The 56188-nt window shown below is 62.4% G+C and carries 53 protein-coding genes, 2 tRNA genes and 1 pseudogene; 33 read left to right on the plus strand and 23 right to left on the minus strand.

Annotated features, from left to right (window positions below; genetic code table 11):
- Nucleotides 1-460 precede the first annotated feature (460 nt).
- The 4 genes from IV088_RS01910 to IV088_RS01925 all read right to left on the minus strand — a co-directional run bounded on the left by IV088_RS01910 (nt 461) and on the right by IV088_RS01925 (nt 3811).
- The gene (locus tag IV088_RS01910) at nt 461-1018 is read right to left on the minus strand and encodes a hypothetical protein (RefSeq protein WP_291097104.1); all 558 of its coding nucleotides are present in this window, start codon (nt 1016-1018) and stop codon (nt 461-463) included.
- A gap of 203 nt (nt 1019-1221) precedes the next feature.
- Nucleotides 1222-1872, minus strand: a complete 651-nt coding sequence (locus IV088_RS01915) for a hypothetical protein (protein WP_291097105.1) — start codon at nt 1870-1872, stop codon at nt 1222-1224.
- 492 nt (nt 1873-2364) lie between these two features.
- On the minus strand, nt 2365-3273 hold the full coding sequence (locus tag IV088_RS01920) for an SEC-C metal-binding domain-containing protein (RefSeq protein WP_291097107.1): 909 nt from the start codon (nt 3271-3273) through the stop codon (nt 2365-2367).
- A gap of 415 nt (nt 3274-3688) precedes the next feature.
- A complete protein-coding gene (locus IV088_RS01925) occupies nt 3689-3811 on the minus strand; it encodes a hypothetical protein (protein ID WP_291097109.1) in 123 nt (40 codons plus the stop codon).
- A gap of 331 nt (nt 3812-4142) precedes the next feature.
- On the opposite strand from IV088_RS01925, the gene IV088_RS01930 reads away from it, so the two are divergent.
- Nucleotides 4143-4550, plus strand: a complete 408-nt coding sequence (locus tag IV088_RS01930) for a nucleotidyltransferase family protein (RefSeq protein ID WP_291097111.1) — start codon at nt 4143-4145, stop codon at nt 4548-4550.
- 652 nt (nt 4551-5202) lie between these two features.
- On the opposite strand, the gene IV088_RS01935 is transcribed toward IV088_RS01930, so the two are convergent.
- From IV088_RS01935 to IV088_RS01955, 5 genes are all read right to left on the minus strand, one after another.
- Nucleotides 5203-6066, minus strand: a complete 864-nt coding sequence (locus tag IV088_RS01935; protein WP_291097113.1) for a hypothetical protein — start codon at nt 6064-6066, stop codon at nt 5203-5205.
- A gap of 547 nt (nt 6067-6613) precedes the next feature.
- Nucleotides 6614-7546, minus strand: a complete 933-nt coding sequence (locus IV088_RS01940) for a hypothetical protein (RefSeq protein WP_291097115.1) — start codon at nt 7544-7546, stop codon at nt 6614-6616.
- Entirely contained in the window at nt 7543-8871 is a 1329-nt protein-coding gene (locus IV088_RS01945) for a site-specific integrase (protein ID WP_291097117.1), read from the minus strand. Before IV088_RS01945 ends, IV088_RS01940 begins: the two co-directional genes overlap by 4 nt.
- Entirely contained in the window at nt 8868-9233 is a 366-nt protein-coding gene (locus IV088_RS01950; protein WP_291097119.1) for a hypothetical protein, read from the minus strand. The genes IV088_RS01945 and IV088_RS01950 overlap by 4 nt, the downstream gene beginning before the upstream one ends.
- A 98-nt stretch (nt 9234-9331) precedes the next feature.
- Nucleotides 9332-9829 (minus strand): DUF1643 domain-containing protein, encoded by a 498-nt coding sequence (locus tag IV088_RS01955; RefSeq protein ID WP_291097121.1) that lies wholly within the window; start codon nt 9827-9829, stop codon nt 9332-9334.
- A gap of 108 nt (nt 9830-9937) precedes the next feature.
- On the opposite strand from IV088_RS01955, the gene IV088_RS01960 reads away from it, so the two are divergent.
- Complete coding sequence (locus IV088_RS01960; protein ID WP_291097123.1) at nt 9938-10174, plus strand: helix-turn-helix transcriptional regulator; 237 nt, start codon at nt 9938-9940, stop codon at nt 10172-10174.
- Between the two features lie 14 nt (nt 10175-10188).
- Here IV088_RS01960 and IV088_RS01965 read toward each other — a convergent pair whose 3' ends face one another.
- Together IV088_RS01965 and IV088_RS01970 are read right to left on the minus strand one after the other, a co-directional pair.
- Nucleotides 10189-10488: a DUF5710 domain-containing protein gene (locus tag IV088_RS01965; RefSeq protein ID WP_291097125.1), complete on the minus strand. Its 300-nt coding sequence runs from the start codon at nt 10486-10488 to the stop codon at nt 10189-10191.
- Nucleotides 10489-10817: 329 nt separating this feature from the next.
- Nucleotides 10818-12155 (minus strand): AAA family ATPase, encoded by a 1338-nt coding sequence (locus IV088_RS01970; RefSeq protein ID WP_291097127.1) that lies wholly within the window; start codon nt 12153-12155, stop codon nt 10818-10820.
- Between the two features lie 380 nt (nt 12156-12535).
- On the opposite strand from IV088_RS01970, the gene IV088_RS01975 reads away from it, so the two are divergent.
- The 9 genes and pseudogenes from IV088_RS01975 (at nt 12536) to arsB (ending at nt 20074) form a co-directional block, all read left to right on the plus strand.
- Nucleotides 12536-13945, plus strand: a complete 1410-nt coding sequence (locus IV088_RS01975; RefSeq protein ID WP_291097129.1) for a hypothetical protein — start codon at nt 12536-12538, stop codon at nt 13943-13945.
- A 46-nt stretch (nt 13946-13991) separates the two neighbouring features.
- Nucleotides 13992-14864, plus strand: a complete 873-nt coding sequence (locus IV088_RS01980) for a DNA adenine methylase (RefSeq protein ID WP_291097131.1) — start codon at nt 13992-13994, stop codon at nt 14862-14864.
- A 28-nt stretch (nt 14865-14892) separates the two neighbouring features.
- Nucleotides 14893-15438: pseudogene (locus IV088_RS01985) on the plus strand (SPFH domain-containing protein); the annotation flags it as partial.
- Between the two features lie 40 nt (nt 15439-15478).
- A tRNA-Ser gene (locus IV088_RS01990) sits at nt 15479-15568 on the plus strand.
- 198 nt (nt 15569-15766) lie between these two features.
- The gene (locus IV088_RS01995; RefSeq protein ID WP_291097133.1) at nt 15767-16810 is read left to right on the plus strand and encodes an ArsJ-associated glyceraldehyde-3-phosphate dehydrogenase; all 1044 of its coding nucleotides are present in this window, start codon (nt 15767-15769) and stop codon (nt 16808-16810) included.
- Nucleotides 16811-16820: 10 nt separating this feature from the next.
- Nucleotides 16821-18083, plus strand: a complete 1263-nt coding sequence (gene arsJ / locus IV088_RS02000) for an organoarsenical effux MFS transporter ArsJ (RefSeq protein WP_291097134.1) — start codon at nt 16821-16823, stop codon at nt 18081-18083.
- Between the two features lie 9 nt (nt 18084-18092).
- Nucleotides 18093-18422: a helix-turn-helix transcriptional regulator gene (locus IV088_RS02005; protein WP_291097136.1), complete on the plus strand. Its 330-nt coding sequence runs from the start codon at nt 18093-18095 to the stop codon at nt 18420-18422.
- Nucleotides 18423-18499: 77 nt separating this feature from the next.
- The gene (locus IV088_RS02010) at nt 18500-18994 is read left to right on the plus strand and encodes an arsenate reductase ArsC (protein ID WP_291097138.1); all 495 of its coding nucleotides are present in this window, start codon (nt 18500-18502) and stop codon (nt 18992-18994) included.
- A gap of 66 nt (nt 18995-19060) precedes the next feature.
- On the plus strand, nt 19061-20074 hold the full coding sequence (arsB, locus tag IV088_RS02015; protein ID WP_291097140.1) for an ACR3 family arsenite efflux transporter: 1014 nt from the start codon (nt 19061-19063) through the stop codon (nt 20072-20074).
- Between the two features lie 390 nt (nt 20075-20464).
- Here arsB and IV088_RS02020 read toward each other — a convergent pair whose 3' ends face one another.
- From IV088_RS02020 to IV088_RS02030, 3 genes are all read right to left on the minus strand, one after another.
- The gene (locus IV088_RS02020) at nt 20465-21667 is read right to left on the minus strand and encodes a branched-chain amino acid ABC transporter substrate-binding protein (protein WP_291097142.1); all 1203 of its coding nucleotides are present in this window, start codon (nt 21665-21667) and stop codon (nt 20465-20467) included.
- A gap of 190 nt (nt 21668-21857) precedes the next feature.
- Complete coding sequence (locus tag IV088_RS02025; protein WP_291097144.1) at nt 21858-22292, minus strand: DNA polymerase III subunit chi; 435 nt, start codon at nt 22290-22292, stop codon at nt 21858-21860.
- 13 nt (nt 22293-22305) lie between these two features.
- A complete protein-coding gene (locus IV088_RS02030) occupies nt 22306-23817 on the minus strand; it encodes a leucyl aminopeptidase (protein ID WP_291097146.1) in 1512 nt (503 codons plus the stop codon).
- A gap of 25 nt (nt 23818-23842) precedes the next feature.
- Here IV088_RS02030 and lptF point away from each other — a divergent pair, with 25 nt between their 5' ends.
- The 5 genes from lptF (at nt 23843) to IV088_RS02055 (ending at nt 28684) form a co-directional block, all read left to right on the plus strand.
- Nucleotides 23843-24964, plus strand: a complete 1122-nt coding sequence (gene lptF / locus IV088_RS02035; protein ID WP_291097148.1) for an LPS export ABC transporter permease LptF — start codon at nt 23843-23845, stop codon at nt 24962-24964.
- Nucleotides 24961-26079, plus strand: a complete 1119-nt coding sequence (gene lptG, locus IV088_RS02040) for an LPS export ABC transporter permease LptG (protein WP_291097150.1) — start codon at nt 24961-24963, stop codon at nt 26077-26079. The genes lptF and lptG overlap by 4 nt, the downstream gene beginning before the upstream one ends.
- Nucleotides 26080-26084: 5 nt before the next feature.
- Nucleotides 26085-26450 (plus strand): CbiX/SirB N-terminal domain-containing protein, encoded by a 366-nt coding sequence (locus IV088_RS02045; protein ID WP_291097152.1) that lies wholly within the window; start codon nt 26085-26087, stop codon nt 26448-26450.
- On the plus strand, nt 26447-27391 hold the full coding sequence (locus tag IV088_RS02050; RefSeq protein WP_291097154.1) for a CysB family HTH-type transcriptional regulator: 945 nt from the start codon (nt 26447-26449) through the stop codon (nt 27389-27391). The genes IV088_RS02045 and IV088_RS02050 overlap by 4 nt, the downstream gene beginning before the upstream one ends.
- Before the next feature lie 114 nt (nt 27392-27505).
- Nucleotides 27506-28684, plus strand: coding sequence for a pyridoxal phosphate-dependent aminotransferase (locus tag IV088_RS02055; RefSeq protein WP_291097156.1), 1179 nt, complete (start codon nt 27506-27508; stop codon nt 28682-28684).
- Between the two features lie 106 nt (nt 28685-28790).
- Here the strand turns inward: IV088_RS02055 and hrpA are convergent, their stop codons facing one another.
- Entirely contained in the window at nt 28791-32684 is a 3894-nt protein-coding gene (hrpA, locus tag IV088_RS02060; protein ID WP_291097158.1) for an ATP-dependent RNA helicase HrpA, read from the minus strand.
- Nucleotides 32685-32771: 87 nt separating this feature from the next.
- Between hrpA and argA the strand changes: the two genes are divergently transcribed.
- Nucleotides 32772-34124, plus strand: a complete 1353-nt coding sequence (gene argA / locus IV088_RS02065) for an amino-acid N-acetyltransferase (protein ID WP_291097160.1) — start codon at nt 32772-32774, stop codon at nt 34122-34124.
- A 93-nt stretch (nt 34125-34217) separates the two neighbouring features.
- On the plus strand, nt 34218-35441 hold the full coding sequence (ppk2, locus tag IV088_RS02070; protein WP_291097162.1) for a polyphosphate kinase 2: 1224 nt from the start codon (nt 34218-34220) through the stop codon (nt 35439-35441).
- 64 nt (nt 35442-35505) lie between these two features.
- On the opposite strand, the gene IV088_RS02075 is transcribed toward ppk2, so the two are convergent.
- Complete coding sequence (locus tag IV088_RS02075) at nt 35506-36027, minus strand: disulfide bond formation protein B (protein WP_291097164.1); 522 nt, start codon at nt 36025-36027, stop codon at nt 35506-35508.
- A 79-nt stretch (nt 36028-36106) separates the two neighbouring features.
- Complete coding sequence (locus tag IV088_RS02080) at nt 36107-36880, minus strand: ferredoxin--NADP reductase (RefSeq protein WP_291097166.1); 774 nt, start codon at nt 36878-36880, stop codon at nt 36107-36109.
- A 351-nt stretch (nt 36881-37231) separates the two neighbouring features.
- Here IV088_RS02080 and IV088_RS02085 point away from each other — a divergent pair, with 351 nt between their 5' ends.
- Both IV088_RS02085 and IV088_RS02090 read left to right on the plus strand, forming a co-directional pair.
- Complete coding sequence (locus IV088_RS02085; RefSeq protein ID WP_291097168.1) at nt 37232-37510, plus strand: oxidative damage protection protein; 279 nt, start codon at nt 37232-37234, stop codon at nt 37508-37510.
- Between the two features lie 47 nt (nt 37511-37557).
- Nucleotides 37558-38733, plus strand: coding sequence for an FAD-dependent oxidoreductase (locus tag IV088_RS02090; RefSeq protein WP_291097170.1), 1176 nt, complete (start codon nt 37558-37560; stop codon nt 38731-38733).
- A gap of 6 nt (nt 38734-38739) precedes the next feature.
- On the opposite strand, the gene IV088_RS02095 is transcribed toward IV088_RS02090, so the two are convergent.
- Complete coding sequence (locus IV088_RS02095) at nt 38740-39534, minus strand: hypothetical protein (protein WP_291097172.1); 795 nt, start codon at nt 39532-39534, stop codon at nt 38740-38742.
- Between the two features lie 148 nt (nt 39535-39682).
- Between IV088_RS02095 and IV088_RS02100 the strand changes: the two genes are divergently transcribed.
- The 13 genes from IV088_RS02100 to IV088_RS02160 all read left to right on the plus strand — a co-directional run bounded on the left by IV088_RS02100 (nt 39683) and on the right by IV088_RS02160 (nt 50265).
- Nucleotides 39683-40474, plus strand: coding sequence for a sulfite exporter TauE/SafE family protein (locus IV088_RS02100; RefSeq protein WP_291097174.1), 792 nt, complete (start codon nt 39683-39685; stop codon nt 40472-40474).
- Between the two features lie 33 nt (nt 40475-40507).
- Nucleotides 40508-42289 carry a nitrite/sulfite reductase gene (locus IV088_RS02105; RefSeq protein ID WP_291097176.1) on the plus strand — a complete coding sequence of 594 codons (1782 nt, stop codon included), beginning with the start codon at nt 40508-40510 and terminating at the stop codon, nt 42287-42289.
- A 22-nt stretch (nt 42290-42311) separates the two neighbouring features.
- Nucleotides 42312-42695 carry a DUF934 domain-containing protein gene (locus IV088_RS02110; protein ID WP_291097178.1) on the plus strand — a complete coding sequence of 128 codons (384 nt, stop codon included), beginning with the start codon at nt 42312-42314 and terminating at the stop codon, nt 42693-42695.
- 18 nt (nt 42696-42713) lie between these two features.
- Nucleotides 42714-43352 (plus strand): phosphoadenosine phosphosulfate reductase family protein, encoded by a 639-nt coding sequence (locus tag IV088_RS02115; protein WP_291097180.1) that lies wholly within the window; start codon nt 42714-42716, stop codon nt 43350-43352.
- A gap of 21 nt (nt 43353-43373) precedes the next feature.
- Nucleotides 43374-44318 carry a sulfate adenylyltransferase subunit CysD gene (gene cysD / locus IV088_RS02120; protein WP_291097182.1) on the plus strand — a complete coding sequence of 315 codons (945 nt, stop codon included), beginning with the start codon at nt 43374-43376 and terminating at the stop codon, nt 44316-44318.
- Nucleotides 44319-44440: 122 nt separating this feature from the next.
- The gene (locus IV088_RS02125) at nt 44441-45745 is read left to right on the plus strand and encodes a GTP-binding protein (protein ID WP_291097184.1); all 1305 of its coding nucleotides are present in this window, start codon (nt 44441-44443) and stop codon (nt 45743-45745) included.
- A 121-nt stretch (nt 45746-45866) separates the two neighbouring features.
- A complete protein-coding gene (gene fdxA / locus IV088_RS02130; protein WP_291097186.1) occupies nt 45867-46196 on the plus strand; it encodes a ferredoxin FdxA in 330 nt (109 codons plus the stop codon).
- A gap of 2 nt (nt 46197-46198) precedes the next feature.
- Nucleotides 46199-47299 (plus strand): NAD(P)/FAD-dependent oxidoreductase, encoded by a 1101-nt coding sequence (locus tag IV088_RS02135; protein ID WP_291097188.1) that lies wholly within the window; start codon nt 46199-46201, stop codon nt 47297-47299.
- A 101-nt stretch (nt 47300-47400) separates the two neighbouring features.
- A tRNA-Asn gene (locus IV088_RS02140) sits at nt 47401-47476 on the plus strand.
- A 64-nt stretch (nt 47477-47540) separates the two neighbouring features.
- Nucleotides 47541-47915, plus strand: a complete 375-nt coding sequence (locus IV088_RS02145; protein ID WP_291097190.1) for a VanZ family protein — start codon at nt 47541-47543, stop codon at nt 47913-47915.
- Nucleotides 47916-47919: 4 nt separating this feature from the next.
- A complete protein-coding gene (aat, locus tag IV088_RS02150; protein ID WP_291097192.1) occupies nt 47920-48690 on the plus strand; it encodes a leucyl/phenylalanyl-tRNA--protein transferase in 771 nt (256 codons plus the stop codon).
- Nucleotides 48687-49424 carry an arginyltransferase gene (locus IV088_RS02155; protein ID WP_291097194.1) on the plus strand — a complete coding sequence of 246 codons (738 nt, stop codon included), beginning with the start codon at nt 48687-48689 and terminating at the stop codon, nt 49422-49424. The genes aat and IV088_RS02155 overlap by 4 nt, the downstream gene beginning before the upstream one ends.
- 37 nt (nt 49425-49461) lie before the next feature.
- The gene (locus IV088_RS02160) at nt 49462-50265 is read left to right on the plus strand and encodes an IclR family transcriptional regulator (RefSeq protein ID WP_291097196.1); all 804 of its coding nucleotides are present in this window, start codon (nt 49462-49464) and stop codon (nt 50263-50265) included.
- Between the two features lie 104 nt (nt 50266-50369).
- On the opposite strand, the gene IV088_RS02165 is transcribed toward IV088_RS02160, so the two are convergent.
- The 5 genes from IV088_RS02165 to ilvN form a co-directional block, all read right to left on the minus strand.
- Nucleotides 50370-51620: a serine hydrolase gene (locus IV088_RS02165; RefSeq protein ID WP_291097198.1), complete on the minus strand. Its 1251-nt coding sequence runs from the start codon at nt 51618-51620 to the stop codon at nt 50370-50372.
- Nucleotides 51621-51798: 178 nt separating this feature from the next.
- Nucleotides 51799-53340, minus strand: a complete 1542-nt coding sequence (locus IV088_RS02170; RefSeq protein ID WP_291097200.1) for a 2-isopropylmalate synthase — start codon at nt 53338-53340, stop codon at nt 51799-51801.
- Nucleotides 53341-53576: 236 nt separating this feature from the next.
- Nucleotides 53577-54386: a CDP-diacylglycerol--serine O-phosphatidyltransferase gene (gene pssA, locus IV088_RS02175; protein ID WP_291097202.1), complete on the minus strand. Its 810-nt coding sequence runs from the start codon at nt 54384-54386 to the stop codon at nt 53577-53579.
- A gap of 121 nt (nt 54387-54507) precedes the next feature.
- On the minus strand, nt 54508-55524 hold the full coding sequence (ilvC, locus tag IV088_RS02180) for a ketol-acid reductoisomerase (protein WP_291097204.1): 1017 nt from the start codon (nt 55522-55524) through the stop codon (nt 54508-54510).
- 135 nt (nt 55525-55659) lie between these two features.
- Nucleotides 55660-56151, minus strand: a complete 492-nt coding sequence (ilvN, locus tag IV088_RS02185; protein ID WP_291097206.1) for an acetolactate synthase small subunit — start codon at nt 56149-56151, stop codon at nt 55660-55662.
- Nucleotides 56152-56188: the final 37 nt, after the last annotated feature.

The following is a 56188-nucleotide window of genomic DNA, read 5'->3' on the forward strand; positions in this document are numbered from 1 at the left end:
ACGCCTGGAAAGCGTGTGTGGGCTAATCCCCACCGCGGGTTCGAATCCCGCCCTCCACTACAAGCATTCATGACCAACGGGCCCAAGCGGCCCGTTTTGTATTTCTACCCATCGCTTTACCTATCGCCGGAAGCGGTGCATGCCCCGCCTCCTGCCAATCGGTATTGGCGCAAGGCTGGCGAAGTCCTCCTGATGCGTGCCCCATCGGCAGAAGCGGCCAAGTCGCCAACAGATCAGGCCGTCTCCCCATCACCCTACCCAGCACTGAGATAGCTGGTTCGAACGCCGCCATTCCCAATGGCTCACAGGTGTTTAGGAAGCCCGGATCGATTTATTGTGGTGTAGCAGCAATCAGTATCCTTCGGCCCCGGCCTACCCTCACCCGGAGAGAAGCAGTCGTCTAATTCTGGAACAACGGTGGGGTCCGAAGTAAGCACGGCACCTCATTTCGAGCGACGGGTCACACCTCGTCGCTGTTTGAGGAAAGTGTCTTACGCTTGCGACCAGTTCCTGGTTCAAGTTTTGAGCGGAGGCTATCTCGAAACGATTCCCAGTGTTTAACCTGCTCATCAAGCAACTCTGCACGAACACAGATTACATGGAGGCTGTATTTTTCGTGGGCCTGCTTAGCGAGCGGCACCGCTGGCTTCCCAAGTACGGCTGCAGAGATCCAGTATGCCTTGTTTACACCAAGGACATTGATGGCCTCACCAAGACTGTCGCGGTCTTTGGGGTCGATCTCCCTCAGCCCCCACTTCAGTTCAATAGCGATCTTCGGCGTAGTTTCATGAAAGATCACTATGTCGACAAAGCGCCCCGTCTGCGGGACGTGACGACGGGCAGTTACAGTCCAGCTTTGGTCGACGTCGAGTAGTCGGCGAAGATGCATGTACGTCGCGCACTCGACGTCTGATTCACGTAGAAGCCGGTAGGCCTTCAGGTCCTTCCTCAGTAGCGCAGGAATCTTTTTGCGTACGTAGCTCTGCACTTGTTGGAGCGTGATTCGGGTGCGAGGCATGTAGGGCGTGTGTCAGGAGTTGAATGAACGGAAGGTGCTCTGCTCGTAGGTCTCGGCAGGTCAGGCAAGCGAGTCACTTTGACTTCTTGCTTGTGGCTCCATCCTTTCAGAGAAAAGGGCCTCCCCAAAACCCCGGGGCGGTTCACTCTGCAAGGAAGGTTGGAGCATATCGCTGCGAGCGGAACTGAACCGCACGGGGCGATTCAAGGCCGTGAGCGGCCAGGCCAAATGGTTTTCCTGCTGGCAGTTAACCATTGCATATCTTCAGACGCAGCATTCACACCGACTTCGCTGCTGAGAACGCCATCAAATGAAGTCCCCAGCAGAACGTAGTCTTGGTCTAGCAAGTCTCTTAGCACTGCATTTGGATTCGCTCCCTCGATACCTCCATCGCCAAGCCATTGCAGAGCATGGTGAATGCGAAGCGTAATCCAGCGCCAGGTAAGACAGTTTTGCCGGCGCAATCGCGCAGCCTGTGAGTATGTGAGGCTGTTCCTCGCCGCGAAAGCGTAAAAGGCAGAGCGCCCCATTCTGTGGGCGATCACGGCGCGTGCACCACGACCGACTCCAGTGGCTCTGCAAACTGCCTGATCCCCTGCAGGCAAATTGTCTCTAAGAAATTGCACCCAACGTATCAATTCTTTCTTCGCTGCTTCAGCGTTCAGATCATTTTGCAGAAGCTCATCTCGAACAGCTGAGATTCTTGCTTCGAGATCAACCGGAAGTTGTGGGTCTTGACTGCTCTTGATTGCCATCCTTAGCAGATCTGTGAAAGCTGTTGGCAACAACTCTCTGCGAATAGGTCGCGCGTTCTTCATTTCCCACTTCACCGCTTCATCCACGGAGATCGACATATGGCAGCGGTTTGGAACAGTGCTCAAGAACCGGAGCCCTGCCTGCAGGGTAGTCTTCCATTTCACAGGCCTAACCAATTCGACAAGTGCCGTATCGATAAGTACGAACCTCACTGATTTATGTGCCAATAGTGGAGGCAGAGGGCCCTTCTTACGTTGAAGGACGTTTTGGTCAAGTACAAGAAATTTTGTCATTTTTGATGGTATTAATGCAGCCTTTTATATCACGCAATAATGTTTCCCTATCAGCGCTTTGCAGGCCAACATAGTGTGCACTTGATCTCTACTTTCGGCGACTATATCGCACGTTGCATGAGAGTCGATAGACTCCTTCGGAGTTGCCAACTACCACCATCACCCAGGAGTATATTTGACCACATCACTCAGTCGAACCAGGTAAAAGGTAATTACCCCAAAGAGGCCGATTCCTTGTTTTTCTGCTCATTTTGCGTCGCTTGGCCTGCATGCGGGGAAAAATAAACCACTTATGCGCTACTGCCTCCGAGGCCGGTGGCAAAACCTGTACTTCTTCCCGCTCCCGCACGGACAGAGTGCGTTCCGATGCACGACCGGGTACACGACCGGCACATCCGTAGTGAGTTGGAGTTGGCTGATCAATAGGTCAGTACCCCCCGTCCGTGCGTCGAGCATGTCCAGCATTGGAATTCCCTGTTCGACAATGTCGCTTTCATAACCTGCGCATGCAATCAGTGGTGAGCGATAGTCGATCCTTCCTGTGTTAAGGCGTTTTCCTACAGTCCCAGCCGAGCGGGGTCGGTCAGATATCTCACCTACGATGGCAGTGGCCTTCGCCCGGATCGCGGCATGTGGCGCACGTTTCTCAAGCAACTGTCGCAACTCGCGCTCGTCCACGTCGGTCATGGCGTTGAATGCACCTATCGCCTGGATCATTGTTGGGTTTTCAGAAGCCGGCATATTGCTTAGCTCGCAGTGGACAGTGAACTGTGGCTGCGCAGCAGGGTGGTCAATGAAGTTGACGAAATCCTGAAAGTTTGAAATCAAAGCGCTGACGATGTGTCCGCGCGAGGTGTACCCGGACAGCATCACAGTTAATCTTCGTTGCTTGACTGGCGCAGAGAGCACGTCCGGATTCGATCTGAAGTACTCAGTCGCTAGATCGGCGAAATGCTCGATCAGCTCGCGGAATCGCGCGTCCTTCTTAGCCGCGGCTTGCAATGCCTCCATCAGCCAAGTTGAAGTATTGAATCCGCGGAAGGTGGCGAGACCGGTGAAGCTGTACAGAACAGACGCGTCGTCGCACAGGAGGTGCCCGACTTTGCCTGATGCCTCGGTGAACACGGAGCCATCCCACCCTGTGAGGCGCCGGTCACTTACTTGGATGATTTGGTCCGCGTTGGCTAGTACGAGAGCGAAGGTCATGGCCCGCATTCTCGCGCGGCTGCAGCCAGCCTCCAAACAGACGCGCGTCGGACGGGTCTGGACTTCACAGTAGCACAGTCGATTCCGGCCCCACGCAACCTAGAAGCGCAAACGCCAGAGCCATATCAACTTGGCTGCGCATTGCGTAACGGCACCCATCAGGTCAGGGCCAGACAGGATTTGCGGCGGTTATGATCTTTGATGGCGTGACAGCGATCCGGTGACCCCTTGGTTTTCGCAAGACACTCATTGCGCCGGTCGCCATCCTTGATGCGGTAGCAATATTCATGGTTCTGCCGGGCCAGCCCCAGGCAGTATGCCCTCTCGTCCCCATCCTTGCCACGGCGACCATGCAAAGCGGCACAAGGAGGCTACTTCTCGCCATATGGGCAACTGCCTTGGTGCTGGGATTGCATCAGGCCCCGGCAACAGCCTTGGGAATGTCCGAGCCGCAGTGCTTGCAGCGCGTGGCCTGCAGCCTGACCGTCTCCGCGCAGTAGGGACAGACCGCCTGATCGGACTCGTAGGTGATGGCCATTTATATGGCTTACCTGTAGTCACAGACGTTGTCGAACTTGGCCTGCTCTTCTCCGGCAGTGCAAATGCTCAACCGCCGCTCGCCTCGCTGCCATTCGAATCTGCACATGGCCAACCCTGTTCCGCTGCAAGACTGCATTTCTGGACGGCCCTGGCATCGTGAGTCATCCTTCATGCACTCGTCCGCATCTTTGGAAATCACCGGCTGCCAGCCATCACGCAGCAGCGTTTCTCGCACCTGTGCATAGGGCCGACCTTGTGTGAAGTTTCGAATGGGGCGCACGTACATCCGAGTTTGAGTGCATTCATCAACTGCATGCGGTGCGTTGGGCATGACCACGGATAGGGGCATCAACGACTACGACGTGCTCTATTTCGACGACACCGATCTATCCGAGGAGGCAGAGGATCGAGTCATCAAGCAGGTTGCGAGCGCTACCGACGATCTTGGTGTCAAGGTGGAGGTGAGAAACCAAGCTCAGGTCCACCTCTGGTATCCGAATCGGTTCAAGGCACCCTACCCTCAGCTGATGCATACCCGGGATGGGATTGATCGCTATCTGGTCGCATGCACACGCATTGGGATTGAGGTGGCCACGGGGGCGCTGTACGCGCCTGATGGGCTTACTGATCTGACAGCAGGCGTGCTCAGAGTCAATCCCCAGTTTCCAGACTTCGATCAGTTTGCGGCCAAGGCGCTCAGCTACCAAGAGCGCTGGCCCTGGCTTCGAATTGCATAGCAGGAAACCCAATAGGGCCAGAGTCAGGCAGCTACTATTCCGGTGAGCGCTCTTGGTGGCGTTACAGCGATGCCGACCATCAGGTTCCAATCGGCAACAGGCGGTCATTACACAACAGCAATTGCCCCTTTAAACGTCGGCAGTGGCGGAGGCACATGAAGCAAGAGCGCAAGGCACACAAAATGCACGTGCGTCAGTATTGAACAACCCGTAAACGCAACCCATAACTATTGACCAACAAACCGGCCATTGGGGGTCATCACGCAACGACTTCCAGCTACGAACGAGCCGTCAGGGCACATGACCATTCCGCCACCGCCCTGTACGAAGGTACCGTTTGGTGTCATACGCGGACCTTGGCGGGTTTCGGGTACGAACTGGCCATTTGGCGCCATCTGACAACGTCCTCCGCCGCCGATGAAGGTCCCATCCGGACATATCACACATGGCCCCTTTGACACGAAACTGCCGTCAGGGCACATGACCTGTGCCAAAGCGGCCTGGGATGTCAACATGCCTACACTTATCGCAAGCAACAGACTTTTCGCATTCATCAATCTACTCCCCCCACAAAAATCGGATGATGTCTGAGTTTAGGCGCAGGCAAACTATTCCCTAGAATAATTTTCTGGGAGATAACATTACCGCTGCGTCAACCTTCAGACAGAACTCTACCACTAATAGCCTCGACTAGCTGATACTGCCTACTTGTCCCGGACACAAGCTCAAGAAAAAGCTTCCCGATCTTTGGTCCAAGGGCAATACTAACGATTCTCCCAAGCAATGGGATCGCACTTGAGATTTGCCTCATGGATTCCTTATCCAAGGCGGTGGCGCCCAATTGCTCGCCATTAGCATAGTGAGCACATCGATCCCTTATTGAATGAATCCAGTTCTTTGCTGCTTTGCTTGTACCGTCTGGCTTGGCAACATCAACCCCGGATTTTTCGATACATTCATTTAGGGCATCATAATTCCAACTATTGTTGTTTTTCAGCAGCAATTCTAGAACTTTGTACAGGGATAGATAGCGAAACTGTAGAGGCATACCCTGGTCATGCGCATCCACCAACAGCTGCATCAACAATGAATTTCTCTCGGAAGAGAGAGCAAAATCAAGCCCGCGCCCAAGATCACCAGTCTTGATAGGTAGAGCTGCTCTTCGTACTTTGGGGTGAATTTCAATAACGTGCCGCTCGCCTATGCCGTAGGTTGTCGCAAGAACATGTGAGCTAAATCTCGCCTCTCCGTTGAATGATAATCGTATTATTGTTCCAACACTCTCGATCACCGATAAAATTTCATCATCCTTATCTGGAACTGATTCATCCCCTGAAGAATAATTGGGCACCATGACGCGGACAAAGCGAGCATCGGTGGAAATAAATACAGCTACCTCAATCAATCCACAAATTGGCGCCATATGGCTGTATGCCAAGTCCGGAATGCAATCGTAACGATCTTTGTAAGATATTACTATAGGCTCGATTAGCCAGTAGCCTATGTAGGTACGCATGCTATTCAAGTATATTTCGCACAACGCCAAGTCTTCTGCGGTTCTGCAGGAAAAATTGACCATTCTGCTCCCAAAGTTCGCAGTAGATCAACTAGCAAAGAATGGAGGGCAGCAAGCGGTCCGGGGAAGGGTTGCGGTACTTGCTTCTGGTGGATTTCTTGGGGCTTGATGCCCTCCACGGATCGATTCCGTCCCGTTGGCACTCTATAGGTGCGCCAGGAACAGATCAACCGGACTGGGCACTTACCTCATCGAATCAGAGTTAGACAGATATGTCGGCTGTCCGGGTCCTTGATGGTGTAGCACCGATCCCGTGACCCCTTGGTTTTCGCGAGACACTCATTGCGACGATCAGCATCCTTGATCCGGTAGCAGTAGTCATGGTTCTGCCTGGCCTCTCCCAGACAGTACGCCCTTTCGTTCGCATCCTTGATCGAGTAGCACACCGAAGCGCTCGCCATGGCCTCCCCCATCCATGTCACGGCGACCATGCAAAGCGGCATTAGAAGACCACCTCTCACCATAGTGCCGATGGTCACAGGCGCCCTCATTCGCAAACGCTGTAGAACTTTGCCTCGTTCTCTCCAGCGGTGCAGACAGCCAGCCGCTGCCCTTCACGCTGCCACGTGAATCTGCACATGGCCAGCCCTGACCCGCTGCAAGACTGCATTTCTGGACGTCCTTGGCATCGGGAGTCATCCTCCATGCACTTATCTGCATCTTCGGAAATCAACGGCTGCCAGCCATCTCGCATGAGCACCACGCGCACCTGAGCGTAAGACTCGCCGCGAGCGAATGGCGGGACCGGACTGAGTTTGGGGGTTGGCTGAACCTGGGCGGCGGATTCAGCATTGGAGGGTGGGGACTGAGTACGCCCCTCTGGAGCAATACGAGCCACTTGAAGCGGTGCACGATCTTGCTCCGCAACTGCCTTCCCAGTCGCCTTTTGCCATGATCCTGCATACGTCCAATATCTCTGCCCTTGGTATGTGACCTGCACACGCAGGGGCTCGCTGAAGGGTTGAGCTTGATCCGAGGATGGCCAATCTGTCCAATTGACTTTCACAGGGTCTCCGTGCGTCACCTCCAAGCAATGCCCCTGAGCGATCTTGCGCAGGATCTCCAGTCTGAGTGCTGTTGCATCGCGACGCGTAAAGCTGTCGCTGGAAATGATGCCCGCCAGTATCTCCGGCTGGTGGCGGTAGTTTTCCATCAGCGCTTGGTTTGTCACATCCTCGGCATCCATGATTGCATCAAATGACTGCTGCTGGCTGCACAGCAATGCAGGCTCCTTCAGGGCGGGGCGCAGTTCCAACTCCAATTCCAGAGACGATATGTGCCAAGTAAACGGTGCCGTGGCCACTAACACCAGCGCGGACCAAGCCAGGATTACCCTCGTCTTGCCCATCTGTCCCTGCGCCCACGTGGCCGATGACCAGGCCCGCAAGGATTTCCATTTGGCGGCTATGTAGTTCTTCATTGCGGTACTCCCTCAAGTTGCTTCTGTTGATCAGTTGTTGTTGGTACGGGGTTGCTAGAGCCCAGACTGACGGTCTGGGTCGCTGCTGCATGACCGTGGGCGTAGTCCGCCCAGTCCTGCATGAGCTGCTGACGCTTGCCGAACAGGTCACCACGCCGGTAGGCCGCTTCCACCTTGTTGCCCACCGCATGGGCCAGGGCCATTTCCGCTACCTCGTTCGGATAGTCCGTCTGCTCCGCACACCAATCACGGAACGTGGAGCGAAACCCATGCGGCACTGCCGCCAGCTTCAAGCGACGCAAGACCGCCGTGAGCGTCATGTCCGAGAGTGGGCTGCCCAGTTCAGGGTCGCGGCTGTTGGGGCTGGGGAACACGTAGGCTTTGCCCGTGGTGCGCCCTGCTGCTAACGTGAGGGCCTGCATTTCTTGCAACAAGGCCATGGCTGCGTCCGACAGCGGCACGCGATGGGGCTTGCTGGCCTTCATGCGTTCGGCGGGAATCGTCCACATGCGCGCCTCCAGATCAATCTCATCCCAGGTCGCTCCCCGAACTTCTCCTGAACGAGCCGCCGTCATGATCACGAATTGCAGGGCCTTGGCGCCCCTGCCCTCCTGAGCCATCAACTGCTCCATGAAGGCTGGCAGTTGGGCGTAAGGCAGCGCCTCGAAGTGTGTGGTCTTGGTCACTTTGCCCGGAGCCGGCAACAGCTTGTCCAACAGGCCCTTCCAGCGGGCGGGATTGGAGTCCGTGCGGAAGCCCCGTGCGATGGCCCAGTCGATGATGGATTCGATGCGCCCCCGTAAACGGGTGGCGGTCTCGGTCTTGCTGGCCCAGATCGGCTCCAGCACCTTGAGCACCATCGGCAGCGACACATCCCGCACCGGCACCTTGCCCAATACCGACATGGCGTACATGTCCAGCGACCGTTGCCACTGCTGCGCGTGTTTTGCGTTCTTCCAGCCCTTCTCGTGCGAAGCGATGTAGCGCTTGGCGGCATCCCCGAAGGTCATGCTGGCGTGGATTTCTGCGGCTAGGCGCGCCCTCGCCCGCCGCGCATCCTCAACCGGGTCGATGCCCTGGGCCAGCTTCGCCCGAGCAGCTCGTGCCGCCTCCCGGGCATCGGCCAGCGTGACGGACGGATAGGAGCCGAGCCCAAAGTCCCGACGTTTGCCTGCCACCTGATAGCGCAGCAGCCAACTGCGCGAGCCGTACATCGTGACGTTGAGGATCAGGCCGCGCACGCCGCCCACGTGATTGGTGCCGCGGCGCCAAATGGTGGCCACCTGGGCAGCGCCCAGCTCCTTGCGTGGCTCGTGGGGCGTCAAGATTTTGCCTCCGGGAAGCTCCAGCCTGGGGGCTCATAGATCAGCACCTGCCACTCGCACTCGGTGGCACAAGCCAGGACGGAGGCATCCCCATCCATGGCGATCAGCTCACCCTCAACGTCGCGTGTGCCGCTCTTGGAAAGCCATTCGTTCCAGACGCGCAAGCGCGAGATCATCCCGGTGCCGGGCTGGTAAAGGTAGGCGAACCTCAAAGGCTCGGGGGCCAGGGGCACTCCCTGCTGGATGGTGTCAGACATGGTGATCAACTCCGTTTCGGTAGTGCTTAGTGCCAAAATTTTCATCAGAGGAAGACAGGCGCGCTGATACGCCGCGATGACGGCCCGGGTGGCGATGCGGGACAAGGCAGGGGGCGGGTTTTCTTGCCGTAGATGGCAAGAACGCATTCCGGCAATGGGGTGCATGGAGGGGGGAACAATGGGTAGCACAACCCACCGTCGCCTCAGGCTGGCTCGTAGGCCTCCAGCGTCCAGCTGTAGCTCAGGTACACGGGGTGGCGAGGATGGCCGTTCGCGGTCAGGTCACCGAATCGGCGCCATTGGGGGGCGTACTTTGCCAACCGTTGGAACAGCTCATCCCGAGCCCGGATGAGATACGGGCGGTTCACCACGGACTCACCCCAGGCCGCCCATATGGTGGGCGTGGCATGTTGCGCGACGGCCTTTTCGATTTCGTCCAGATTGCGCTCATAGGCCACGGGATCGGCCTTGGGTGGCAGGTCTTGGGGCTTGGTGGCCCGCACCGGGTAGAGGTTGAGCATGACGAAGCCATCGAATCCGCATTGCTGCGCCACCTTCTGCACCCGGGTGACGGTGGGGTCGAGCTTCTCCTGGGTGGCAGTGCTTGGATTGAGGCCGATGACCAGCAGCGGACGCTTGCCAGTGGTGCCCAATGTGTATCGCCATTGGTCGTCGCGGTCGCAGTGGTAGACGTCGTACATGGAGTCCTTCAGTTCGTCGGCCCATTCCGCTCTGGAAGGAGGCCTCAGATCATTTTGTACCACATATGCAGGTGCATAAAGTAGCCTAGCAAAGGACAGTCCCTGCCCATGGGCCGGGACGAGTTATTGATCGCTGCGTTTGCCGATGAGCTTCGCTCCCGGCGAGCAGCATTGCGTCTGTCTCAGGAAGAACTCGCTCACCGGGCAGGTATCAACCGAACGTATGTCGCCAAGTTAGAGCTGGCGAGAAATCAACCCACCTTGACGGTCATGCTCCGCGTGGCGGAGGCATTGGAGACACCGCTCCCCGAGTTGATTGCCGGCGCCCTTGCTCGCCGGGGGTAGCCACCCACAAGCACTCAGCGGCCGGCCGTGTGCTCGCAGTGCTCCCATGGCGGCACATCGCACCCGCAGTCCGGCAGGACCGTGGCGGCTGCCAGAGGGCTTACTTTCAGGGGCATTGGTGCAGCTTTAGGCGTCGCCGCCCTCGGCGACTGTTGGGCCGTCTGGAACGCAGCCACCTCCGGCACCCAGCGAGCAAACCGGTTGAGGTCCGGGGGATCAATCACATACCAGACCTTGAGATTCGAGTCCCAACGGGCACCGGCGGCCTTCGCGGCATCTTTCTCTGCAAATGGGACCTTCAGGTCAACTCTCATTCAGACTCTCCGTGGTACGGCGGTGGATGGCTATGGATGGCACTGCCCGGAGTTGCTGCCGTGTCCAGAGAGCAACTGGTGGTACGCCCATGACACCGGGTGATAGCATGCTGCGCTGTGGGCCTCGTCGGGCCAAAGAGGATACCCGGCGGGCCTCTCGAAGGAGCATTTGCGCCATTCATGGCAATCACCCGCTTCGCTTCTCCGGCTCCAGCATCCATCCATCCATCCGTTGCCTCCCCCCTCTTTAAGGGGGGGAACGGATGAACGGATGCGGATGAGCGGATGAGCGGATGAACGGATGCGGATTGCCCCCAACCTCGGGACGGTCAATCCGGACTGACGAATCGAAACTCGCCATCGGTCAACTGCTCCAGGCGTCCCGACTTGCGGAAGTGCTCGACGGCCCTCTTCACGTCCCGGGTGTGGTACTCGGAAACACCTAGGCAAGCTTGCTGGGCCTCTTCCAGCGAGAAACTGACGCTGCCCTTCGTGCGGTCAGCCCACAACTGCTCCAGCACGACAAGAATCCGTTTCTGCAGATCCGTCGGCCCCCTTGCGCCGGACTTCGTTGCCGGGGCGAAGGCAGGCTCTGCGACTGCCACTGCCGTCCCTGACCTTGATCCCGCCCCTCGCTTCTTGCCGCCCGCCGATGGCTTCTTCGGCCTCCCCGAGGATGGCGCCTCATCGCTGGTGAAGGGCCTACCGTGCTGCACGACCACTGACGACCAATCCGGCCGATCGGGCACCTGCGCAGGCTCCAACTCGAACCATCCCCCAAAGCCCTCTTCGCCGTCCCGCTGCTTCTCCATCTTCCAGTAGCGCCCATCCTTGCGACGCTTGATGCTGATTGAGGTGTCCACGCCTCCACGGATGGCGGTGGCGCCCCGTTCATGGCTTTCATTGTGACCCGTATGGTGTGTGAGCAGTACCGTCGCCCCAGTTGCCCATGAAAGACGCTTGGCATTCTCGATTACTGCTGCCATGTCTCTATTGGAGCTCTCATCCATCTTGCCGGCAAGCGCGGCAGCTAGTGTGTCAATGATGATGAGCTGACTGGAGTACCTCGCCGCGGAGGCCGCCAGTCGAACCAGGCTGTCGTCATCGGCAAGATCGACCGGTTCGAACAGAAAGCGCAGTCGAAACAAAGGCGATGGTCGGGTGTCGTGGTGCTCAACAGCCGCCAGCACTCGGTTGCGAAACCCCTCAGCTCCTTCCATCGCGCAGTACAGCACGCCTACGTTGTGGACGGGGCGACCCGCCCACTCGTCGCGGGCGGAGATCGCCAGCATGAGGTCAATGAGCCAGGCGGTCTTGCCTGCTCCGGAAGGGCCCCAGACCATGACGATGGAGCCCAAATGGAACAGCCCTTCTACGATCCATTTCAGACCCTCCCACCCCTCCAACTCATGCAAACCGTAGGTCTTGTATCCCTTTACACCCACAGGTATGGCCTCGAAAGGCGCGGGTCGACCAAGATGATGACCGCGCAGAGATGGCGAGGCAGGAGCCGGGCTCTCCCGCTCGACAAGCGTCTCGGCATCAGGCGGAAATTCCCCTGAGGGCTCACCGAGGTCGTGAGGAACGAACAGGAGGCCGCCATCCTCATCATCATTGGTGGTTTCCGCATCGGGAGCAGGTTGCTTGCTTCTCTTCGTTGGGGCCATGGTGCTAGAGGCAAATATCAGGGATGTTGTGCAAGGACTTCGTGTGCCCAACCACAAGGTGCCCACTTACATGTAGGAACGAGGGGGAGCGCGAGGGAGAGCGATAGAGGACAGCTTACGCCACGAGCACGGCGATCACCTATTTGCAGTGGTTGGGAGCGTCGTTCTGCCTTGCGGATGAGTCGGCAGCATCTGTTCCATTCAGTCGGCATCAGGGCAGCAAGCGGCTATCGGGCGGTGCAATCTGACTGGCCGGTCCAAGCTGGATCAGGGCAGTAAGTTCCCAATCCTAAGCCGGACCCATGATTCCATGCGCAGTGATAATCACAGCAAACGGAAGTGCCTCCAACGAGGGGCAAATTACCACCACAGGGAGCAAGATGGCAAGTCGAAAACAAACGCCCCAAGGCGGCGCCCCAGTCCAGCAATTTGCCTCGAATGTTCCAGGCGAGTATCGAATCATTGATATCAAGCGCCTACACCTGAATCCTGAGAATCCGCGCCATTCCCCAATGGAGCGTCAGCCAGAGATCATCAAGGCGCTGTACTCCAGTGAGGAGGTGCAGGCGTTGGCGAGGGATATCGCCAACCGCGGTGCCCTTAGCCCCTTGGATGTGCTCGGGGTCTACGAAATGCCTGACCATCCTGGCCACTACGTCACACTGGAGGGCAACAGGCGGACCTGTGCAGTCATCCTACTGGCTGATCCTGCACGGGCGCCGACGCCAGACGCGCGAGCCTACTTGGAGGGCGTAGCGCAAGGGCGGTCTGTCCCGACGCAGGTGCCTGCGTTTGTGTTTCCTGCCAAGGAGGCAGCAGATCAGTGGATTGACCTGAGGCACATGGGCGCACAAGGCGGTGTCGGCACCCGACCCTGGAGCGCCGACCAGCAGGCCAATGCCTTGGCCCGACGCAACGGTGGCGGCCCAGTCACGGCTGCGGCTCGACAAAACTTGCTGGCTCACGCTGTTCTTATGCGGCTGAGAGAGACGGGCCATGTTTCCCCAGAGCAGTATCAGGCTGCTAGCCTGACCACAATTGCGCGATATCTCACGACTCCCGCAGTGCGGGCTCTGCTGGGCCTGGCCCACCACGAACGATTGGAGTACACCCATGAGCCAGCCGAGGTGGAAGGCGCGCTCCAACGCTTGGTACTCGATAGCCTAGAAAAGCGCCACGGCGAAGATCATCTGAGGGTAACTTCTCGCTCCAATGCCGATGGTCGGCGCGCTTACGCCCAAGGCCTAGCTGCAGAAGGGAATGCTCCCACCTCCCTGCTCTCGTCGCCCGTTGCGCCGCCAGCAATCACCAAGCCAGCGACTAAGTCAGCACGCCCTACGAGCGCCCGCAACCCCAATCTAGAGACACGCTTGCTGACGACAGCATTCACCGTCAACCACGACGACAAGGTGCTCGGATACTTGCGGCAAGAGATGCTCAAGCTGAAGGTGGCAGAGCATCCGTTTGCGTGCAACTACCTCCTGCGTGCCTTCGTGGAGCGAGTCATGACGCTCTTCCTGATCAAGCGAGGTGCCCACCGCGACAAGATGAGTGATCGGGATTTGACTCAAACTTGCGCGCGTGAAATGTTGGACGCGGGCGCGAAGCGTGGCACACATGACATCATGAACAAGGCAGGTTCCAACGATGCAACGCCCTACAACTTGGCCTGCCTTGGGGCCGCCATCCATGGGGGTCATATTCCCACGCAGCGCGATCTAGTGAAGTACAGCCACACATGGCAGCCTGCCCTTCGGTTCATGCTGGACCACATGGCAAATATTGCCTAAAGGAGGTCCTGACCAAGAGGCCAGGACTTCAATATCCTCGCGCGCAATGCCCGTAACCTACTCCCCCCTTCGCTACCCTGGCGGCAAGACCCAACTTGCGCCGTTCGTCCTGGATCTGATCCAGGCGAATGGCCTATATCAGGGCGTCTACTGCGAGCCATTTGCTGGCGGAGCTGGCGTTGCCTGGCAACTGTTGCTGGACGGACATGTCTCCGAAGCTTGGATAAACGACCTTGACCCAGCCATACATGCGTTCTGGAGCGCGGTGCTTGACGAGACTGATGCACTGTGTGAATTGGTGGAGAGTACTCCCGTCACCATTGATGAATGGCACTCGCAGCGAGCTACCCTGCAGGCCGATAGCGTCACACCGCTGCAGCGCGGATTCGCCGCGCTTTTCATGAACCGCACCAACCGTTCCGGCATCCTCAAGGGTGGCGTGATCGGAGGGCTGGGGCAGACAGGAAACTACGCGCTGGATTGTCGATTCAACCGAAAAGAGCTTGTCCGCAAGATCAAGCGAATTGGCTCCTACCGCGCGGTGATCCGCCTCTCTCGCCTTGACGCCGCTGAATGTTTGAAAGAATGGGATAAGGCGCTACCCAAGCGCGCCTTGATCAATATTGACCCGCCTTACTTTGCACAGGGCCATGCCCTCTATCTGAATTTCTACAAGGCAGAGGACCATGGCGACTTGGCCAAGGTTGTTCGAGGCTTGCGGCACCATTGGATGGTGACCTACGACAACGTACCCGAGATCTCTAGGCTTTACCAGGGCCTGCCACAGCACGCCAGCAGCCTGATCTATTACGCTCAGATCAAGCGCAGAGCTAACGAATTGATGGTGCTGTCACCTTTGCTGGCGCTTCCCATGGAGGCCGATTCAGTCACCAAGCGTATTTCGCGCCTTGAGGCTTGAGACCTGCGCCATACTGAGCCGAGGCAATGAAAGATCGTCTCAAGAGCGCGACATCATCAACGCGCAGATCGTGCAGGCCATCGACGAAGCCGCGCTCAACTGGGGTGTCAAGGTGCTGCGCTACGAAATCAAGGACCTCACGCCACCGAAGGAAATTCTTCACGCCATGCAGGCACAGATCACGGCCGAGCGCGAAAAGCGCGCCCTGATCGCCGCGTCCGAAGGACGCCGCCAAGAGCAGATCAACATCGCCACTGGCGAGCGTGAAGCCTTCATTGCACGCTCCGAGGGTGAAAAGCAGGCGGCCATCAACAGTGCTCAGGGTGAAGCGGCCGCCATCACCGCGGTGGCCGACGCCACCGCCCAAGCCATCGAGCGCATCGCCATCGCGATCCGCCAACCTGGGGGTGAACAGGCCGTGCAGCTGAAAGTGGCCGAGCGCGCGGTGGACGCCTACGGCAAGGTGGCGGCCGACGCGACCACCACGCTCATCATCCCCGGCAACATGAGTGAGGTCTCGGCGTTGATCGGTTCGGCGATGAAGATGGTCGGCACCATCAAAACGGGCGGCTGACGAAATGGGTCCAGCAGCCTGCTACAATCGTGGGCTTCGCGGAGAGGTGGATGAGCGGTTTAAGTCGCACGCCTGGAAAGCGTGTGTGGGCTAATCCCCACCGCGGGTTCGAATCCCGCCCTCTCCGCCAGTAATTTGTCTTAGAGCGTTCCACAACGTCTCACCAGACACCCTGAAAGCCCTGTCTTCCCCAATGAAGCGGGGCTTTCTTGTTTCAGGACGTCCCGCCGCAGTTCAACGCACTTTGGGCCGTGGATGTCACAGGCTCGTCATTTTTTTCGTCAATAATTCAACATTCAGTGAATTATTGACATGAGGAGTCTCACGCATGAAAGTCGGTATCAACGGCATGGGCCGCATGGGGCGCCTTGCCCTGCGAGCGGCCTTCGGTGCCATCGAACGCGAAGCCATCGACCCGCGCAGCGGCAACCGCCTGGAAGTCGTGCACCTGAACGAAATCAAGGGTGGCGCTGCCGCCACCGCCCACCTGCTGGCCTTTGACACGGTGCAGGGCAAATGGCGCGCCGACATCGCCGCCGAAGGCCACGACGCGATCCGCATCAACGACCGCCGCCTGTCGTTCAGCGAACACGCCACCACGGCCGAGATTCCCTGGGGCGACCTGGGTGTGGACCTTGTGCTCGAATGCACCGGCAAGTTCCTCACGCCCGAAACGCTGCAGGGCCACCTGGACCGGGGCGCCAAGCGCGTGATCGTGGCCGCGCCGGTGAAGGTCGGCGACGTGCTCAACATCGTGGTTGGCGTCAACGAGCGCCTGTACAACCCGGCGCGCGACCGCATCGTGACTGCCGCCAGCTGCACCACCAACTGCCTGGCCCCGGTGGTGAAGGTGGTGCACGAGGCCATTGGCATCAAGCACGGCCAGATCACCACGCTGCACAACCCGACCAACACCAACCTGGTGGTGGACGCACCGCACAAAGACCTGCGCCGTGCACGCAGCGCCATGGTGAACCTCGCGCCCACGACCACGGGCAGCGCCACCGCCATCGCGCTGATCTACCCCGAACTCAAGGGCAAGCTCAACGGCCATGCGGTGCGTGTGCCAGCGCTCAACGCCTCGCTGACCGACTGCGTGTTTGAGCTCAACCGAGCGACCACGGCCGAAGAGGTCAACGCCCTGTTTGAAGCCGCCGCCAACGGCCCGCTGGCCGGCATCCTGGGCTTCGAGAACCGCCCGCTGGTGAGCGCCGATTACGCGCGCGACACCCGCAGCGCCATCGTCGATGGCCTCTCGACCATGGTGACCGACGGCACCCTGCTCAAGGTCTACGCCTGGTACGACAACGAGATGGGCTACGCCACGCGCATGGTCGATCTCGCCTGCCACCTCGAGTCGTGCGGCCTCTGAGATGTCGGACGTGACCGCATCGGCTTCCACAGCGGGTACCGCCACCCGCAACTACGCCATCGTCACCGCCGCCTACTGGGGCTTCACGCTCACCGACGGCGCGCTGCGCATGCTGGTGCTGCTGCACTTCTACCGCCTGGGCTATTCGCCCTTCACGCTGGCCTTTTTGTTCCTGCTGTACGAAGCGGCCGGCGTGCTGGCCAACCTGATCGGCGGCTGGCTGGCCACGCGCTACGGCATCCAGCGCATGCTGACCGTGGGCTTGGTGACGCAGATCACAGGCTTCACCCTGCTCTCGCTGCTCAACCCGGCTTGGACGGCGGTCATGTCGGTGGCCTGGGTGGTGGTGGCGCAGGGCATCTGCGGCGTGGCCAAGGACCTGACCAAGACCGCGAGCAAGTCGGCCATCAAGATCACCGCCGACCAGGCCAAGAACCAGGGCTCGGGCCAGTTGTTCAAGTGGGTGGCGTGGTTCACCGGCAGCAAGAACGCCATGAAGGGCTTCGGCTTTTTCCTCGGCGGCCTGCTGCTTGATGCGCTGGGCTTCCAGCACGCGCTATGGGCCATGGCCGGCCTGCTGGTGATCGTGCTGGCCGGTGTGGTGGGCTTCGTGCCGCCGCTCATGGGCAAGAGCAAGGCGTCCAAGTCCGCCAAGGAACTGTTTGCCAAAAACGCGGGCATCAACGCGCTGGCCGCAGCGCGCGTGGCGCTGTTCGGCGCGCGCGACGTGTGGTTCGTGGTGGGTGTGCCGGTGTTCCTGTATTCGCAGGGCTGGACCTTCACCATGGTGGGCGGTTTTCTCGCGCTGTGGACCATCGGCTACGGCCTGGTGCAGGCACTCGCGCCCAACATCGTCAAACGCAGCCCGGACGGGCTGACCAGCGAGGTACCGGCGGCGCGCTGGTGGTCGCTGGGCCTCGCGCTGATTCCGGTGGGCATCGCCGCCGCCGTGCTGCTTGAAGTGCCGAATTTGCAGTGGTGGGTGGTCGGCGGCCTGGGCCTGTTCGGCTTTGCCTTCGCGGTCAACTCGTCGGTGCACTCCTACCTGATCCTGGCCTATGCCGGCAGCGAGAAGGCGGCCGAAGACGTGGGCTTCTACTACGCCGCCAATGCGTTGGGGCGCTTCTTTGGCACGCTGATGTCGGGCCTGCTCTACCAGTGGGGCGGCCTGCTCTATGCGCTGGTGGGCTCGGCGCTGATGCTGCTGGTGTGCTGGCTGCTCACGCTCGGTTTGCCGACCCGGTTGACTGTGCCCGGTTCCCCCACCCACTGAGGAGACCCCGTGGAAGAACCCGAAGTGATCAAGGCCCTGGCCGCGCTGGCCCAGGAAACGCGTTTGCGCATCTTTCGCCTGCTGGTGGTCGCGGGGCCCGACGGACGGACCCCTGGCCACATGGCGGACGAACTGGGCACCGCGCCCACCGCCCTCTCGTTCCACTTGAAGGAGTTGAGCCACGCCGGCCTGATTGCCGCCGAGCGCGATGGCCGAAACCTGATCTACCGCGCGTCCATTCCGACGATGAATGACTTGCTGGGCTTCCTGACGGCCCACTGCTGTCAGGGTCAGGCCTGCCTCGACATGCCAACCAAGCTGGATTGCAGCCGCTGCTGACAAGCCCCAGGCCACGCCCCCCCTCACCACAGCTTCCTCAACCACCGCCAGCCGCCGCGGCTGAAAGGATCTTGAACATGTCCGTCTACAACGTGCTTTTCCTGTGCACCGGCAACTCGGCCCGAAGCATCATGGCCGAGTCCATCCTCAACCACCTGGGTGGTGGCCGGTTCCGGGCCTTCAGCGCCGGCAGCCACCCGGCTGGCCAGGTGAACCCCCACGCCATTAAGCTGCTGCAGCGCAACCACTACAAGACCGAGCGCCTGCGCAGCAAGAACTGGGACGAGTTTGCCCAACCCGATGCGCCGCACATGAACTTCGTGCTCACCGTCTGCGACAAGGCCGCGGGTGAGGTCTGCCCGATCTGGCCCGGTCAGCCTATGTCGGCCCATTGGGGCGTGCCCGACCCGGCCGAGGTCAAAGGTGACGAGGAAACCTTGAAAAACGCCTTCGCCGAGACCTTCATGGTCCTCAGTCGCCGCATCGCCCTGATGGTGAACCTGCCGTTTGACAAGCTCGACCGGCTGGCCCTGCAGAAGGAGCTGGTGGACATTGGCCAGCAACAAGCCTGAGCCGACAATCCATGGTGCAGCCCGGTCGCTGAAGCGATCGGGCGTTTTTCTTTTGTGAGGTGAGCGATGGGTGTGTTTGAGCGTTACCTGACCGTGTGGGTCGGCCTGGGCATTCTGGCCGGGGTGGGTTTGGGGCTGGCCATCCCCGGTGTCTTCCAGGCCGTGGCCGCGATGGAGATCGCGCAGGTGAACCTGGTGGTCGCGGTGTTCATTTGGGTGATGATTTATCCGATGATGATCCAGATCGACTGGCACGCGGTGAAGGACGTGGGCAAGCGTCCCCTCGGCCTGCTGCTCACGCTGGTGGTGAACTGGCTGATCAAGCCCTTCACCATGGCGGCGCTGGGTGTGCTGTTCTTCCAATACCTGTTCGCGGGCTGGGTCGACCCGCAATCGGCCAGCGAGTACATCGCCGGCATGATCCTGCTGGGCGTGGCGCCCTGCACGGCCATGGTGTTCGTGTGGAGCCAGTTGGTCAAAGGCGATGCCAACTACACACTCGTGCAGGTCTCGGTGAACGACCTCATCATGGTGGTGGCGTTTGCGCCGATTGCGGCCTTTCTGCTGGGCGTGACCAACGTGACCGTGCCCTGGGAGACGCTGCTGCTCTCCACCGTGCTGTACGTGGTGCTGCCGCTGCTGGCGGGCATGGCCACGCGCCGGGTGCTGGTGAACCGCTCCTCCACCGCGCTGGGGCAGTTTGTGGCGCGCCTCAAGCCCTGGTCGGTGGTCGGCCTGATTGCCACCGTCGTGCTGTTGTTCGGCTTTCAGGCCGGCACCATCGTGGACAAACCCGGTGTGATCGCCCTGATCGCGGTCCCGCTGATCCTGCAGTCGTACGGCATCTTCTTCATCGCCTGGTGGGGTGCCAAGCTGCTGAAGCTTCCACACGACATCGCCGGCCCGGCCTGCCTGATCGGCACCTCCAATTTTTTCGAGTTGGCAGTGGCCGTTGCCATTTCCCTGTTCGGTCTGAATTCGGGCGCGGCGCTGGCCACTGTGGTGGGGGTGCTGGTCGAGGTGCCGGTGATGCTGTCGCTGGTGGCCATCGTCAACGCCTGGAAGCCCAAAACCGCCTGAACCTGTTGCACGCCACCCCGTCCATACCCGGCCTGAATGTGTGGCGCCCGGCCGACGGTGGACGGGGTGCATGAGATCGCACGCTCTGTGGTGCTCGCGCCAGAACCTGCTGCGCCTGAGCGACATGTCCACGGTTGAAAAGGTCCACCAGGGTGGCCATGTGCTGTCAAAAGCGCGACCCCACGGGCGGTGATTCTGGCCGCAGAAGGCATCGCACCCTCAAGGGCCTGGGCCCCAGGTGGGGCGCAGGCGCTTCACGCCGGCCATGCCAACCGGACCTGCGTGTTTGACCGGATCGACAACCCGTTCAACAAAAAAAAGGCCACCCTGAGGTGGCCTTTTTGCAAGAGCGGAAATCCCCAGGATTCCCGCCGCTTCGATCCCACTTGATCAGCGGATCACAGCGATGGTGGTGCGGGCGCCGCCCTTGTAGGTCATCAGCGTCAGGGCACCGTTCTTGATGTCGCCCTTTTCGTCGAACGCGATGTTGCCGGTCACGCCCTTGTGGTCGATGGCCTTGAGTGCTGGCAGGTACTTGGCCGGCTCAGACGAGTTGGCCTTGACCATGGCTTCGGCCATCACCTTCACCGCGTCGTACACGTAGGGGGCATACACCTGAACGTCGCTACCGAACTTGGTCTTGAAGTCGGCGCGGAACTTTTCCATGCCGGCCTTCTGCTCGCCTTCAACGCCACCGGCTTCCGCGCAGTAGACCTGGTCGTCGGCCATGCCGTCACCGGCCAGCTTGGGCAGCTCGCTGGAGCAGATGCCGTCGCCGCCCATGAACTTGGCGTTGATGCCGAGCTGCTTCATCTGCTTGAGCATCGGGCCGGCCACGGCGTCCATGCCGCCGAAGAACACGACGTCGGGCTTCTTGGCCTTCAGGGTGGTCAGGATGGCGTTGAAGTCGGTGGCCTTGTCGTTGGTGAATTCACGACCCACGACCTTGCCGCCGGCAGCCGTCACGCCTTTTTCGAACTCGTCGGCCACGCCTTGGCCGTAAGCGGTGCGGTCGTCGATGACGGCGACGTTCTTGCCCTTGAGGGTCTCCACGGCGTACTTGCCGAGGGTGCCACCGAGGTGCACGTCGTCAGCCACCATGCGGAACACGCCCGCGTAACCCTGGCGGGTGTACTTGGGGTTCGTGGCCGAGGGGGAGATTTGGGGAATGCCTGCGTCGTTGTAGATCTGCGAAGCAGGGATGGTGGTGCCGGAGTTCAGGTGACCGATCACGCCGGCCACTTTCGCGTCCACCAGCTTTTGTGCAGCGGCGGTGCCCTGCTTCGGATCGGCAGCGTCGTCTTCGGCCAGCAACTCGAACTTGGCAGGCTTGCCATCGATGGTCAGGCCAGCGGCATTGAGTTCTTCAATGGCCATTTTGGCGCCGTTTTCATTGTCTTTGCCGAGGTGGGCAATGGCACCACTGGTCGGACCCACGTGACCGATCTTGATCACACCGTCGGCGGCCGGGGCTGGAGCGGGTGCTGCGGCAGGTGCTTCAGCGGCAGGAGCGGCTGCCGGAGCGGCCTCTTCTTTTTTACCGCAAGCAACCAGAGCGACGGCCGCAGCAATAACGGCCAGTTTGATGTTCATGTGCATAGATATCCTCGGAAAGGAATAAAGGTTGGAATGCGGAGGGAACTTTTTCTCCACACCCATAAAGATACTCCAAAACACCAGCACTTTCGCGGGCTGCGCCGTATTTGCGCGGCATCTTCGAGGGTTTGCCCCAGCCCGCATCACGCCAACGCATGGGCCATAAGGCGTGCGCATGAAGCGGAGGTCAGGTGTCCCGCGAGGCGGCGAGATCGTGCGACAACGGTTCGATGCCAGCGGCCTTGTACTGCCGCCACCGCGCGCGCGCGCCCTGGCGGTCCTCTGGGCCGCCACCCACCAACTCGATGACCTTTTCGAACCGCCCCAGTTCCGCCGGCATGGCGCCGCCCATGTTGACCAGCACATCGGCGGCAAAACCATCCGTCTCGCGGGCACTCAGCAGAATGGGGGAATGCCGCAGCACGTGCACCGGATCGGAACCACGGGCGTGCGGCACGAACTCGCCCGGCCCCATGAGCCAGAGCGCAAGGTCCAACGCGTCGAGGGAGGGCTCATCGCCCAGCACCAGCAGCCTCGACCCCTTCAGGTAGGCTTTGCGAAGCAGTCGACAGGCGTAGACTCGCTTGTCGCCCACGTTGAGATGGAAAGCAACCTCGGTCATGGCGACCAGGCGGTCAAGCTCGCCGAGACGCCGCCACAACCCGGCGCTTTTTCTGAATGGGTTTGTCGTTCTCCGCCACGGCGGCTTGATCAACCAGATACTGAAGCAGCAAAGGCACGGGTCGTCCGGTGGAGCCTTTGGCGGCACCGCTCTTCCAGGCCGTGCCCGCGATGTCCAGGTGCACCCAGGGCGTTTCGGCGACAAACTTCTGGAGGAACTTGGCGGCGGTGATGGCCCCGCCCGCGCGTCCAGCGACGTTGCCCATGTCGGCAAAGTTGGACTTAAGTCCCTCGGCATAGTCGTCGTCCAGCGGCATGCGCCAGCACAGATCGAGGGAGCGGTCCCCGGCCACACGGAAGGCATCGGCCAGCTCTTCGCGGTTGGCAAACAGCCCGGAACGGACGGCACCGAGCGCAATGACACAGGCCCCGGTGAGGGTGGCGATATCGACCACACAACGGGGCTTGAACCGCGCCGCGTAGGTCAACGCGTCGCACAGGATCAAGCGCCCTTCGGCGTCGGTGTTGAGTATCTCGATGGTCTGCCCACTCATGCTGGTGACCACGTCCCCAGGTTTCACCGCCAGCCCGTCGGGCATGTTTTCACAGCTGGGGATGATGCCGACCACGTTGATGGCTGGCTGAAGCTCAGCCAGCGCAGCGAAGGTGCCCAGCACGCTCGCTGCCCCGCCCATGTCGAACTTCATCTCGTCCATCTCGGCCGCTGGCTTGATGGAAATGCCGCCCGTGTCGAAGGTGATGCCCTTGCCCACCAGCACCACGGGTGCACTGCCCTTGGCTCCACCTTGGTACTGCATCACGATGAAGCGCAGCGGTTCGGCCGACCCGCGGGCCACGGCCAGGAACGCGCCCATGCCCAGAGCGGCCACTTCCTTCGGACCCAGCACCTCGGTCTTGATGCGTGGTTGGCGGCCCAGCTTGCGCGCGGCGTCGGCCAACTGACTGGGCGTGGCGTGGTTGGCGGGTCGGTTCGCCCATTCCTTGGCCAATTCCACCCCCGTCACCAAGGCCTGCCCCATCTGGAACTCCTGACGCGATGCCGCCAGATCTTTCACCCCCAGCACGACCTGTTTGAGCGATCTCGCGTGGGCCGAGGGTTTGGTGGTCACATAGCTGTAGGTCGCGTCGGCCGCCGCAGTCATGGCCGTGCGCACCACAGCAGCGTCACGCTCCAGCAACGACAGCAGGACACCCAGCTTCTTGACCCCAGGCACTTTCAGCTGACCCAGACCCGCAGCCATCGCCTTGCGCACCGACGAAGACGAGCCGTCCCCGGCACGGACCAGCACCACACGACCGGCCTTGAAGCCCGCCGGGCGGTAGCACGACAGGCACTTGCCCGCGCCCGACTCCAGATCACCCCGGCGCAAAGCCTCGCGAACCAGCTCGGTCAGCGCATCGGTACCGTCGGCAGCGACCAGGCTGTCGGGCACCAGCACCAACACGGCGTCGACGGCCCACTGAGCCGCTTGAGCGCCTGAAAGGGGTTTGAGTTCAAAGTCCATAATTGCGTCTTTCCGGTTTCATTCGATGTTATTCCATTCTTCTATCCGCACGGAGCTGGCACGCAGTTTTGGGGCCACTCTGGTGGTGCTGTTCACCATCGTGCTGACGGTGCTGCTGATCCGCACGCTGGGCATGGCCTCGCGTGGCAGCGTCAACCCGGAAGAGGTCATGCTGGTGCTGGGTTACACCGTGCTCGGCTACACCCAGACCATCCTGACACTGGCCCTGTTCATCGCCATCGTCTCCACGCTCTCGCGCATGTACCGCGACAGCGAAATGATCATCTGGTTCTCCAGCGGGCGCTCGCTCGGTGGCTTCCTCAGCCCGGTGTTCCGCTTTGCCTGGCCCATCCTCGCGGTGATCGCGCTGATGGTTTTCTTTGTCTGGCCCTGGGCCAACCAGCAAACCGAAGACCTGCGCGCCCGGTTTGAAAACCGGGGTGACCTGCAGCGCATTGCGCCGGGTCAGTTCCAGGAGTCGTCCAGTGGTCGTCGTGTCTTTTTCATTGACAAGGACACCGCCGACGGCACGGAAGGCAAGAACGTGTTCATCTCCAGCATCGAAAAGAACGGCAACGAAACGGTCACCTCGGCCAATTCGGGGCGCATCGAGTGGGTCAAAGAGCGGCAGTTCCTGATGCTCAACAATGGCCAGCGGCTGGAGAACGACCCGAAAACCGGGCGCATCAAGGTCAGCGAATTTGAGCAGTACGGTGCCCAGATTGGCGCGGCCGCCATCTACACCGGCAGCGCGAGGGCGCTGAAAGCGCGCAACACGCTCGCGCTGCTCAAGGACCCCACGGTGGGCAACATGGGCGAGTTCGGATGGCGCATCGGTGTGGCGCTGACCGCGTTGAACCTGGTGTTGCTGGGCGTGGCCGCGACCATCAGCAACCCGCGAGCCGGCAAAGGCGGCAACCTCATGTTCACCCTGTTCGCCTTCATCGTTTACTTCAACATGCTCAACGTGGGACAACGGTGGGTGGCCTCCGGTCAGATCAACTGGGTCACCTTGCTCGTGCTGCTGCACGGCATTGTGTTTCTGCTGTGTGCCGTGTGGCTGGCCAAGCGCCACCACAACGTCAGCCTGCTCGACCTGCCCCGCCGCTTCCTGGCGGGTCAACGGTCCACCGGAGCGGTCGCATGAGGACCATCCGCCGCCTGATCTATGGCGAGATCCTCATCGCCACCGGATTTGTGTTGCTGGCCTTCCTCTCGCTGTTCTTCTTCTTCGACTTTGTGGAAGAGCTGGGTTCGCTGGGTCAGCCCTCGCGCCTGGACCCGAAGGTGATCTACGAGATGCGCCACGCCCTGCTGTACGTGGGCCTGCTGATGCCCAGCCGGGTGTACGAGTTGCTGCCCATTTCGGTGTTGATCGGGTCGGTCGCGGTGCTGGCGCGCCTGGCACAGAGTTCGGAATACACCATCCTGCGCACCAGCGGCCTGGGGCCTTGGAAAGCGCTGCGCACCCTGCTGGGACTGGGCTTGCTGTTTGTCGCGCTGACCTTCGCCATCGGCGACTACGTGGCCCCCATCGCCGACAAGACGGCCCAGTTGCTCAAGGCCCGCTACCAGGGACGCATCAGCCTGGGGCAGACGGGCGCCTGGCTCAAGGAGCGGCAGACCCACAGCAATTTTTCGGTGAACGTGGGTTCGCTCTCGCCTCAGGGTGAACTCGGGGAGGTCCGCATCTTCGAGTTCGACAACCAGGGTCTGCTGGTGTCCACGCTGCAAGCTGAAAAAGGTCAGATCGAAAAAGACACCTCCTGGACCTTGCGCAAGGTGGTTCGCCGCGAGTTCGAGACGTCGGGGCAGCAGTCGGCCAAGATTGTCAAGAGCGTGCACCGGACGTATCACTGGCCCAGCAGCATTTCGGCGGAGATGATCTCGGTCGCCTTGCTGAAGCCCGACCGCATGCGCACGGCGGACCTGTACGCCTACGTGCAGCACCTGGAAGCCAACGGTCAGACCGCCCAGCGCTACGAAATCGAGTTCTGGCGAAAGGTGTTCTACCCGCTCAGCTGCCTGGTGATGGTGGTGCTGGCGCTGCCTTTTGCCTACTTCCATTTCCGCAGCGGCGGGATCACGGGCTATGTGTTTGGCGGCGTGATGATCGGCATCAGCTTCTTCCTGCTGAACAACGTCTTCGGGCACATCGGCAACCTCAACCATTGGCGCCCCTGGCTCGCGGCGGCGTCTCCGGCCATCATCTATTCCTTCGTCTCGCTCGGTGCCTTCGGTTGGCTCGTGCTGCGGCGGTGAACCCCATGCAAGGTGTGATCGTGTTTGCCCATGGTTCGCGCGATCCGTTGTGGCGCGCGCCGGTGGAGGCGGTGGCCGAACAGATTCGGCGCACCGATCCGCACGCCAAAGTGGCCTGTGCCTACCTGGAGCTCTGCGAACCCGATCTCCAGTCGGCCGCCAGCGCCCTGCTGGCCCAAGGTGCCACCCGGGTGCGGGTGCTTCCGCTGTTTTTTGGCATGGGCAAACACGCCCGGGAAGACCTGCCCGTGCTGATGGCCGAGCTGGCCGCGTCTCACCCCCACGTGGTGTTTGAACAGCTGGCGACCGCCGGCGAAGACCCCCGACTCACCGCGCTGCTCGCTCACATCGCCCTGGAACCCCGCACATGAATTTGCACCAGTTCCGCTTCGTGCAGGAAGCGGTGCGCCGCAACCTCAACCTGACCGAAGCGGCCAAGGCGCTGCACACCTCGCAACCGGGGGTGTCCAAAGCCATCATCGAGCTCGAAGACGAGCTGGGCATCGAGATCTTTGCGCGGCACGGCAAGCGCATCAAGCGCGTCACCGAGCCCGGCCTCCAGGTGCTCAAGAGCATCGAGGTCATCCTGCGTGAGGTGAACAACCTCAAGCGCATCGGCGAGCAGTACGCCGCCCAGGACAGCGGCACGCTGTCGATTGCAACCACACACACCCAGGCGCGTTATGTGCTCCCGGGACCGGTGGCGAAACTGAGACAGGCCTACCCCAAGGTGGCGATCAGCCTGCACCAGGGCTCGCCCGATCAGGTGGCGAAGATGCTGATGGAAGAGGTGGCTGAGATCGGCATGGCGACCGAGTCGCTGACCAACTACCCCGACCTGGTCACCCTGCCCTGCTACGAGTGGCAGCACGTGCTGGTGTTCCCGCACGATCACCCCCTGGTGAGCCGCGATCGCATCACGCTCGAAGATCTGGCCCAGGTGCCGCTGATCACCTACCACCCCAGTTTCACGGGCCGCACCCGCATCGACCAGGCCTTTGCCCTGCGCCACCTGCGGCCCAACATCGTGCTCGAAGCCATCGACTCCGACGTGATCAAAACCTACGTCAAGCTGGGCATGGGGGTGGGCATCGTGGCCGAAATGGCCATGCAGGGCGACAACGCGACGCCCGATCTGGTGGCCCGCCCCGGAGCACAGCTGTTCGGCCACAACCTGGCACGTGTCGCCTTCAAACGCGGCAGCTACCTGCGCCAGTTCGTGCTGCGGTTCGCCGAGCTGCTGAGCGACCGGCTTTCGCGTGAACTGATCATGAAAGCCATGAGCGGGACGCCGGACGACTATGAACTTTGACCCCCCCCCGCGCCGGCCTGACGGCCGTCACCCCCCAGGGGGCAACACCTGTGGCCCGGCGAAGCCGGTTCCACGGTGTTCTGGCTGGGGTTACCTTGATCGCCGGACATTGACATGGCAACTCTCATACCCAGCACCCCAGCCCTCACCTCCCGCCTGCCCAACGTGGGCACGACCATCTTCACCGTCATGTCCACCCTGGCGACCGAGGTGGGCGCCGTCAATCTGGGTCAGGGGTTTCCTGATTTCAATTGCGACCCCGCGCTGGTGGACGCGGTCACCCACGCCATGCAGGCGGGCCACAACCAGTACCCGCCCATGCCGGGTGTACCCGCGCTGCGCCAGGCCATGGCGGCCAAGATGCAGGCGCTTTACGGCCTGCGCAGCGACGCCGCCACCGAGATCACGGTCACGGCGGGTGCCACGCAGGCCATCCTCACCGCCATCCTGGCCGTGGTGCATCCGGGCGACGAGGTCATCGTGCTCGAGCCCTGCTACGACAGCTACGTGCCCAACATCGAGTTGGCCGGTGGTGTGGCCGTGCGCGTGCCGCTCACGCCGGGCAGCTTCCGGCCCGACTTCGACCTGATCCGCGCCGCCCTCACGCCGCGCACCCGCGCGCTCATCATCAACAGCCCGCACAACCCCAGCGGCCAGGTGTGGAGCGATGCCGACATGTTGCAGTTGCAGGAGCTGCTGGCGCCCACCGACGTGCTGCTCATCAGCGACGAGGTGTACGAACACATGGTGTTCGACGGCCAGCAGCACCAGAGCGCGGCGCGTTTCCCCGGCCTGGCAGCGCGTGCCTTCATCATCAGCAGCTTCGGCAAGACCTACCACGTGACCGGCTGGAAGGTGGGCACCGTGGTGGCGCCTGTGCCGCTCACGGCCGAGTTCCGCAAGGTGCACCAGTTCAACGTGTTCACCGTGAACACGCCCATGCAGCACGCACTGGCTGCCCACATGGCCGACCCGGCGCCCTATCTGCAGCTGAGCGCTTTCTATCAGCGCAAGCGCGACCTGTTCCGCGAAGGCCTGGCCAGCACCCGCTTCACGCTGCTGCCGGGCCAGGGCACCTACTTCCAGTGCGTGGGCATCGGTGATCTGGCGGTGCCCGAACGCGACCTGCCCGAGGCCGACTTCTGCCAGTGGCTCACGCGCGAGATCGGCGTCGCGGCCATTCCGCTTTCGGCGTTCTACGGCAACGGGTTTGACCAGAAGGTGATCCGTTTCTGCTTTGCAAAGAAAGACGACACGCTGCACAGCGCCCTGCAGCGGCTGGCCCGTCTGTAGCGGCCCAGCGTTATCTGCATCACGTTTCTCCCGCCACGGTGCACCGGCGGGGGCACGGCGCGCATCCGATCCGCGGTCGCTGACCGCGAACTGATGTTCGCTGCGCTCAGCTGTTGAGCTGGCTCCAGGCCTTGTCGATCCGCTTCACGCTCACCGGCTGGGGCGTGCGCAGCTCCTGCGCAAAAAAACTCACGCGCAGTTCTTCGAGCAGCCAGCGCACTTCCTGCAGGCGCGCGTCCTGCACACCCTTGCGCTCAGCCACCAGGCGCCAGAAGCGCTGGTCCTGCGGGCGCAGTTCGGCCAGTTTGGTGGCGTCGCGCGCCGGGTCGGCGCGCAGCTTGTCCAGCCGAAGCTGCACCGCTTTCAGGTAACGCGGAAAGTGCTGCAGCTGCGCGTAGGGTGTGGTCAGCAGGAAGCGCTTGGGCACCAGGCGCTGCAGCTGCTGGCCGATGTCGGTCGCGACGTCGGCCGGCGGGCGGCTGTCCTTGAGCTTGCGAGCGGCGGCCGCGTACTCGGTGAGGATCAGGCCCGCGTTGCGCGCGATCTCGGATGAGATCAGCGTCAGCCGGCCACGGCCCTCGTCCAGCCGCTTCTTGAACGCGGCCTCGTCGGTGGGCAGCGGATCGGCCAGGAAGGCGCGGTCCAGCGCAAGTTCGATGATCTGGTTGCGCAGTTCTTCCAGTGTGCCGCCGCCCGATCCGCTGTCCGTCTTGCCCACCTGCATGTAGGCCGTGGCCATGGTCATCAGGCCCGGCAAGTTCTTTTCGAGGTACTTCAACGCGTCGCGGATCTGCAGCGCGAACAGGCGGCGCAGGCCCTCGCGGTGGCGTGCCATCGCCACCTCGGGCTCGTCGAACACCTCGATGCCGACCGCGTCGCCGAGGTCCATCAGCGCCGGGAAGCCGATCAGTGTCTGCCCGCCCTTGCGGATCTCCATCAACTCGGGCAGTTCGCCGAAATCCCAGCTGGTGTGGCGCTGGGTGGCGCTGGCCGCGGGTGCGGCCGGCGCTTCGGCCGCGACGCGGCGCGCACCGCCTGCGCTGGCGGGCGCCGGAACCGCCTTGGGCTCGGGCGCTGCCGGGCGCAGACTGTCCAGCTTCAAGGACGCCAGCGCCTGGAAGGCACCGCGCGCCTGGCCGCCCAGCTCGGCCTTGAGCGCGGCGAGGCTGCGCCCCTGGCCGAGCTGGCGGCCGTGTTCGTCCACCACGCGCAGGTGCATGAAGTGGTGCGGTGTGAGCATGTCGACCTTGATGTCGTTGCGCACGATGTCGAGCTGTGTCGCCTCGCGCACCAGTTTCAGCAGCGCGTCCATCAGGTTGCCAGCGCCGAACACCGCGGGCTCGGTGAGCGCAGCGACGAAACGTTCGGCCGTGGCCGGCAGCGGCACCAGGCGCGAACGCGGGCGCTGATGCAGGGTCTTGAGCAGCGCGAGCAGCTTCTCTTTCAGCATGCCGGGCACCAGCCAGTCGCAGCGGTCTTCGCTCACCTGGTTGAGCGCAAAGATCGGCACCGTGACGCTCAATCCATCGCGCGGGTCGCCGGGCTCGTGCAGGTAGGTGCAGGCGCAGTCCACGCCGCCCAGGCGCAGCGTCTTGGGAAACGCCTGCGTGGTGATGCCGGCCGCCTCGTGGCGCATCAGCTCTTCTTTGGTCAGCAGCAAGAGCTTGGGGTTGAGCTTGACCGCACCCTGGTACCAGCGCTCGAAGCTGGCGCCGTTGCAGACATCGGCGGGCAGTTGCTGGTCGTAGAAGGCATAGATCAGCTCGTCGTCCACCAGCACGTCTTGCCGGCGCGACTTGTGCTCCAGCTCCGCCACCTGCTTCACCAGCTTCTGGTTCGCGGCCAAGAACGGCAGGCGGGTCTCCCAGTCCCCGGCGACCAGCGCTTCGCGGATGAAGATTTCGCGTGCGCCCGCCGGGTCCACCCGACCGTAGTCGGTGCGGCGGTTGTGATAGACCACCAGGCCGTAGAGCGTGGCGCGTTCCAGCGCCGAGACGCGGGCCGCTTTCTTTTCCCAGTGCGGGTCCAGCAACTGCTTTTTCAGCAGGTGCGTGCCCACCTGCTCCAGCCAGGTCGGATCGATGTTGGCGATGCCCCGGCCAAACAGGCGCGTGGTCTCGACCAGCTCGGCGCAGACGATCCAGCGCCCGGGCTTCTTGCTCAGGTTCGCGCCCGGGTGGCGGTAAAACTTGATGCCGCGCGCGCCCAGGTACCAGTCTTCGGCCTCGCTCTTCTGGCCGATGTTGCCGAGCAGACCCGAGAGCATGGCCAGGTGCAGCTGTTCGTAGCTCGCCGGCTGCGTGTTGAGGACCCACTTGTGTTCGGCCACCACGGTGTGCAGCTGGGTGTGGATGTCGCGCCACTCGCGCACCCGCCGCACGTTGATGAAGTTCTCGCGCAGCAGGTTTTCGTACTGCCGGTGGCTGAGCTTGTGGTCCTTGCCGTGGCCGCCCTTGGTGTCTTCGAGCCACTTCCAGAGCTTGAGCGTGCCGCTGAACTCGCTCTTCTCGTCGTCGAATTTGGCGTGCGCCTGGTCGGCCTGGGTCTGCTTGTCCATGGGCCGGTCGCGCACGTCCTGCACGCTCAGGGCCGAGGCGATCACCATCACTTCATCGAGCGCGCCGCGCTGCTGCGCCTCCAGGATCATGCGGCCCACGCGCGGGTCGAGCGGCAGGCGCGAGAGCGTCTGGCCGATGGGGGTGAGTTCGTTGGCCTCGTCCACCGCGCCGAGTTCGGAGAGCAGCTGGTAGCCGTCGACGATGGCGCGCTTTTGCGGCGCCTCGATGAAGGCGAAGTCTTCCACCGCGCCCAGGCGCAGTGCCTTCATGCGCAGGATCACGCCCGCGAGCGAGCTGCGCAGGATCTCGGGGTCGGTGAAGGCCGGCCGGCCGTTGAAGCCGGCTTCGTCGTACAGCCGGATGCAGATGCCGTCGGCCACGCGGCCGCAGCGGCCGGCGCGCTGGTTGGCCGCCGCCCGGCTGATGGGTTCCACCATCAGCTGCTCGACCTTCTGACGGAAGCTGTAGCGCTTGACGCGCGCGGTGCCGGCGTCGATCACGTAGCGGATGCCCGGCACCGTGAGCGAGGTCTCAGCCACGTTCGTGGACAGCACGATGCGCCGCCCGCTGTGGTCCTGGAAGATGCGGTCCTGCTCGGCCTGCGACAGGCGCGCAAACAGCGGCAGCACCTCGGCGTTGCGCAGCGTGGGGATGTGGCTGAGGTGCTTGCGCAGGTGGTCGGCCGCCTCGCGGATTTCGCGCTCACCGGGCAGAAAAATCAGGATGTCGCCGCCCTGCGGTGTGCGCCACAACTCGTCCACGCCATCGGCGATCGCGTTGTTGAGGTCGTACTCGCGGCTTTCTTCAAAGGGTCGGTAGCGCACCTCCACCGGGAAGGTACGGCCCGAGACCTGGATGACCGGCGCCGGGCCTTTTTTCGAGGCGAAGTAGTCGGCAAACCGTTGCGCGTCGATGGTCGCCGAGGTCACCACCACCTTCAGGTCGGGCCGGCGCGGCAGCAGCTGGCGCAGGTAGCCGAGCAGGAAGTCGATGTTGAGCGAGCGCTCATGCGCCTCGTCGATGATGATGGTGTCGTAGGCGCGCAGGTCCGGGTCGGTCTGCGTCTCGGCCAGCAAAATGCCGTCGGTCATCAGCTTGACCGATGCGTCTTTCGAGAGCCGGTCCTGGAAGCGCACCTTGAAGCCCACCACGTCGCCCAGTGGCGTCTTCAATTCCTCGGCAATGCGCTTGGCCACGCTGGAGGCCGCGATGCGGCGCGGCTGCGTGTGACCGATCAGCTGCGGGCGCTGACCCGGTTTCGCATTGAGCTTGCCGCGCCCCATCTGCAGCGCGATCTTGGGCAGTTGCGTGGTCTTGCCCGAACCGGTTTCGCCACAGACGATGACCACCTGGTGCTCGCGCATGGCGGCCTCGATCTCGTCCCGACGGGCGGAGACGGGCAGGGACTCGGGGAATTCGATGTGCAGCGGCGTGGAGGACAAGGGGGAACTTCAGTCAAAATCAGGCAACCGGCGATTATCCGCGCCCCAGCCCCTTCAGTCCGCCACAAGACCGCCCTGCCCCGCTCCATGTCCAACGTCTTCAATTTCACCTTCGTGCCCTGGTTCCGCTCGGTGGCACCCTACATCCACAAGCACCGCAGCAACACGCTGGTGGTGGGCATCGCGGGCGAAGCCATCGCGGCGGGCAAGCTGCAGAACGTTGCGCAGGACCTGGCCCTGATCCAGAGCATGGGCGTGAAGATCGTGCTGGTGCACGGCTTTCGCCCACAGGTGAACGAACAACTGCTGGCCAAGGGCCACACACCCAAATACTCGCACGGCATGCGCATCACCGACTCGGTGGCCCTGGACTGCGCGCAGGAGGCCGCCGGTCAGCTGCGCTACGAGATCGAGGCCGCGTTCAGCCAGGGCCTGCCCAACACGCCCATGGCCGGCGCCACGGTGCGCGTGATCTCGGGCAACTTCGTCACGGCGCGCCCGGTGGGTCTGATGGACGGTGTGGACTTTCAGCACTCGGGCCTGGTGCGCAAGATCGACACCGAAGGCATCCAGCGCACGCTGGACATGGGCGCGCTGGTGCTGCTCTCGCCGTTTGGTTTTTCGCCCACGGGCGAGGCCTTCAACCTCACCATGGAAGACGTCGCCACCTCGGTGGCCGTGGCGCTGCAGGCCGACAAGCTGATGTTCCTGACCGAGGTGCCGGGCATCGCGCTCGACGCGGGAGCGCCGCACCCGGCCCACGACAGCGCCATCGACACCGAACTGCCACTGGCCGATGCCAAGAAGCTGCTGAAGGTCCTGCCCGCGCCCACCCAGCCCACCGACACGGCCTTCTACCTGCAGCACTGCATCCGTGCCTGCGAGGGTGGCGTGGAACGCAGCCACATCCTGCCGTTTGCGGTCGATGGCGCACTCCTGCTGGAGATCTACACCCACGACGGCATTGGCACCATGGTGGTGGACGAAAAACTGGAGAGCGTGCGCGAGGCCACGATGGACGACGTGAGCGGCATCGTGGCGCTGATCGAGCCGTTCGAAAAGGATGGCACGCTGGTCAAGCGCGACCGCACCGAGATCGAGCGTGACGCCGGCAACTACACCATCATCGAACACGACGGCGTGATCTTCGGCTGCGCTGCGCTCTACCCTTACCCCGAGGCCCGCACCGGCGAGATGGCCGCGCTCACCGTGTCGCCCGACACACAGAGCCAGGGCGACGGCGAGCGGCTGCTCAAGCGCATCGAAAGCCGCGCCCGCGCCCAGGGCCTGCAGAGCATCTTCGTGCTCACCACCCGCACCATGCACTGGTTCCTCAAGCGCGGCTTCGTGCAGGTCAACCCCGAGTGGCTGCCCGAGGCCCGCAAACGCAAATACAACTGGGACCGCAAGAGCCAGGTGCTGGTGAAAAAGCTGGGTTGAAGCGCACCGCGCGGCCCGGTTTGACGAACATCAAGCCAGCACCGTGCGATCTGTCCATACTGGTGGATTCAGTGACACCCAGGTGAAAACAGCATGACCGAACGCAGCACCCCCACACCGAACTCCTCCAGTTCCGGCACGGCCGCCAGTGGAAAAACGGCCGCCAAGACCGCCGCCCGAAAGGCCGCCGTTTCGCGCAAAACCGACGAAACCCCGCGTCGTGTGGCCCTGGGTGACACCAGTGGCAGCAGCCAGCCCAAGACCATCCGCAAAAACACCGTGGCGCAGGTGGTGGCCTCCAGACAGGCAGGCCAGCTCGCGGTCGTGAGGGACATCCTCTCTCGCCCTGAAAACAGCAAGAGCGACAAAGCCGCGTCACTTCGCGCCATCCTCGAAGGCGCGGCCCCTGACGATGCCAAGGCCATTCGCCAGCTGCTGCGCGGTGAGGCGAAAGCCTCTCAGCGAACCACCACAGCCCCTGAAGTGGACCCCAACGAACAGCTCAACAAGGACTGGCGCAGCGGCGCCTACCCCTACAGGAACCTGTTGTCGCGCAAGGTCTATGAGGCACAGAAGTACCTGCTGCAAGTGGAGCTGCTCAAGCTGCAGGCCTGGGCCAAGGAAACCGGGCAGCGGGTGGTGATCCTGTTCGAGGGCCGCGATGCCGCCGGCAAGGGCGGCACCATCAAACGCATGATGGAGCACCTGAACCCGCGCGGCGCCCGCGTGGTGGCACTGGAGAAACCCAGCGAGGTGGAGCGTGGGCAGTGGTACTTCCAGCGCTATGTGCAGCACCTGCCCACGGCCGGCGAGATCGTGCTGTTTGACCGCAGCTGGTACAACCGCGCCGGCGTGGAGAAGGTGATGGGCTTCTGCTCCGACGACGAGTACCAGGAGTTCATGCGCCAGGCACCGCAGTTCGAACGCCAGCTGGTGCGCAGCGGCGTGCACCTGATCAAGTTCTGGTTCTCGGTGAGCCGAGAAGAGCAGCGCCGCCGCTTCAAGGAGCGCAAGGCCCACCCGCTCAAGCAGTGGAAGCTCAGCCCCATCGACCTGGCTTCGCTGGACAAGTGGGCCGACTACACCCAGGCCAAGGAGGCCATGTTCTTCGAGACCGACACGGCCGACGCTCCATGGACCGTGATCAAAAGCGACTGCAAGAAGCGTGCGCGCCTCAACGCCATGCGTTACCTGCTGCAGAAGCTGCCGTACACCAACAAGGATCCGAAAAACATCGGTCCTCTCGATTCACTGATCGTGGGCCGGGCCCACGTGGTGTATGAGCGCGGGGAGCGACCCGGCGGCGCCATTCTCTGAACGATCAGAACACCCCAAAAGAGAAGCCGCCCTCGGGCGGCTTCTCTTTGTGAGCACCATCGGTTCAGACGGACGGCCTGCGCAGCAACATCAGCAAGGCCAGCGCGGCAATGCCCGCGAAACAGAGAAACGACCAGTTGGCAATCGTCAGACCCAAGAAGGTCCAGTCCACCGCCGAACAGTCTCCACTGCCCTTGAAAATCATGGGGATGGCGCGCTTGAGCGGAAACGATTCGATCATTCCGTAGAAATCGCGTCCACAGCTCATGATCTCCGGCGGGTTCCACTGCAGAAAGCTCTGGCGCGCCGCCACGAAGGCGCCACCGATCGCCAGCAGCCCCATGGCGCCAACGCCCACCTGGCGCCCGCGGCGACCAGGCAGCAAAGCACCCACACCCGCCACCAATGCCACCAGGATCAAGGCGTAGCGTTGCACGATGCACATCGGGCACGGCTCCAGCCCAACGACCTGCTGCAGATAAAGAATGCCGAACGCCAACAGGCCGACACAGGCCACCGCCACCAGCGCGAGCACTCGGCGAGGGTGTTGGTCCAACAGGCGAAAAACAGGGGCAAGGGTGCTCAAACGATCTCCTGAAAATGAAACGAGGCGCCCCGGTGGACCCGGCCAGCGCCTCAGAGTTCCGGCGGAAACAGGCGATCGATCAGCTGTCGGCGAAAGCGCGCTCGATCACGAACTGGCCCGGCCGCGTGGTATTGCCTTCGGCAAAACCGCGCTTTTCGCACAGGGCCTTGAGATCGCGCAGCATCTCGGGGCTGCCACAAATCATGACACGGTCTTCCGCCGGGTTCAGGTCGGGGATGCCCAGGTCTTTGGCGAGCTGGCCGTTCTCGATCACGACCGGAATGCGGCCCTGGTGCACGAAGGGCTCACGGGTCACGGTCGGGTAGTACAACAATTGCTGCTGCACCAGCTCACCCAGGAATTCGTCCTGCTTGAGCGTGCTTTCCAGCATCTCGCGGTACGCCAGTTCCTTGACCTCGCGCACGCCGTGCACCAGCACGACCTGTTCGAACTTTTCGTAGGTTTCGGGGTCGCGGATCACGCTCAGGAAGGGAGCCAGTCCGGTGCCGGTGGCCAGCAGGTACAGGCGCTTGGCGGGCAGCAGGTAGTCGATCAGCAGGGTTCCGGTGGGCTTGCGGCCGACAATGACCTTGTCACCCACCTGAATGTGCTGCAGGCGGCTGGTCAGCGGACCGTCCTGCACCTTGATGCTCAGGAACTCCAGGTGGTCGGCGTAGTTGGGGCTGGCAATGCTGTACGCGCGCAGCAGCGGCTTGTCGTTGACCCGCAAGCCGATCATGGTGAAGTGCCCGTTCGAGAAGCGCAGGGCCTGGTCACGGGTGGTGGTGAAGCTGAACAGGCGGTCGGTCCAGTGATGCACGGTCAACACGCGTTCTTCGATGAAAGCACTCATGGTCTTGAAAAGGTCTGTGAACCGCAGCCAGGCTGCGGCAGGTCGGCGAAAGGTCCGGCGCACCGGTGGCGGTATGGGCACCGCATCAGATCCCCAGATTGTAAAAGCCCGCGTCTGTCAAAGATTTGCGTTATGTCAGCCCGGACCATGCCGATCCGGGCCACACTGCACCCCGATGTCCCGCCCCGCTGGGTCCAGGGACACCCAATCGTTGATACAGTCGGGCCCATGCCAGCCAGGCTCCACCCGGCTGGCCGTTCTGGAAAACCCGCATGATGCCCGCGCTCGGTTAAAACCAGAACCAATATATTTTTATTTGATTCATATCCAAAGAGATATTAAGGACACCCCATGGCACGCACCATCCAATGCATCAAGCTCGGCAAAGAAGCCGAAGGTCTGGACTTTCCGCCCTACCCGGGCGAGCTGGGCAAGCGCATTTATGAAAACGTGAGCAAGGAAGCCTGGGCGGCCTGGCTCAAGCACCAGACCATGTTGCTGAACGAAAACCGCCTCAACCTGGCCGACGCCCGCGCGCGCCAATACCTGGCCCGCCAGATGGAGAAGCACTTCTTTGGCGAAGGCGCCGACGCCGCCGCCGGTTACGTGCCGCCGCCCAGCGCATCCTGATCGCGTCCCACGCGTCCGGTCTTGTGGGCCCGGATGCCCCAACCCCATTGCACGAGCCGTCCTCTACCCGCCATGCCTTGGTGATCGGCGCCGGTCTGGCCGGGTCTGCCGCCTGTGTGGCCCTGGCCCGTCGGGGATGGCGGCTGACCTTGCTCGACGCTGCGCCTGGCCCAGCCCAGGCGGCGTCTGCCTTGCCCGTGGGCATGCTCAGCCCGCATGTGACCCGGGTGCCCACGCCGTTGTCGCGCCTGTGCGCCTTGGGTGTGGCGGATGCCCGCCTTGAATTGCAGCGGCGGGTGCCACAAGGCCACGGTTGGCAAGCCTGTGAGGTGGACAACCTGGGCCATGACCCTGGCCGCTGGCCCGCTGCACTGGTGCGACCAGCCGCGCTGGTGAATGCCTGGCTGGACGAGGCGCGCGGCTTCGGTGCGCTGGACTGCCTTTGGAGCCAGCGCGTGGCGGGCCTCACGCGCTGGCCTGACGGCGCCTGGGTGGCGCTGGACGAAGCCGGCCGGCCACTGGCCCAAGCGCCGACCGTGGTGGTGGCGTCTGCCCATGGCACCCGGACCCTGCTCGAAAGCCATCACGGATTGACCGCCACGGCCCTGCCGTTGCGCCCGGTCAAAGGACAGATGAGCCTGGCCGCGCTCGACGGCGACCCGCTGGCACCCCGCCCCATGCGCAACAACGGTGTTTTTGTACCCGCCTACGAAGACGCTGGCCTGTCGCCGGCGTGGCCGCCGCGCGTCTGGGCCATGGGTTCGACATACGAACGTGGAGCAGACAACAACACTGTCGAGGCGGCTGCCCATGAACGCAACGCACAGAGTCTGGAAGAGATGCACGCACCCGCGGCTGGCGTGTTGCGGCAATCGGTCGCCGACGGCTCGTTGCGGGGCTGGGCCCAGGTTCGTTGCGCTTCACTGGACCGTTTGCCCCTGGTGGGTGCCGCGCCCGACCTGCAGGCGCTCGACGCGCTGATGAACGCCGCTGGCGCTCGCCGGGGGCGGGTGCCGCTGGCCGAGACACCGCACCTGCCCGGTCTGTACCTGCTGACCGCCCTGGGATCGCGTGGCCTGACGCTGGCACATTGGTGTGCCCACCTGTTGGCCGCCCGCATGAGCGGCGAGGCATCGCCCCTGCCGCCCGCCGACCACGACCTGGAACAGGCGCTGGACCCGTCGCGGTTTGCCTGGAAAGCCGCCCGGCGACAGCGCGTCTGAGCGCGTTCAGCGCAGCAGGTCCAGCGACCGTTGCAGCTCGTCGGCCTGCAGCGGTCGGGCCAGCAGGGCGTTGATGCCGGTGCGCTCCGTGTCCCGTCTCATCCGTCGCCGGCTCCACCAGGGCGACAGCGGCCCCGCGTGTTCGCTGATGCCCATGTTGAGCGCTTGGGGGTTGTGCTGCGCGAACAGCCGGGCCAGCGACCAGGCGTCGATATGGTGCTCGTCCAGATTGAAGACACCACAACAGTAGCGCTGGCGCCCGATCAGCTCTGCCGCCAGTTCGGTGCTCTGGGCCACGTCGGCATCCAGCACGCCCACGCGCGCCAACCGGGCGCGAAAGAGAGGCTCTTCCTCGGGTTGAGATCCCACCAGCAGCGCCCGCTTGTGGACCTCACCGGGTGCCATCTCCAGCGGGGCCGGCGAGGTGACGTCCAGATCCAGTTGACCGGAATCGACCTGCCTCGCCGCAGACACCGCGTCGAGATCGTCCAGCAGGCCCGCCCACTGGATCGGCCGGTCCACCACCCGCCACGCGTGAGCCGGTGCCCTGGTCCCCACCCAGATCAATCGCTGCCCGGGAGGAAGTTCCTTGGCGTGGGCGAGCACCGCCTCGGCGCTGTCGCCATCCACCAGCGCAACATCGGCGCGCATGGTGTTGAGTTCGACGCCCGGGGCGGTGAGCGGGACCCAGGGCACATAAGACAGTTCGCGCTCTTCCGACAAGCGAAACACCGTGTTGAGCGCATGCCGTTCCACGTCGGAAAACCCCACGACATTGACGTAAATCCGCTGCTTGACCATGGCTGCATGTTACTGCCACCCCACTGACCGCAGGCCGGTCGGGGCGATCCAGATGCGTCCCCCGATGCTTCCTTTTATTGCCGAAAGGCATATATGAACAACCAAAATGTCGTTTGCAATATAAGCAGGCATCTTTACAGTCGCGCCCATGCCTGAATTCGCCATCATCTTTGCCGGCTTTGCCGTGGGACTCATCGTCGGGCTCACCGGCGTGGGCGGCGGCTCGCTGATGACGCCGATACTGATCTTTTTCTTCGGCATCAAGCCCTACCTCGCGGTGGGCACCGACCTGCTGTTCGCCGCCTTCACCAAGGCCAGCGGCACGCTCAGCCTGGCGCGCCAGCGCCTGGTGCCGTGGCGTGTGGTGGGCCAGCTCTGCGCCGGCAGCATCCCGGCCGCGCTGGTCACGCTGGCGGTGCTGCACAAGGTCGGTCCGGCCAATCCCCAAGTGCAGTCGGTCATGACGCACACCTTGGGCATCGCCCTGCTACTGACCGCCGTGGCCATGCTCTACAAGGCCGCCCGCGGGAAACAGCTGCCACGCACCCTGCCAGAAGGCCGGCTGCAGGACGCGACCCGCGCACGCCACTGGAGCCTGCCGGTGCTGTTCGGCGCCGTGATCGGCACCCTGGTCACCCTCACCTCGGTCGGCGCCGGTGCGATCGGCGTCTCGGTGCTGCTGATCCTGTTCCCGCTGCTGCCGCTGCCGCGCATCGTGGCCGCCGACATCGCTTACGCTGTGCCGCTGACGCTGGTGGCCGGTCTGGGTCACGCCAGCCTTGGCTCGGTGGACTGGCCGCTGCTGGTCAATCTGCTGGCCGGCTCCATTCCGGGCATCTGGCTCGGCACCCGCCTGATGCGCCACACGCCCGAACGCCTGGTGCGCTCTGCGCTCTCGGTGTTGCTGGCCTACGCTGGCATGAAATTGATTGCCCTCTGATTCTTTCTGCCCCACGAAGACGACGTACCAACGATGTACCAATATTCCGACTTTGACCGCCAGTTCGTGCAATTGCGCGCCGACCAGTACCGCGACCAGCTCACCCGCTGGCAAGCCGGCACGCTGGGCGACGACGAGTTCAAGCCGCTGCGCCTGCAGAACGGCTGGTACGTGCAGCGCTTTGCGCCCATGCTGCGCGTGGCCGTGCCCTACGGTGAGATCAACAGCGCACAGCTCAAGGTGCTCGCAAAGATCGCGCGCGACTTCGACCACAAGGAAGACCACGACGTCTCCCAAGCCAATGCAGGCCTCTCCGAAGTGCCCACGCTGCCCGACCGCTGCGGCCACTTCACCACGCGCCAGAACGTGCAGTACAACTGGATCCCGCTCTCGCGCTCGGCCGACGTGATGGATCTGCTGGCCAGCGTGGGCATGCACGGCATCCAGACCAGCGGCAACTGCATCCGCAACATCACCACCGACGCGCTGGCCGGCATCGCGGTGGACGAGGTGGCCGACCCGCGCCCCTTCGCCGAAATCATGCGCCAGTGGAGCACGCTGCACCCCGAGTTCGCCTTCCTGCCGCGCAAGTTCAAGATCGCCATCACCGGCGCCCGCGAAGACCGCGCCGCCACGCCGTGGCACGACGTCGGCCTGCGCCTCTTGCGCAACGTGGACGGCGACCTGGGCTTCCAGGTGCGCGTGGGTGGCGGCATGGGCCGCACGCCGATCATCGGCACGGTGATCCGCGAGTTCCTGCCCTGGAACCAGATCCTCAACTACCTCGAAGCCGTGGTGCGCGCCTACAACCGCTTCGGCCGCCGCGACAACATGTACAAGGCCCGCATCAAGATCCTGGTGAAGGCCGAGGGCCAGGCTTTCACCGATCAGGTAGAAGCCGAGTACCGCGACATCATCGAGAAGGACGGCGCGCCGCACACCATCAGCCAGGCCGAACTGGACCGCGTGAGCGCCTTCTTCGTGCCGCCGCAGCTCAAATGCGACCGCAAGAGCGCCGACGCCAAGATCGCGCACATCCTCAAGGCCGCGGCCGAAGACGACGTGGAGTTCAGCCGCTGGCTCACGCAAAACGTGAAGCCGCACCAGAACGCGGATCTGCGCGCCGTCACGCTGTCGTTCAAGCGCCTGGGCTCAGCCCCCGGCGACGCGAGCGCCGAGCAGCTGGAGCGCGCCGCCGAGCTGGCCGACCGTTTCTCGGCCGGCGAGGCGCGCGTGACGCACGAACAGAACCTGCTGCTGCCCTGGGTCAGCTGCGACCAGTTGCCCGAGCTGTGGCGCGAAGCGCGCCGCCTCGGCCTGGCCAAGCCCAACATCGGCCTGCTGAGCGACATGATCGCCTGCCCCGGTGGCGATTTCTGCGACCTGGCCAACGCCCGCTCGCTGCCCATCGCTCAGGCCTTGCTGGCGCGTTACCAGGACCTGGACGAGCTTCACGACCTGGGCGAGATCGACCTGCACATCAGTGGCTGCATCAACAGCTGCGGCCACCACCACAGCGGGCACATCGGCATCCTGGGCGTCGACAAGGACGGCCAGGAGTGGTACCAAGTGACGTTGGGCGGCTCGGATGGCACGCGACTGTCGGGTGAATCCACACCGGGCAAGGTCATCGGCCCGTCGTTCGCCGCCAATGAAATGACCGACGTGATCGAAGCCGTGATCAACACCTACCGCGAGCAGCGCGACGGCCGCGAGACCTTCATCGACACCGTCAAGCGCATCGGCATCGACCCCTTCAAGACCGCCGCCAACGCCGTGCGCGTGGCCACGGCCCGAACCCCTGTCGCCGCCTGAGCGCCGATTCCGAGGTATTTGAATGAAACCCACGCTCCAACTCTTCAAGGCCGAGTCTTTCGCCGCTGACGAAGCCGGCACCCTGACGCTGGCCAACGACACCGACCCACGCGACGCCGCGCTGGACGGCGTCGGCACCGTCGTGCTGCAGTTCCCCAAATTCACCGATGGCCGCGCGTTCAGTCAGGCCTTTTTGCTGCGGCGCCGCCTCGGCTTCACGGGCGAGATCCGTGCCACCGGCGACGTGCTGATCGACCAGCTGGCGCAGATGCAGCGCAGCGGCTTCTCGCAGGCCGTGTTGCGCGACGACCAGAGCCTGGACCACGGCCGCAAGCTGCTGGCCCACTACCCCGCTTTCTACCAGGGCGACGCGGTGGACGCACTCCCGCATTTCGCTGTCGCCTGAGACCCACGAAAAGACACCATGAGCACCATCGATCTCGCACCCATCCAGCTCGCAGACATCAACGCCGAGCTCGGCCGCAACCCCCAGGGACTGGTGAACTGGGCCTTGAGCCTGGGACAGCCCGCCATCGTCACCACCAACTTCCGCCCGTTCGAAGCCGTGATCTTGCACCTGGTCGCTTCCGTGAAGCCGGACGTGCCCGTGGTCTGGATGGACAACGGATACAACACCGAGGCCACCTACCGCTTCGCCGACGAAGTCACCCGCCAGCTCAAACTGAACCTGCACATCTACCTGCCGCGCCGTTCGCGCGCGCACCGCGAAGCGGTCGATGGCGCCACGCCCGCGCTGGACGACCCACGCCATGCCGCCTTCACCGAAGAGGTGAAGCTCGAACCCTTTGCCCGAGCCTTGCGTGAGACGGCGCCCAAGGTCTGGTTCACCGCATTGCGCGCCACCGACACCGCCGTGCGCGCCAACATGGACCCGGTGAGCATCAACCCCGACGGCCTGATCAAGGTCGCGCCGCTGCTGCACTGGTCGTCCAAAGAGCTCTACCAGTACTGTGAGGCCCACGGCCTGCCCAACAATTTCGACTATGTGGACCCGACCAAGGGCGAAGACAACCGCGAGTGCGGCTTGCATCTGGCCCACTGAACCGACCGCTTGAACCCGATCATGAACGCCCGTACCGACACCGCCGTGCTGCAATCCGCCGAACACCACCTGAGCAACGCCCACCTCGACGCGCTCGAAGAGGAAACCATCTTCATCCTGCGCGAGGTCGCGGCCGCCTTCGAGCGCCCCGCCCTGCTGTTCTCGGGTGGCAAGGACTCGCTGGTGATGCTGCGCTGCGCCGAAAAGGCCTTTGGCGCCGGCCGCATTCCCTACCCGCTGCTGATGATCGACACCGGCCACAACTTCCCCGAAGTGACCGACTTCCGCGACAGCCGCGCCGCCGAACTGCAGGCCGAGTTGATCGTGCGCAACGTCGAAGACTCCATGAAGCGCGGCACCGTGCGCCTGGCCCACCCGGGCGAGAGCCGCAACGTGCACCAGTCGGTGACGCTGCTGGAAGCGATCGAGGAATTCCGCTTCGACGCGCTGATCGGCGGCGCACGCCGCGACGAAGAAAAGGCCCGCGCCAAGGAACGCATCTTTTCGCACCGCGACAGCTTCGGCCAGTGGCAGCCCAAGGCCCAGCGCCCCGAGCTGTGGACCCTGTTCAACACCCGCCTGGCCCCGGGCGAGCACTTCCGCGTGTTCCCCATCAGCAACTGGACCGAGCTGGACGTGTGGCAGTACATCGAGCGCGAGAACATTGCCCTGCCCTCGATCTACTACACCCACCAGCGTGAGGTGGTCGACCGCCGCGGCCTGCTGGTGCCGGTGACCGAACTGACCCCGCCGAAAGACGGCGAGACCGTGCAGGTGCGCGACGTGCGCTTCCGCACCGTGGGCGACATCACCTGCACCTGCCCGGTGGAGAGCCTGGCCGCCACGGCCGCCGACATCGTCATCGAGACGCTGGCCGCCGACGTGAGCGAGCGCGGCGCGACCCGGATGGACGACAAGACATCGGACGCTTCGATGGAGAAGCGGAAAAAGGACGGGTATTTCTAGCCCACCCCTATCGCTGGCTCACTGCGTGTAGCCAGCTCCGCCCCTCAAGGGGCAACGCCAGCGGCCCGGCAAAGCCGGTTCCGCGGCGTTCTGGAACCAGACATTTCTCGCGAAAGTTTTGTATGAACGCTGTTGTTTCTCCCTCTCCCGCCGCCGACACCCGAACCGCGCTGAAGTTCATCACCTGCGGCTCCGTCGATGACGGCAAAAGCACGCTGATCGGCCGCCTGCTGGTCGACAGCAAGGCCGTGCTGCAGGACCACCTGGCCGGCGTGCAACGCCAGGGTGAAACCGACCTGGCCCTGCTGACCGACGGCCTGTCGGCCGAGCGCGAGCAAGGCATCACCATCGACGTGGCCTACCGCTACTTCAACACCGAAACCCGCAAGTTCATCATCGGCGACGCGCCGGGCCACGAGCAGTACACGCGCAACATGGTGACCGCCGCCTCGGCCGCCGACGCGGCCGTGGTGCTGGTGGATGCCACCAAGCTGGACTGGCAAAACGCCGGCCTCAAGCTGCTGGTGCAGACCCGCCGCCACTCGCTGCTGGTCAACCTGCTGCGCGTGCCGTCCATCGTGTTCGCCGTCAACAAGCTCGACGCCGTGGCCGACAGCGCGCTCGCGTTCGCCCACATCAGCGCCGCGCTCGCCGCCTTCGCCGCCGAAGCCGGCATCACCGTCACCGCAACGGTGCCCGTCTCTGCGCTCAAGGGCTGGAACGTGGTGGATGCCGCCGCCGACGCCGCCTGGTGTGGCTACAGCGGCCCCACGTTGCTGGAAATTCTGGAACAGCTGCCGGTGACGGCGGCCGACACCACGCTGCCGTTCGCCTTCCCGGTCCAGTGGGTCGAGAAGTTCTCGTCGTCCTCCGACACCAGTCAAGGCCGCCGTGTGTTCTGGGGCCGCGTGGCCACCGGTGGCGTGCAGCCGGGCCAACAGGTCAAGGTCATGCCCAGCGGCCAGTCCGCGACCGTGGCACAGGTGCTGGACCATGCCCGCACGCCGAAAGCGGTGCTCGCTGGCCACAGCGCCGGCATCGTGCTCGACCGCGAAGTTGATGTGTCGCGTGGCGACTGGCTGCTCGCGGTGGACGGCGAAGGCTCTGCCATCGAGGCCAGCCGAGAGATCCGCGCCACCGTGGCCTGGATGGACGACGAAACCCTGGTCGCCGGCCGCGTCTACTGGGCGCTGCACGGCCACCGCTGGGTCAAGGCCAAGGTCAAGCGCATCGTGCACAAGCTCGACATCAACACGCTGGCCGAAGAAGACGCGACCCAGCTGGAACCCAACGCCATCGGCCACATCGAACTGGCCCTGCAGGAACCGCTGGCCACGCTGCCCTACGCACAATCGCGCGCGCTGGGTTCGCTGGTGCTGGTGGACACGGCCAGCCACAAGACCTCGGGCGCGGTGCTCGTGAACTGACGCCACACCGGCTCTGGTTGCCGGCGTGTCTCGTTAACTTATGTCAAGGTCAGGGCTTAGGCCCTGCTTTACCCTCTGGAAACCCTAAAATCCGGGCTCTTTCCGAATTTCACTTCTCACCATGACCCACGTCGTCACCGAATCCTGCATCCGCTGTAAATACACCGACTGTGTCGATGTCTGTCCTGTTGACTGCTTCCGCGAAGGCCCCAACTTCCTGACCATCGATCCCGACGAGTGCATCGACTGTGCGGTCTGCATCCCGGAATGCCCGGTGAGCGCCATTTACGCAGAAGAAGATCTGCCCAAGGACCAGCTTCACATGACGGTGCTCAACGCCGACCTGGCCAAGCTGCCGAACTGGAAGAGCATCACCAAGCGCAAAGACGCACTGCCCGACGCCGACGACTGGAAAGACCGCACGGGCAAACTGCCTGAACTGAAGCGCTGAGCATGGCGCCGTCCCCGGTCGTGGCTTCGCCAGACCCAGCGAGCGCGGTGAACGGCCTCATCGAGGCCGATGCGGTCATCGTCGGCGCGGGGCCGGTGGGTTTGTTTCAGGTGTTCGAACTGGGTTTGCTGGAAATCAAGGCCCATGTCATCGATGCGCTGCCCTACCCGGGCGGTCAACCCGTCGAGCTGTACCCCGACAAGCCGATCTACGACATTCCGGCCATACCCGTGTGCACGGGTCAGGAACTGACCGACGCCCTGCTCAGGCAAATTGCCCCCTTCGGTGCCACCTTCCATCTGGGCCAAGAGGTGAGCACGGTCCAGCGCCAGGTCGATGGCCGTTTCCACGTGGAAACCGCGAAGGGCACACGTTTCCTCACCAAGACACTTTTTGTCGCCGCGGGCGTGGGCGCTTTCCAGCCGCGCACGCTCAAGGTCGACGGGCTCGAAAGGTTTGAAGGATCGCAACTGTTCTACTTCGTCAAGAACCCCGCCGATTTCGCTGGCAAGAACTTGGTGATTGTCGGTGGTGGTGACTCGGCGATTGACTGGGCGCTGAACTTCGTGGCTGAAGGGCCGAACAAGGCTGAGAGCGTGATCCTGATCCACCGACGCGATGGCTTCAAGGCCGCGCCAGCGAACGTGGCCCGAATGCGCGAGCTGTGTGAGCGGCTGGACATGCAGTTCATCGTCGGCCAGATCACCGGCCATGAAGAGCAGGACGACCGACTCACCAGCATCAAGGTGACCGGCGCCGACGGCGTGACGCGGCTCGTGCCGCTCGATGTGTTGCTGGTGTTTTTCGGCCTGTCCCCCAAGCTCGGTCCCATCGCGGATTGGGGACTGGACATTGAGCGAAAACAGGTGGTGGTCGATACCGAGAAGTTCTCGACCAGCGTTCCCGGCATCTTTGCCGTGGGCGACATCAACACCTACCCCGGTAAGAAGAAGCTCATCCTCTCGGGCTTCCACGAGTGTGCACTCGCCGCCTATGGCGCGATGCCCATCATCTTTCCCGAGAAAAAAGTGTTTCTGCAGTACACGACCACCAGCCCCAAGCTGCACAAAGTACTGGGTGTGGAATCTCCAGTGTTCGACTGACGCGTTCGGCCCGATGGCTTCCAGGGCCCAAGCAAGAAATTTTCAAGAAATGCAAGGCATCTTTCAAAAGGCGTAAAAACCGCACTATAATTTGAGGCTGTTCCCTGATAGCTCAGTCGGTAGAGCGACGGACTGTTAATCCGCAGGTCCCTGGTTCGAGTCCAGGTCGGGGAGCCAACAGAAATCACCACAAAGGCCTTCTTCGGAAGGCCTTTGTTGTTTGGGATTCTCTGTTCATCACATGCATTCATCACCCGCGCTACCACTCTTGCTGACGAAGTCGGCCTTCTGGCTCTGCGCCGTCGCTGTGGCCGTCTTGTCGCTGTTGCCGATGGCCTATTTGCCACCCCAGTCCTTCGACATCTGGGACAAAAGCCAACACGCGGGCGGGTTCGCGATGCTTGCTCTGCTGGGCCACGTCGCCTACCCCAAGAATCTCTGGCGCGTCTGCCTCGGCCTGCTCACCTATGGTGCCATGATCGAACTGGCGCAAACGGCCACCGAGTGGCGACACGGCGATGAACTGGACCTGCTGGCCGATGGCGTTGGGGTCGCTCTGGGAACGGCAGTGCTGACTGTCATTCGTGAGATCAGGATGGCGCTCAGCCGACAATAGGCACATGTCTGCTTCAGCACGCACCCCGGAGCTGCCCTGGCTTGAGCCAGGCGATGCATTCCCACCGGTGGACAGCGCCTGGGGGCCCAACGATCCCGCCACGGGCTTGCTCGCGGCCGGCGGCGCGCTCGATGTTCAGACACTGGTCTCGGCCTATTCACAGGGCATCTTCCCCTGGTACAGCGCGGGACAACCCATTCTCTGGTGGAGCACCGATCCGCGCATGGTGCTGCCGACGGAGGCCTTTCGCCTGCACCGTTCGCTGCGCAAGACGTTGAACAGGCTCCGCGCTGAACAACGCCTCGAGATCCGTTTCGATCACGATTTTGAGCGGGTGATCCGGGCCTGCGCACACACGCCGCGTGGCGAGCAGGCGGGCACCTGGATACTGCCTGCGATGGAGCAGGCGTACGTCCGGCTGCACCGAGCCGGTATCGCCCACAGCGTCGAGACCTGGATCGATGGTGAACTCGCTGGCGGCCTGTATTGCATCAACCTGGGTGCGATGGTGTTTGGAGAATCCATGTTCAGCCGGAAAAGTGATGCATCCAAGATCGCCCTGAGCGCTCTGGTGGCGTTTTGCCGTGCCGAACACATACCACTGATCGATTGCCAGCAAGACACCCCGCACCTCGCCTCGCTGGGAGCGACCTTGATGCCCCGCAACGCTTTTTGCCAGCATCTCCATCAGACGACGCTGGACCGCACCCCGATCTGGAAATTCCAGAACGTATACTGGAATCACCTCCTCTCTGACGACGGCGTTCGAGCGTGACCCACCTCAAAGAACTACCGCTGCAGGCGCTGCAGTACTACGCGACCGCTCCCTACCCGTGCAGCTACATCACGGGACGCCAGGCGCGCTCCCAAGTGGCAACGCCGAGCCACCTCATCCACAACGACGCCTACTCCGATCTGGTCACCCATGGCTTTCGCCGCAGCGGCATGTTCACCTACCGCCCCTATTGCGATGGCTGCCAGGCCTGCGTGCCGCTCAGGGTGCCTGTCGAACAGTTCAAGCCCTCACGCAGCCAGCGGCGCAGCCAATCGCGACACGCCCACCTGGAAACACGGGTGCTCAGCCTCTGCTTCGTTCCAGAACACTACGAGCTGTACCTCCGGTACCAGAACAGCCGCCATGCCGGCGGTGGCATGGACCAGGACAGCATCGATCAATACACCCAGTTTCTCCTGCAAAGCCGCGTCAACTCAAGATTGGTGGAATTCCATGAACCCGCCACCGGGGAACTGCCCGCCCGGCTGGTGATGGTGTCCATCGTCGACGTGCTCAATGACGGGCTCTCCGCGGTGTACACCTTCTACGAGCCCGACAGCCGTGCCAGCTATGGCACCTACAGCGTGTTGTGGCAGATCGAACAGGCCAAAGCACTGGGGCTGCCACACATGTACCTGGGCTACTGGATCGAGCAGAGCCAGAAAATGGGCTACAAGTCCAGTTTTCAACCTCACGAACTGTTGCGAGACGGCCGCTGGGCGCCGGGTCCTTGATTTCATCTTGTAAAATGGGCGCAACCTTATGGCGGCCATGACCAAACGATCCGATTCCCTCCCCAGCACACCCACCGTCCAGGTGATTGAACGGATGTTCAACCTGATTGAAGTGCTTGCCTCGCGCGAAGAGCCGGTGTCCCTGAAAGAAATCAGTGAGAAGACCGGGCTTCATCCATCCACCGCCCACCGCATCCTCAACGACCTGACGATCGGTCGTTTTGTTGATCGGCCAGAGGCCGGCAGCTACCGGCTGGGCATGCGCCTCCTGGAGCTAGGCAATCTGGTGAAGGCCCGCCTGAGCGTGCGTGACGCGGCGTTGACTCCGATGCGCGAACTGCACAAGCTGATCCAACAACCCGTGAACCTCAGCGTGCGCCAGGGCGACGAAATCGTCTATGTCGAGCGGGCCTACAGCGAGCGCTCCGGCATGCAAGTGGTGCGAGCCATCGGGGGTAGAGCGCCATTGCACCTCACGTCGGTCGGCAAACTTTTCCTGGCCGCTGACGAACCGCAGCGTGTGCGCGCCTATGCCACACGCACAGGTCTTGCCGGCAACACGCGCAACAGCCTCACCCAGCTGGTCACGCTGGAACGTGAGCTCCAGCAATGCCGCCTTGCAGGCCTTGCACGGGACAACGAAGAACTCGAGCTTGGGGTCCGCTGCATGGCCGCAGGCATCTACGATGACCAATGCCGCCTGGTGGCAGGTTTGTCGATCTCAGCACCGGCTGACCGCATCGATGAAAACTGGGTCCCCAAGCTGCGCGCTACTGCAGCTGACATCTCCGTCGCCCTGGGATGCCCCAAAGCCCAGGCCGCACACACCACGCCACGCTAGCGTCACCAACGCCCTCATTCATCTTCCAGTTGAAGTGATTGATTCCGATCTGATGCAAAGCAAAACGGTCCTCAAGAGGACCGTTTTGCTTGAAGTGTGATCCCTCAACCCTGCGGACGAACCGCTGCCTGGGGATAGGGCTGAGCCTCCACCCAGCGTCGAACACGCTCGGCATCCTGGGCGCGGCTCAGCTTGCCCGCTGAATCCAGGAACACCATGATCAGTTGCCGTCCAGCCACTTTGGCCTGCATCACCAGACAACGACCTGCCTCGGAGATGTAGCCGGTCTTCTGCAGACCGATCTCCCAGTCAGGATTGCGGATCAACCGATTGGAATTCTTGAATTCCAGCACGCGGTGACCAAGTTCCAACTGGTGGCTGGGCGACGTGGACAAACTGCGCAAGATAGGACTTTGATAAGCCGCAGACACCAGCGTCGCCAGATCGCGGGCACTGGACTGGTTGAGACTGGACAAACCGGTCGGCTCGACGTAACGCGTGTCGCGCATGCCGAGCTCGCGGGCTTTGCTGTTCATCAGGCGAACGAAACTGTCCAACCCACCCGGATAGGTCCTGCCCAGGGCATGGGCTGCACGGTTCTCGCTTGACATGAGCGCCAGGTGCATCAGTTCGCCGCGGGTGAGCGTCGAACCCACCGCCAGCCTGGAACGGCTGTTTTTGAAGGTATCCACATCGTCCTGGGTGATCGTCAATGGCTCATCCATCGACAGATTGGCATCGGTGATCACCAGACCCGTCATCAACTTGGTGAGCGATGCGATAGGCAGCACAGCCGAGTCGTTCTTGCTGAAAAGCACTTCATTGGTTTGCTGATCCACCACAAGCGCCACGCTGGAGTTCAACGCCAACGGATCTTCAGCGGCACGCAGACCCAGGCGCTCACCATTGGACAGCCGCGGTTCCTCCAGCATGCGCATGACGTGCGCCGGACTGCGATGGGCCACCAACCGAATGTCGTTCTTTTGAACACGAGCACGGGTGGCCCGGGTCGACCGCTCAGGCTTGCGGGCACTGGCAATCTGTGTTGACGCGTTCTTTCTACCGGAACCGAGTCGCTTGGATCCACGAAATTCAGCCTTGGCCAATTTCACATCAATGCGATCCTGTTTGCGGCCTTTCGTTGCCACCGCCACACCCCTTCTTGAAGGAGCGGCCTTGGCCACGACGCGCTTCTTGCGCTCGACGACATGGGTGGCTGCAGGCTTTTTGGCCTTGGCTCCCAACTTCTTCGCCACAGCCGCTTCCGCCGACAGTGGCAGCAGCAGGGCCGCCGATGTCACGGCGGCCGCAACGAATTGCAACAGCGTGAATAAGCGTGTGCGAAAAGGTTTCATTTACTCCACTCCAGACAACGACGTTGTTCTAGAGTGGAGTATAGAAGCTATGAAAAAAACTAGCAATATCAAATGCTTGGGAAATATTCCTCAGTGAACACCAGAACAGCCCTCCGTTTGCAGGGTATTTCTAGCAGTCGCTACAGAATTACATCTTAAGTACTTGATTTTCAAAGACTTAACCTTGGGCAGCGACCCGATCAGCCTGACTCTGCAACTTGTTCAGTGCACTCAGATAAGCTTTGGCAGAGGCCACGACAATGTCAGGATCGGCGCCCACGCCGTTCACCACACGCCCGCCATGCTGCAAACGCACGGTGACTTCACCCTGGCTTTCGGTTGAACCACTGGTGATGGCATTCACCGAATAGAGCACCAGTTCAGCCCCGCTTTTGACGTGGCTTTCAATGGCCTTCAGCGAGGCGTCAACAGGACCATTGCCATCCGACGAGCCTTGAAACTCCTTGCCGGCAATCGTGAACACCACCTCTGCATGTGGGCGCTCGCCGGTCTCGCTGTGCTGGGCCAAGGACACCAGGCCGTATCGCTCTTTTTCCGTGGTCACGCTTTCATCGCTGCACAGTGCCAGGATGTCTTCGTCGAAGATCTCGCTCTTGCGATCGGCGAGCTCCTTGAATGCGGCGAAGGCGGTGTTGATTTCGCTCTCCGACTCCATCTCGATGCCCAGGTCCTGCAAGCGCTGTTTGAAGGCGTTGCGCCCGCTGAGCTTGCCCAGCACGATCTTGTTGGCGGCCCAGCCCACGTCTTCAGCGCGCATGATTTCATAGGTATCGCGGGCTTTGAGCACGCCGTCCTGGTGAATACCGCTGGCGTGCGCAAAGGCGTTCGCCCCAACCACAGCCTTGTTGGGCTGCACCACGAAACCGGTGGTCTGACTGACCATGCGGCTGGCCGGCACGATCTGTGTCGCATCGACGCCCACGTCGAGGTTGAAATAGTCGCGACGCGTGCGCACCGCCATCACGATTTCCTCCAGCGAGCAGTTGCCCGCGCGCTCTCCCAGGCCGTTGATGGTGCACTCCACTTGGCGCGCGCCACCGATCTTCACGCCCGCCAACGAGTTGGCCACCGCCATGCCCAGGTCGTTGTGGCAATGCACCGACCAGATGGCCTTGTCGGAGTTGGGTACGCGCTCGCGCAACGTGCGAATGAAGTCGCCATACAGCTCAGGGATCGCATAGCCCACGGTGTCTGGTATGTTGAGCGTGGTCGCCCCTTCCTTGATCACGGCCTCCAGGACACGGCAGAGGAAATCCATGTCGCTGCGGTAACCGTCTTCTGGACTGAACTCAATGTCATCCACCAGGTTGCGCGCGAAACGAACCGACTGTTTGGCCTGCTCGAACACTTGGTCCGGCGTCATGCGCAACTTCTTCTCCATGTGCAGAGGGCTGGTCGCGATGAAGGTGTGGATGCGTGCCCGGTGCGCGCCCTTGAGCGCCTCAGCGGCCCGAGAGATGTCCCTGTCGTTGGCCCGCGCCAGCGAGCACACGGTGGAGTCCTTGATGGTGTTGGCAATGGCCTGCACACAATCAAAGTCTCCGTTGGAGCTCGCCGCAAAACCGGCTTCGATCACGTCCACCCTGAGACGCTCCAACTGACGAGCAATGCGCAGTTTTTCATCCTTGGTCATCGAGGCACCTGGTGACTGCTCGCCGTCGCGCAAGGTGGTGTCAAAAATGATGAGCTTGTCGGTCATGTGATTCTCCGGTGTGGTGCCTCGTGGGCAGCGCTTGAAAAAACCCGCAGTCCAAAACAAAAACGGCCCGCTGCGGGTGCAAACGGGCCGTTGTTGGAAATCGCTTTTGCGTTACCAGACCTGCCCGTGACGGACACCCAGTAGCAGCGAGAACGAAACTTGTTTCATGGCAAACAATGTATCACAAAGGGCATGCGATCTTCGTGGAGGAAACCCAGGGCCATCAAGCGGTGACTCTATTCATGCAAACCACGCTCGTCGGGTTCGTCCGTGGACGTGCTGATGACACTCGTCGGTCTGCCTTTGGACTTGCGCCAGAAGTACATCGCGTAACCCGAGAGCCCGTAAATGACAAACAGACCGAACAGCACAGTCGGAGGATGGATGTTGATGACCGCGATACCCAGCGCCACCAAGACAATGGCCGCGAAAGGCACACTCTTCTTAAGGCTCAAGTCTTTGAAACTGTAGAACGGCACGTTGGTGACCATGGTCAGACCCGAATACAGCGTCAACGCGAACATCGGCCACACCAGCACGGTTCGGTCCAACTCCAATTCGGTCGCCAGCCAGATGAACCCCGCCACCAGTGCCGCAGCAGCAGGGGACGGCAGGCCCTGGAAGTAGCGTTTGTCCACCACCCCAGTGTTGACGTTGAAGCGCGCCAAGCGCAGCGCGGCGCAGGCGCAGTAAACGAAGGCGGCGATCCATCCCCAACGGCCAATGTCTTTGAGCACCCAGACATACGCCACCAACCCGGGCGCAGCACCAAACGACACCATGTCGGACAGTGAGTCCATCTGCTCACCGAAGGCGCTTTGGGTGTTGGTCATGCGGGCCACGCGACCATCCAGACTGTCCAGCACCATGGCCGCAAAAATGCCCACTGTGGCCAGGTCGAAGCGTCCGTTCATGGCCATGACGATGGCGTAAAACCCGCCAAACAAAGCGGCCAGCGTGATCATGTTCGGCACCATGTAGATGCCCTTGCTTCGCTTGCGACTCTCGCCGCTGGGTTCGTTCAATGGGTCGGTTCCGTCGTGCATGGATGTTCGGCTCAGGCCGCTTGCCGCGCTCATGGCGCAAGGTGGCAGTGTAAGCCAGGGGAAAGTTGGCAGAAAAAGAAAAAGGCCACCGAGGTGGCCTTTGAGCAAGCATGAAGCCAGATCAGTTGCGGGTCTGGTCGACCAGCTTGTTCTTGGCGATCCAGGGCATCATGGCGCGCAGCTGGGCGCCCACCACCTCGATCTGGTGATCGGCGGTGTTGCGGCGGCGGGCGGTCATGCTCGGATAGTTCAGACGACCTTCCTGAATGAACATCTTGGCGTAGTCACCGTTCTGGATGCGCTTCAGGGCGTTGCGCATGGCTTTGCGCGACTCTTCATTGATCACCTCAGGACCGGTCACGTACTCGCCGAACTCCGCGTTGTTGGAGATCGAGTAGTTCATGTTGGCGATGCCGCCTTCGTAGATCAGATCCACGATCAGCTTGAGCTCGTGCAGGCATTCGAAATAAGCCATCTCGGGCGCATAGCCGGCTTCGACCAAGGTCTCGAAACCCATCTTGATCAGATCGACAGCGCCGCCGCACAGAACAGCCTGCTCGCCGAACAGGTCGGTCTCGGTCTCTTCCTTGAAGTTGGTCTCGATAATGCCGGCCTTGCCGCCACCGTTGGCCATGGCGTAGCTCAGCGCGAGGTCACGCGCCTTGCCGCTCTTGTCCTGGTGGATCGCGATCAGGTGGGGCACGCCGCCGCCCTGGGTGTAGGTGTTGCGCACGGTGTGACCAGGGGCCTTGGGCGCGACCATCCACACGTCCAGATCGGCGCGGGGCACGACCTGGTTGTAGTGCACGTTGAAGCCATGGGCAAACACCAGTGAAGCACCCGCCTTGATGTTGGGAGCCACGTTGTTGGTGTAGACCTCGCCGATCTGCTCGTCGGGCAGCAGGATCATGACCACGTCCGCGGCCTTCACGGCATCGTTGACTTCCATCACGGTCAGCCCGGCTTTGCCGACCTTGTCCCAGGAGGCACCACCCTTGCGCAGACCGACCACAACCTTGACGCCGCTGTCGTTCAGGTTCTGGGCGTGGGCGTGGCCCTGCGAGCCGTAGCCGATGATGGCCACGGTCTTGCCCTTGATCAGGCTCAGGTCACAGTCTTTGTCGTAGAAAACTTTCATCTTTTTGCTCCAATGGAATTGAGGTTTGTGCCGTTCTTCGCGAGCCTGTCGAAGGGCTCTCGGGACCCTCGTCCGGGGGACAGGGGCTTCGACAGGCTCAGCCCGAACGGGCAAATGGCTGAGCCTTGAAAAAAATCAAACGCGCAGGATTCTCTCACCCCGGCCGATGCCGCACGAACCGGTGCGCACGGTTTCGAGAATCGCACCACGGTCGATGGCCTCCAGGAATGCATCATTCTTGCCCTGGTCGCCGGTGAGTTCGATGGTGTAGCTCTTCTCCGTCACGTCGATGACGCGGCCGCGAAAGATGTCGGCCATGCGCTTCATTTCCTCGCGCTCCTTGCCCACCGCGCGCACCTTCACCAGCATGAGTTCACGCTCCGTGTAGGCGCCCTCGGTCAGGTCCACCACCTTGACGACTTCGATCAGCCGGTTCAGGTGCTTGGTGATCTGCTCGATCACGTCGTCCGACCCTGTGGTCTGGATCGTCATGCGCGAGAGGCTGGGGTCTTCCGTGGGAGCCACGGTCAGCGATTCGATGTTGTAGCCCCGCGCGGAGAACAGGCCCACCACGCGCGAGAGCGCACCGGGTTCGTTTTCGAGCAGGACAGCGATGATGTGTTTCATGAATGAGATTCCTCTTTTCTGAGCCCTCCCCGGCGCA

The organism is Hydrogenophaga sp., from assembly GCF_018780075.1.
In the GTDB taxonomy this organism is placed as follows: Bacteria; Pseudomonadota; Gammaproteobacteria; order Burkholderiales; family Burkholderiaceae_C; genus Hydrogenophaga.

What these genes read in the sequence shown, in the direction of transcription:
- IV088_RS01975 (WP_291097129.1), top strand. Translation starts at nt 12,536, where the DNA reads ATGGCAAGTCGAAAACAAACGCCCCAAGGCGGCGCCCCAGTCCAGCAA.
- IV088_RS02165 (WP_291097198.1), bottom strand. Translation starts at nt 51,620, where the DNA reads ATGAAACCTTTTCGCACACGCTTATTCACGCTGTTGCAATTCGTTGCG.
- IV088_RS02135 (WP_291097188.1), top strand. Translation starts at nt 46,199, where the DNA reads ATGGCGCCGTCCCCGGTCGTGGCTTCGCCAGACCCAGCGAGCGCGGTG.
- ilvN (WP_291097206.1), bottom strand. Translation starts at nt 56,151, where the DNA reads ATGAAACACATCATCGCTGTCCTGCTCGAAAACGAACCCGGTGCGCTC.
- IV088_RS02010 (WP_291097138.1), top strand. Translation starts at nt 18,500, where the DNA reads ATGTCCGTCTACAACGTGCTTTTCCTGTGCACCGGCAACTCGGCCCGA.
- lptG (WP_291097150.1), top strand. Translation starts at nt 24,961, where the DNA reads ATGAGGACCATCCGCCGCCTGATCTATGGCGAGATCCTCATCGCCACC.
- argA (WP_291097160.1), top strand. Translation starts at nt 32,772, where the DNA reads ATGTCCAACGTCTTCAATTTCACCTTCGTGCCCTGGTTCCGCTCGGTG.
- IV088_RS01910 (WP_291097104.1), bottom strand. Translation starts at nt 1,018, where the DNA reads ATGCCTCGCACCCGAATCACGCTCCAACAAGTGCAGAGCTACGTACGC.
- IV088_RS02055 (WP_291097156.1), top strand. Translation starts at nt 27,506, where the DNA reads ATGGCAACTCTCATACCCAGCACCCCAGCCCTCACCTCCCGCCTGCCC.
- pssA (WP_291097202.1), bottom strand. Translation starts at nt 54,386, where the DNA reads ATGCACGACGGAACCGACCCATTGAACGAACCCAGCGGCGAGAGTCGC.
- IV088_RS02160 (WP_291097196.1), top strand. Translation starts at nt 49,462, where the DNA reads ATGACCAAACGATCCGATTCCCTCCCCAGCACACCCACCGTCCAGGTG.
- IV088_RS02085 (WP_291097168.1), top strand. Translation starts at nt 37,232, where the DNA reads ATGGCACGCACCATCCAATGCATCAAGCTCGGCAAAGAAGCCGAAGGT.
- ppk2 (WP_291097162.1), top strand. Translation starts at nt 34,218, where the DNA reads ATGACCGAACGCAGCACCCCCACACCGAACTCCTCCAGTTCCGGCACG.
- IV088_RS02110 (WP_291097178.1), top strand. Translation starts at nt 42,312, where the DNA reads ATGAAACCCACGCTCCAACTCTTCAAGGCCGAGTCTTTCGCCGCTGAC.
- IV088_RS02100 (WP_291097174.1), top strand. Translation starts at nt 39,683, where the DNA reads ATGCCTGAATTCGCCATCATCTTTGCCGGCTTTGCCGTGGGACTCATC.
- IV088_RS02170 (WP_291097200.1), bottom strand. Translation starts at nt 53,340, where the DNA reads ATGACCGACAAGCTCATCATTTTTGACACCACCTTGCGCGACGGCGAG.
- IV088_RS01970 (WP_291097127.1), bottom strand. Translation starts at nt 12,155, where the DNA reads ATGGCCCCAACGAAGAGAAGCAAGCAACCTGCTCCCGATGCGGAAACC.
- IV088_RS02030 (WP_291097146.1), bottom strand. Translation starts at nt 23,817, where the DNA reads ATGGACTTTGAACTCAAACCCCTTTCAGGCGCTCAAGCGGCTCAGTGG.
- IV088_RS02125 (WP_291097184.1), top strand. Translation starts at nt 44,441, where the DNA reads ATGAACGCTGTTGTTTCTCCCTCTCCCGCCGCCGACACCCGAACCGCG.
- IV088_RS01935 (WP_291097113.1), bottom strand. Translation starts at nt 6,066, where the DNA reads ATGCGTACCTACATAGGCTACTGGCTAATCGAGCCTATAGTAATATCT.
- IV088_RS01925 (WP_291097109.1), bottom strand. Translation starts at nt 3,811, where the DNA reads ATGGCCATCACCTACGAGTCCGATCAGGCGGTCTGTCCCTACTGCGCG.
- IV088_RS01960 (WP_291097123.1), top strand. Translation starts at nt 9,938, where the DNA reads ATGGGCCGGGACGAGTTATTGATCGCTGCGTTTGCCGATGAGCTTCGC.
- IV088_RS01955 (WP_291097121.1), bottom strand. Translation starts at nt 9,829, where the DNA reads ATGTACGACGTCTACCACTGCGACCGCGACGACCAATGGCGATACACA.
- cysD (WP_291097182.1), top strand. Translation starts at nt 43,374, where the DNA reads ATGAACGCCCGTACCGACACCGCCGTGCTGCAATCCGCCGAACACCAC.
- IV088_RS01980 (WP_291097131.1), top strand. Translation starts at nt 13,992, where the DNA reads ATGCCCGTAACCTACTCCCCCCTTCGCTACCCTGGCGGCAAGACCCAA.
- aat (WP_291097192.1), top strand. Translation starts at nt 47,920, where the DNA reads ATGTCTGCTTCAGCACGCACCCCGGAGCTGCCCTGGCTTGAGCCAGGC.
- IV088_RS02105 (WP_291097176.1), top strand. Translation starts at nt 40,508, where the DNA reads ATGTACCAATATTCCGACTTTGACCGCCAGTTCGTGCAATTGCGCGCC.
- IV088_RS01995 (WP_291097133.1), top strand. Translation starts at nt 15,767, where the DNA reads ATGAAAGTCGGTATCAACGGCATGGGCCGCATGGGGCGCCTTGCCCTG.
- IV088_RS02145 (WP_291097190.1), top strand. Translation starts at nt 47,541, where the DNA reads ATGCATTCATCACCCGCGCTACCACTCTTGCTGACGAAGTCGGCCTTC.
- IV088_RS02020 (WP_291097142.1), bottom strand. Translation starts at nt 21,667, where the DNA reads ATGAACATCAAACTGGCCGTTATTGCTGCGGCCGTCGCTCTGGTTGCT.
- arsB (WP_291097140.1), top strand. Translation starts at nt 19,061, where the DNA reads ATGGGTGTGTTTGAGCGTTACCTGACCGTGTGGGTCGGCCTGGGCATT.
- IV088_RS02080 (WP_291097166.1), bottom strand. Translation starts at nt 36,880, where the DNA reads ATGAGTGCTTTCATCGAAGAACGCGTGTTGACCGTGCATCACTGGACC.
- IV088_RS01965 (WP_291097125.1), bottom strand. Translation starts at nt 10,488, where the DNA reads ATGAGAGTTGACCTGAAGGTCCCATTTGCAGAGAAAGATGCCGCGAAG.
- IV088_RS02115 (WP_291097180.1), top strand. Translation starts at nt 42,714, where the DNA reads ATGAGCACCATCGATCTCGCACCCATCCAGCTCGCAGACATCAACGCC.
- IV088_RS01930 (WP_291097111.1), top strand. Translation starts at nt 4,143, where the DNA reads ATGACCACGGATAGGGGCATCAACGACTACGACGTGCTCTATTTCGAC.
- IV088_RS02095 (WP_291097172.1), bottom strand. Translation starts at nt 39,534, where the DNA reads ATGGTCAAGCAGCGGATTTACGTCAATGTCGTGGGGTTTTCCGACGTG.
- fdxA (WP_291097186.1), top strand. Translation starts at nt 45,867, where the DNA reads ATGACCCACGTCGTCACCGAATCCTGCATCCGCTGTAAATACACCGAC.
- IV088_RS02025 (WP_291097144.1), bottom strand. Translation starts at nt 22,292, where the DNA reads ATGACCGAGGTTGCTTTCCATCTCAACGTGGGCGACAAGCGAGTCTAC.
- lptF (WP_291097148.1), top strand. Translation starts at nt 23,843, where the DNA reads ATGTTATTCCATTCTTCTATCCGCACGGAGCTGGCACGCAGTTTTGGG.
- IV088_RS02045 (WP_291097152.1), top strand. Translation starts at nt 26,085, where the DNA reads ATGCAAGGTGTGATCGTGTTTGCCCATGGTTCGCGCGATCCGTTGTGG.
- IV088_RS01915 (WP_291097105.1), bottom strand. Translation starts at nt 1,872, where the DNA reads ATGTCGATCTCCGTGGATGAAGCGGTGAAGTGGGAAATGAAGAACGCG.
- IV088_RS01940 (WP_291097115.1), bottom strand. Translation starts at nt 7,546, where the DNA reads ATGAAGAACTACATAGCCGCCAAATGGAAATCCTTGCGGGCCTGGTCA.
- IV088_RS01920 (WP_291097107.1), bottom strand. Translation starts at nt 3,273, where the DNA reads ATGACCTTCGCTCTCGTACTAGCCAACGCGGACCAAATCATCCAAGTA.
- ilvC (WP_291097204.1), bottom strand. Translation starts at nt 55,524, where the DNA reads ATGAAAGTTTTCTACGACAAAGACTGTGACCTGAGCCTGATCAAGGGC.
- IV088_RS02050 (WP_291097154.1), top strand. Translation starts at nt 26,447, where the DNA reads ATGAATTTGCACCAGTTCCGCTTCGTGCAGGAAGCGGTGCGCCGCAAC.